The 57,671-nt window shown below is 41.1% G+C and carries 52 protein-coding genes, 1 tRNA gene and 1 pseudogene (2 of these 54 running past the window's edge); 36 read left to right on the top strand and 18 right to left on the bottom strand.

The window, feature by feature from the left end; translation table 11 throughout:
- Nucleotides 1–324 carry the end of an AGE family epimerase/isomerase gene (locus ACM0OR_RS01630; RefSeq protein ID WP_414574740.1) on the top strand. It extends 873 nt beyond the left edge of the window, so 324 of the gene's 1,197 nt are visible here — the last part of the coding sequence; the start codon falls outside the window, past its left edge; the stop codon is at nucleotides 322–324.
- 42 nt (nucleotides 325–366) lie between these two features.
- A pseudogene (locus ACM0OR_RS01625) lies at nucleotides 367–567 on the top strand (Uma2 family endonuclease); the annotation flags it as partial.
- A gap of 42 nt (nucleotides 568–609) precedes the next feature.
- On the opposite strand, the gene ACM0OR_RS01620 reads toward ACM0OR_RS01625, so the two are convergent.
- Nucleotides 610–975: a hypothetical protein gene (locus tag ACM0OR_RS01620; RefSeq protein ID WP_414574739.1), complete on the bottom strand. Its 366-nt coding sequence runs from the start codon at nucleotides 973–975 to the stop codon at nucleotides 610–612.
- Between the two features lie 146 nt (nucleotides 976–1,121).
- Between ACM0OR_RS01620 and dprA the strand changes: the two genes are divergently transcribed.
- Nucleotides 1,122–2,240, top strand: coding sequence for a DNA-processing protein DprA (gene dprA, locus ACM0OR_RS01615; RefSeq protein ID WP_414574738.1), 1,119 nt, complete (start codon nucleotides 1,122–1,124; stop codon nucleotides 2,238–2,240).
- Nucleotides 2,241–2,336: 96 nt separating this feature from the next.
- On the opposite strand, the gene psb28 is transcribed toward dprA, so the two are convergent.
- From psb28 to ACM0OR_RS01595, 4 genes are all read right to left on the bottom strand, one after another.
- A complete protein-coding gene (gene psb28, locus ACM0OR_RS01610) occupies nucleotides 2,337–2,708 on the bottom strand; it encodes a photosystem II reaction center protein Psb28 (protein ID WP_414574737.1) in 372 nt (123 codons plus the stop codon).
- Between the two features lie 134 nt (nucleotides 2,709–2,842).
- The gene (locus ACM0OR_RS01605) at nucleotides 2,843–4,333 is read right to left on the bottom strand and encodes a serine hydrolase (protein ID WP_414574736.1); all 1,491 of its coding nucleotides are present in this window, start codon (nucleotides 4,331–4,333) and stop codon (nucleotides 2,843–2,845) included.
- Nucleotides 4,334–4,649: 316 nt separating this feature from the next.
- The gene (locus ACM0OR_RS01600; protein WP_323268594.1) at nucleotides 4,650–5,387 is read right to left on the bottom strand and encodes an RNA methyltransferase; all 738 of its coding nucleotides are present in this window, start codon (nucleotides 5,385–5,387) and stop codon (nucleotides 4,650–4,652) included.
- Between the two features lie 25 nt (nucleotides 5,388–5,412).
- A tRNA-Thr gene (locus ACM0OR_RS01595) sits at nucleotides 5,413–5,484 on the bottom strand.
- Nucleotides 5,485–5,730: 246 nt separating this feature from the next.
- Between ACM0OR_RS01595 and argF the strand changes: the two genes are divergently transcribed.
- From argF to ACM0OR_RS01545, 10 genes are all read left to right on the top strand, one after another.
- A complete protein-coding gene (gene argF / locus ACM0OR_RS01590; RefSeq protein WP_414574735.1) occupies nucleotides 5,731–6,651 on the top strand; it encodes an ornithine carbamoyltransferase in 921 nt (306 codons plus the stop codon).
- A 338-nt stretch (nucleotides 6,652–6,989) separates the two neighbouring features.
- Nucleotides 6,990–7,595, top strand: coding sequence for a transcriptional repressor LexA (gene lexA / locus ACM0OR_RS01585; RefSeq protein WP_323268596.1), 606 nt, complete (start codon nucleotides 6,990–6,992; stop codon nucleotides 7,593–7,595).
- Between the two features lie 103 nt (nucleotides 7,596–7,698).
- A complete protein-coding gene (locus tag ACM0OR_RS01580; protein ID WP_414574734.1) occupies nucleotides 7,699–9,177 on the top strand; it encodes a DNA phosphorothioation system restriction enzyme in 1,479 nt (492 codons plus the stop codon).
- 269 nt (nucleotides 9,178–9,446) lie between these two features.
- Complete coding sequence (locus ACM0OR_RS01575) at nucleotides 9,447–12,092, top strand: CBS domain-containing protein (RefSeq protein WP_414574733.1); 2,646 nt, start codon at nucleotides 9,447–9,449, stop codon at nucleotides 12,090–12,092.
- 398 nt (nucleotides 12,093–12,490) lie between these two features.
- Nucleotides 12,491–12,664: a hypothetical protein gene (locus ACM0OR_RS01570; RefSeq protein WP_190702545.1), complete on the top strand. Its 174-nt coding sequence runs from the start codon at nucleotides 12,491–12,493 to the stop codon at nucleotides 12,662–12,664.
- Nucleotides 12,661–14,733 (top strand): AAA family ATPase, encoded by a 2,073-nt coding sequence (locus ACM0OR_RS01565; protein ID WP_414574732.1) that lies wholly within the window; start codon nucleotides 12,661–12,663, stop codon nucleotides 14,731–14,733. The genes ACM0OR_RS01570 and ACM0OR_RS01565 overlap by 4 nt, the downstream gene beginning before the upstream one ends.
- 47 nt (nucleotides 14,734–14,780) lie before the next feature.
- On the top strand, nucleotides 14,781–15,719 hold the full coding sequence (locus ACM0OR_RS01560) for a nucleotidyl transferase AbiEii/AbiGii toxin family protein (RefSeq protein WP_414574731.1): 939 nt from the start codon (nucleotides 14,781–14,783) through the stop codon (nucleotides 15,717–15,719).
- A gap of 103 nt (nucleotides 15,720–15,822) precedes the next feature.
- A complete protein-coding gene (locus tag ACM0OR_RS01555) occupies nucleotides 15,823–17,721 on the top strand; it encodes a DUF3370 family protein (RefSeq protein WP_414574730.1) in 1,899 nt (632 codons plus the stop codon).
- A gap of 83 nt (nucleotides 17,722–17,804) precedes the next feature.
- Nucleotides 17,805–18,356, top strand: coding sequence for a Uma2 family endonuclease (locus tag ACM0OR_RS01550; RefSeq protein WP_414574729.1), 552 nt, complete (start codon nucleotides 17,805–17,807; stop codon nucleotides 18,354–18,356).
- Between the two features lie 266 nt (nucleotides 18,357–18,622).
- Nucleotides 18,623–19,084: a DNA phosphorothioation-associated protein 4 gene (locus ACM0OR_RS01545; RefSeq protein WP_414574728.1), complete on the top strand. Its 462-nt coding sequence runs from the start codon at nucleotides 18,623–18,625 to the stop codon at nucleotides 19,082–19,084.
- A gap of 55 nt (nucleotides 19,085–19,139) precedes the next feature.
- Here the strand turns inward: ACM0OR_RS01545 and ACM0OR_RS01540 are convergent, their stop codons facing one another.
- On the bottom strand, nucleotides 19,140–19,367 hold the full coding sequence (locus ACM0OR_RS01540) for a hypothetical protein (protein WP_414574727.1): 228 nt from the start codon (nucleotides 19,365–19,367) through the stop codon (nucleotides 19,140–19,142).
- A gap of 605 nt (nucleotides 19,368–19,972) precedes the next feature.
- On the opposite strand from ACM0OR_RS01540, the gene ACM0OR_RS01535 reads away from it, so the two are divergent.
- Nucleotides 19,973–21,112, top strand: coding sequence for a glycosyltransferase family 4 protein (locus tag ACM0OR_RS01535; protein WP_414574777.1), 1,140 nt, complete (start codon nucleotides 19,973–19,975; stop codon nucleotides 21,110–21,112).
- Nucleotides 21,113–21,213: 101 nt separating this feature from the next.
- Complete coding sequence (locus ACM0OR_RS01530) at nucleotides 21,214–22,359, top strand: glycosyltransferase family 4 protein (RefSeq protein ID WP_323268585.1); 1,146 nt, start codon at nucleotides 21,214–21,216, stop codon at nucleotides 22,357–22,359.
- A gap of 127 nt (nucleotides 22,360–22,486) precedes the next feature.
- Here the strand turns inward: ACM0OR_RS01530 and ACM0OR_RS01525 are convergent, their stop codons facing one another.
- Nucleotides 22,487–24,358 carry an ABC transporter ATP-binding protein gene (locus tag ACM0OR_RS01525; protein ID WP_414574726.1) on the bottom strand — a complete coding sequence of 624 codons (1,872 nt, stop codon included), beginning with the start codon at nucleotides 24,356–24,358 and terminating at the stop codon, nucleotides 22,487–22,489.
- 1,183 nt (nucleotides 24,359–25,541) lie between these two features.
- On the opposite strand from ACM0OR_RS01525, the gene ACM0OR_RS01520 reads away from it, so the two are divergent.
- The 5 genes from ACM0OR_RS01520 to ACM0OR_RS01500 all read left to right on the top strand — a co-directional run bounded on the left by ACM0OR_RS01520 (nucleotide 25,542) and on the right by ACM0OR_RS01500 (nucleotide 30,110).
- The gene (locus tag ACM0OR_RS01520) at nucleotides 25,542–26,042 is read left to right on the top strand and encodes a DUF2231 domain-containing protein (protein ID WP_323268582.1); all 501 of its coding nucleotides are present in this window, start codon (nucleotides 25,542–25,544) and stop codon (nucleotides 26,040–26,042) included.
- Entirely contained in the window at nucleotides 26,039–26,644 is a 606-nt protein-coding gene (locus tag ACM0OR_RS01515) for a DUF2231 domain-containing protein (RefSeq protein ID WP_190702492.1), read from the top strand. The genes ACM0OR_RS01520 and ACM0OR_RS01515 overlap by 4 nt, the downstream gene beginning before the upstream one ends.
- A gap of 137 nt (nucleotides 26,645–26,781) precedes the next feature.
- Nucleotides 26,782–27,708 (top strand): cytochrome c oxidase subunit II, encoded by a 927-nt coding sequence (locus ACM0OR_RS01510; RefSeq protein ID WP_414574776.1) that lies wholly within the window; start codon nucleotides 26,782–26,784, stop codon nucleotides 27,706–27,708.
- Between the two features lie 14 nt (nucleotides 27,709–27,722).
- Entirely contained in the window at nucleotides 27,723–29,393 is a 1,671-nt protein-coding gene (gene ctaD / locus ACM0OR_RS01505; protein WP_414574725.1) for a cytochrome c oxidase subunit I, read from the top strand.
- Between the two features lie 102 nt (nucleotides 29,394–29,495).
- Nucleotides 29,496–30,110 carry a cytochrome c oxidase subunit 3 gene (locus ACM0OR_RS01500; protein ID WP_414574724.1) on the top strand — a complete coding sequence of 205 codons (615 nt, stop codon included), beginning with the start codon at nucleotides 29,496–29,498 and terminating at the stop codon, nucleotides 30,108–30,110.
- Nucleotides 30,111–30,307: 197 nt separating this feature from the next.
- Here the strand turns inward: ACM0OR_RS01500 and ACM0OR_RS01495 are convergent, their stop codons facing one another.
- Nucleotides 30,308–31,612: a Tudor-knot domain-containing protein gene (locus ACM0OR_RS01495; protein ID WP_414574723.1), complete on the bottom strand. Its 1,305-nt coding sequence runs from the start codon at nucleotides 31,610–31,612 to the stop codon at nucleotides 30,308–30,310.
- 451 nt (nucleotides 31,613–32,063) lie between these two features.
- Between ACM0OR_RS01495 and ACM0OR_RS01490 the strand changes: the two genes are divergently transcribed.
- On the top strand, nucleotides 32,064–32,702 hold the full coding sequence (locus ACM0OR_RS01490; protein WP_414574722.1) for a hypothetical protein: 639 nt from the start codon (nucleotides 32,064–32,066) through the stop codon (nucleotides 32,700–32,702).
- 89 nt (nucleotides 32,703–32,791) lie between these two features.
- Here ACM0OR_RS01490 and ACM0OR_RS01485 read toward each other — a convergent pair whose 3' ends face one another.
- Nucleotides 32,792–34,471, bottom strand: a complete 1,680-nt coding sequence (locus tag ACM0OR_RS01485; RefSeq protein ID WP_414574721.1) for a protein kinase domain-containing protein — start codon at nucleotides 34,469–34,471, stop codon at nucleotides 32,792–32,794.
- Between the two features lie 377 nt (nucleotides 34,472–34,848).
- On the opposite strand from ACM0OR_RS01485, the gene ACM0OR_RS01480 reads away from it, so the two are divergent.
- The 3 genes from ACM0OR_RS01480 (at nucleotide 34,849) to ACM0OR_RS01470 (ending at nucleotide 37,905) form a co-directional block, all read left to right on the top strand.
- Entirely contained in the window at nucleotides 34,849–35,004 is a 156-nt protein-coding gene (locus ACM0OR_RS01480) for a hypothetical protein (protein ID WP_190702475.1), read from the top strand.
- Nucleotides 35,005–35,165: 161 nt separating this feature from the next.
- A complete protein-coding gene (locus ACM0OR_RS01475; protein ID WP_414574720.1) occupies nucleotides 35,166–37,232 on the top strand; it encodes a thioredoxin domain-containing protein in 2,067 nt (688 codons plus the stop codon).
- Nucleotides 37,233–37,314: 82 nt separating this feature from the next.
- Nucleotides 37,315–37,905 carry a molybdenum cofactor guanylyltransferase gene (locus ACM0OR_RS01470; RefSeq protein WP_414574719.1) on the top strand — a complete coding sequence of 197 codons (591 nt, stop codon included), beginning with the start codon at nucleotides 37,315–37,317 and terminating at the stop codon, nucleotides 37,903–37,905.
- 15 nt (nucleotides 37,906–37,920) lie between these two features.
- Here ACM0OR_RS01470 and ACM0OR_RS01465 read toward each other — a convergent pair whose 3' ends face one another.
- Nucleotides 37,921–38,154: a hypothetical protein gene (locus tag ACM0OR_RS01465; RefSeq protein WP_414574718.1), complete on the bottom strand. Its 234-nt coding sequence runs from the start codon at nucleotides 38,152–38,154 to the stop codon at nucleotides 37,921–37,923.
- Nucleotides 38,155–38,422: 268 nt separating this feature from the next.
- Between ACM0OR_RS01465 and ACM0OR_RS01460 the strand changes: the two genes are divergently transcribed.
- Nucleotides 38,423–39,343, top strand: coding sequence for an ABC transporter substrate-binding protein (locus ACM0OR_RS01460; RefSeq protein ID WP_414574717.1), 921 nt, complete (start codon nucleotides 38,423–38,425; stop codon nucleotides 39,341–39,343).
- 273 nt (nucleotides 39,344–39,616) lie between these two features.
- On the opposite strand, the gene ACM0OR_RS01455 is transcribed toward ACM0OR_RS01460, so the two are convergent.
- From ACM0OR_RS01455 to ACM0OR_RS01440, 4 genes are all read right to left on the bottom strand, one after another.
- Nucleotides 39,617–40,579 (bottom strand): FTR1 family iron permease, encoded by a 963-nt coding sequence (locus ACM0OR_RS01455; protein WP_414574716.1) that lies wholly within the window; start codon nucleotides 40,577–40,579, stop codon nucleotides 39,617–39,619.
- A gap of 93 nt (nucleotides 40,580–40,672) precedes the next feature.
- Nucleotides 40,673–41,107 carry a ferritin-like domain-containing protein gene (locus ACM0OR_RS01450; protein WP_190702463.1) on the bottom strand — a complete coding sequence of 145 codons (435 nt, stop codon included), beginning with the start codon at nucleotides 41,105–41,107 and terminating at the stop codon, nucleotides 40,673–40,675.
- Between the two features lie 252 nt (nucleotides 41,108–41,359).
- On the bottom strand, nucleotides 41,360–42,388 hold the full coding sequence (locus ACM0OR_RS01445; protein WP_414574715.1) for a helix-hairpin-helix domain-containing protein: 1,029 nt from the start codon (nucleotides 42,386–42,388) through the stop codon (nucleotides 41,360–41,362).
- 9 nt (nucleotides 42,389–42,397) lie between these two features.
- Complete coding sequence (locus tag ACM0OR_RS01440; RefSeq protein WP_414574714.1) at nucleotides 42,398–43,414, bottom strand: multicopper oxidase domain-containing protein; 1,017 nt, start codon at nucleotides 43,412–43,414, stop codon at nucleotides 42,398–42,400.
- A gap of 445 nt (nucleotides 43,415–43,859) precedes the next feature.
- Between ACM0OR_RS01440 and ACM0OR_RS01435 the strand changes: the two genes are divergently transcribed.
- From ACM0OR_RS01435 to ACM0OR_RS01390, 10 genes are all read left to right on the top strand, one after another.
- Nucleotides 43,860–44,600 (top strand): energy-coupling factor ABC transporter permease, encoded by a 741-nt coding sequence (locus tag ACM0OR_RS01435; protein WP_414574775.1) that lies wholly within the window; start codon nucleotides 43,860–43,862, stop codon nucleotides 44,598–44,600.
- The gene (locus ACM0OR_RS01430; protein ID WP_414574713.1) at nucleotides 44,587–44,889 is read left to right on the top strand and encodes an energy-coupling factor ABC transporter substrate-binding protein; all 303 of its coding nucleotides are present in this window, start codon (nucleotides 44,587–44,589) and stop codon (nucleotides 44,887–44,889) included. The genes ACM0OR_RS01435 and ACM0OR_RS01430 overlap by 14 nt, the downstream gene beginning before the upstream one ends.
- Nucleotides 44,886–45,683: a cobalt ECF transporter T component CbiQ gene (cbiQ, locus tag ACM0OR_RS01425; protein ID WP_414574712.1), complete on the top strand. Its 798-nt coding sequence runs from the start codon at nucleotides 44,886–44,888 to the stop codon at nucleotides 45,681–45,683. The genes ACM0OR_RS01430 and cbiQ overlap by 4 nt, the downstream gene beginning before the upstream one ends.
- Before the next feature lie 45 nt (nucleotides 45,684–45,728).
- A complete protein-coding gene (locus tag ACM0OR_RS01420; RefSeq protein WP_414574711.1) occupies nucleotides 45,729–46,553 on the top strand; it encodes an energy-coupling factor ABC transporter ATP-binding protein in 825 nt (274 codons plus the stop codon).
- A 364-nt stretch (nucleotides 46,554–46,917) separates the two neighbouring features.
- Nucleotides 46,918–47,838, top strand: coding sequence for an energy-coupling factor ABC transporter permease (locus tag ACM0OR_RS01415; RefSeq protein WP_414574774.1), 921 nt, complete (start codon nucleotides 46,918–46,920; stop codon nucleotides 47,836–47,838).
- Between the two features lie 87 nt (nucleotides 47,839–47,925).
- Nucleotides 47,926–48,573 (top strand): energy-coupling factor transporter transmembrane component T family protein, encoded by a 648-nt coding sequence (locus tag ACM0OR_RS01410; RefSeq protein ID WP_414574710.1) that lies wholly within the window; start codon nucleotides 47,926–47,928, stop codon nucleotides 48,571–48,573.
- Between the two features lie 3 nt (nucleotides 48,574–48,576).
- Nucleotides 48,577–49,341, top strand: coding sequence for an energy-coupling factor ABC transporter ATP-binding protein (locus ACM0OR_RS01405; protein WP_414574709.1), 765 nt, complete (start codon nucleotides 48,577–48,579; stop codon nucleotides 49,339–49,341).
- Between the two features lie 9 nt (nucleotides 49,342–49,350).
- Complete coding sequence (locus ACM0OR_RS01400; protein ID WP_414574708.1) at nucleotides 49,351–49,914, top strand: Uma2 family endonuclease; 564 nt, start codon at nucleotides 49,351–49,353, stop codon at nucleotides 49,912–49,914.
- A 310-nt stretch (nucleotides 49,915–50,224) separates the two neighbouring features.
- Nucleotides 50,225–50,560 carry an STAS domain-containing protein gene (locus ACM0OR_RS01395; RefSeq protein ID WP_414574707.1) on the top strand — a complete coding sequence of 112 codons (336 nt, stop codon included), beginning with the start codon at nucleotides 50,225–50,227 and terminating at the stop codon, nucleotides 50,558–50,560.
- Nucleotides 50,561–50,696: 136 nt separating this feature from the next.
- Entirely contained in the window at nucleotides 50,697–51,533 is an 837-nt protein-coding gene (locus ACM0OR_RS01390; protein WP_414574706.1) for a Cof-type HAD-IIB family hydrolase, read from the top strand.
- Nucleotides 51,534–51,759: 226 nt separating this feature from the next.
- On the opposite strand, the gene ACM0OR_RS01385 is transcribed toward ACM0OR_RS01390, so the two are convergent.
- A complete protein-coding gene (locus ACM0OR_RS01385) occupies nucleotides 51,760–52,641 on the bottom strand; it encodes a DALR anticodon-binding domain-containing protein (RefSeq protein ID WP_414574705.1) in 882 nt (293 codons plus the stop codon).
- A 290-nt stretch (nucleotides 52,642–52,931) separates the two neighbouring features.
- Here ACM0OR_RS01385 and ACM0OR_RS01380 point away from each other — a divergent pair, with 290 nt between their 5' ends.
- Nucleotides 52,932–53,690, top strand: coding sequence for a Crp/Fnr family transcriptional regulator (locus tag ACM0OR_RS01380; protein WP_190405605.1), 759 nt, complete (start codon nucleotides 52,932–52,934; stop codon nucleotides 53,688–53,690).
- Nucleotides 53,691–54,042: 352 nt separating this feature from the next.
- Here ACM0OR_RS01380 and ACM0OR_RS01375 read toward each other — a convergent pair whose 3' ends face one another.
- The 3 genes from ACM0OR_RS01375 to ACM0OR_RS01365 form a co-directional block, all read right to left on the bottom strand.
- Entirely contained in the window at nucleotides 54,043–55,443 is a 1,401-nt protein-coding gene (locus ACM0OR_RS01375) for an ABC transporter substrate-binding protein (protein ID WP_414574704.1), read from the bottom strand.
- Between the two features lie 118 nt (nucleotides 55,444–55,561).
- The gene (locus ACM0OR_RS01370; RefSeq protein ID WP_414574703.1) at nucleotides 55,562–56,896 is read right to left on the bottom strand and encodes a protein kinase domain-containing protein; all 1,335 of its coding nucleotides are present in this window, start codon (nucleotides 56,894–56,896) and stop codon (nucleotides 55,562–55,564) included.
- A gap of 131 nt (nucleotides 56,897–57,027) precedes the next feature.
- On the bottom strand, nucleotides 57,028–57,671 hold the 3' portion of the coding sequence (locus ACM0OR_RS01365; protein WP_414574702.1) for a LysR family transcriptional regulator. 370 nt of this gene lie beyond the right edge of the window; the window shows 644 of its 1,014 coding nt (coding positions 371–1,014); its start codon lies off the right edge, out of view — the gene reads right to left on this strand; the stop codon is at nucleotides 57,028–57,030.

Raw genomic sequence — 57,671 nt, 5'->3', positions numbered from 1 at the left:
CCCCCGCAACAACTGGAATGGGATCAAAAACTTTGGTGGGTGCATTTAGAGTCTTTAGTGGCTTTAGCAATGGGTTATCGCCTGACAGGACGTGCAGAGTGTTGGGAATGGTATCAAAAAATGCACGATTATGCTTGGTCACACTTTGCGGATGCAGAATACGGTGAATGGTTTGGCTATCTGAATCGTCGTGGAGAAGTGCTACTCAATCTCAAAGGCGGTAAGTGGAAGGGATGTTTTCATGTTCCCCGTGCTATGTACCTATGCTGGCAACAGTTTGAGAAATTGCAATCAGCTACGCTGGCCGGATCGCCATCAGTTTAACTTTTGCTAGCGTACAAGTAAAACTGACTGGACTAATATCCTATGAATATTGTCACACCAAAACGATTCACCATTGAAGAACATCATCAATTGATTGAGTTGGGATTTTTAAAGGAGGGCGATCATATAGAATTAATCCGGGGAGAATTGATGCAAATGGTAGCTAAAGGAACACATCATACAGTCTGCGTTTCTATTCTGTGCCGCCAACTGGATAGAATTTTAGGTGATAGAATTGTTATCTACAAACTTATCTACAAATATTTACAGACCTATTTAATTTTCTTAGTTCATAGCAATCAGTAAACAAATAAATAGCAACCCCAGCAATAGTAACAAAGCCTGATGGCGTTTGATCCAGTTATTAATTGTGGTTGTCAAACTACTGGCATTACGCTGTTGTTCTAAAATGGATTGCCTTTCAGCAATATTTTGGTAAAGAGTACAGTCTTTAGCGTAGGGACGTTGGAGAAAATTGCAAGTATCATCAGCATGGTAGGTGCAACTATTGCACAGATATTCATTTTTATTAGCACGGTGTACAGTAATACCGGGATGCCCGTAGGCTTTGAGTGTTGTCCGACAATAGGGACAAGTTAAAGCCTGACTATCAATGAGTTGGTGACAGTGGGGACAAGATACAGTAGCCACAATTTAAGCTCAAATTACTAAACATTCTGATTTTAACTATTTTAAAAGTGCTGAGTGCTGTTAGCGGTAGCGCGGTGTTTAGCCATCTTGTCACCCGTTAAGCCAAATTTGGGAACAATTAACTCAGTGGGTGCGAGGAGATAAAAGTGTTAGAAGAACGCGCATATTGGCTAGCTTGGGCGCAAATTTCGGGGATTGGTCCAGTGTTGCTGCAACGATTACAGCAGCATTTTGGGACGTTAGCGACAGCATGGAACGCTACTAAAGCTCAATTGGGGGAAGTTGAGGGTTTTGGTTTACAAACATTAGCAAAAGTGGTAGAACAGCGATCGCGTCTCAATCCACAACAATTACTCATCCAGCACCAACAAGAAAATCCCCATTTCTGGACACCAGCCGATGCAGAGTATCCTCGGTTGCTACTAGAAACCCCTAGCCCACCACCAATTTTGTACTATCGGGGTGAGGTAGAATTATCTGAAAATTTCGGACAAAAACCCCTAGTGGGAATTGTGGGAACTAGACAACCATCAGATTATGGCATTCGTTGGACTCGCCAAATTAGTACAGCTTTGGCGAAAAATGGCTTTACAGTAGTGTCTGGGATGGCGGAGGGAATCGACACAGAAGGTCATAGTGCTGCAATGAAAGCTGGAGGACGCACCATCGCCGTTGTTGGGACTGGTGTAGATGTGATTTATCCTCACAAAAATCAGGACTTGTACAGACAGATTTTGGCGGCTGGATTAGTTGTCAGTGAATATCCAACCAAAACTCCACCTGATCGCACTCACTTTCCTCGTCGTAATAGAATTATTGCAGGTTTAAGTCGCGCCATTTTAGTCATAGAAGCACCGTTAAAATCTGGTGCTTTAATTACAGCCACCTACGCCAATGACTTTGGTAGGGATGTATATGCACTCCCCGGCAGAATAGATGATTACCCATCCCAAGGCTGTTTAAAATTAATCAGTCAAGGAGCATCTTTAATTCTCAAAGAATTAGATGAATTACTCAAAATGCTGGGAGCTATACCACAAATTGACACTGTTGACACATCGCCAGCACCAGAACAGTTAATTTTGCCCATTTTATTACCAGAACTGCAACAGGTGATGGATGCAATTGCAGTGGATACGATCCCCTTTGACTCACTAGTGCAGAAAACAGGTATGAATACCAGTTCAGTTTCTAGTGCTTTATTACAGTTAGAACTAATGGGTTTAGTTTCACAGTTACCAGGAATGCGGTATCAGAAAGCGTAGGAGGGGAGGTGACAGAGGACAAGAAAGCAGGGGAAGCAGGGGAAGCAGGGGGAGCAGGGGGAGCAGGGGGAGAAAAATACAATGCCTAATGCCCAATTACGATTTTTCCCCATATTCCATACCATTAGCATCAGCATAACGGTGCATAAAGCGCATGAATCGTTCCCAATGATCATCGCGCTCAATTTCAATTTTGCATTCTACCCCTCTTAGTTCGTCGCCTTCGTCACCCCCAAAAATGAATCGAGTCGAAGATGGGGTAAGACTAATTTCACCTTCTTCATCAGTTAAAAGTAAGGCATTTAATGATTGTTTTGTAAAACTGTTAAATCCTTCCAATGCTTGCAATTGCTCAAACGTCATCATAACGATGCGTTTACCAGTGCGGACTTCGCGCCGTAAACTGACGTTACTCAGTTCTTCATAAATACCTGCAAAAAACTGAATTGAGGGGGTTGTTGAGGACATAATTAATAATTCAAAATTCAAAATTCAAAACTGGGCATGGGATATGGGGCATTGTATTTTTCTCCCCCTGCTTCCCCTGCTTCCCCTGCTCCCCCTGCTTCCCCTGCTCCCCCTGCTTCCCCTGCTTTACTGACCTATCTAGGAGGGTAATATTGTTGTTGTGGATTCACTACAGGAGCTTGATAGCCACTAATGGGGGTGCTAGGTGCAGGTGCAGTGATGATGGGAGATTGATAGCTTGTTGGGGGTATGCTACTGGTGGTGTTGCTAGGTGTGGGAGGACTTTGGCTAAACTCTTGGTAAGCGGCGCGAGAAATTGAGCTAATGAGTTTTTCTGCACGGGGGTCGTTGTTGGGGCGTTGTACCATGACGGCAGCTATGTAACGCTTACCAGTAGGGGTATCAATGATACCAGCATCTGCTAATACAGTGCCAATATCGCCTGTTTTATGATATATGCGTGCGCCTTGATCTAAACCGGAAGGTAGGAGATGATTTCGTTCTGTGCGTCGCATTATATCAAGTATTTGATCACGCGATCGCATACTAACTAATTTGCCCTGACTTACCATAGACAGCAGATTCCCCAATTCTTTAGGGCTGGTGGTGTTTGTGCCTTGCAAATCTGGCAATGGGTTGCGAATGGCTGTGCTGGTGAGTCCCCAACTCTGAAAACGCTGATTAACTGCTTCTATCCCTCCTAATCGGGCAATCAGCATATTGGTGGCGGTGTTGTCGCTGATGGTGATCATTTTAGTTGCCACTTCTAAAGCCACATACTGCGTTCCGGCTGGTTTGTATTGTAGATTTCCCGAACCACCAACCATCATCTCCTTCTGCATGGTCAACATTTCATCGAGACGAATCTTACCAGCGTCTACATCCTGAAAAAAGGCAATTAAAACTGGGACTTTAATTGTGCTGGCCGCAGGTAAGCTGTTATCAGCATTAATATTTACATATCCTCCGGTATCTAAATCAACCAGGAACACCCCAGGGGTGAGATTGGCATTGGCTGCTACCAAATCTTGGACGGCATTTTTCAAAGTTGGGATTTCTTGGGAGAGGTACAAGCCAGCAGCTGAGTTAGTTGGGGCGGGTTTTGGTTGCACTTGTCCACTATTGTTAGATGTAGTTGAAGTTGTAGGAGTGGTGTGGTTTGCGGGATCTAAGACTGATAAGACAGTACCAACAATAGCACCAATGCCAACGCCGACAATTAATAACCGGATGGCGTACAAAATCGCTCTAGCCATTGGCTTTAACCGCGTTTTTTTTGATACTCGTCTACCCATTTTTGGTAACGGCTGTCTCTGAACTCGTACTGTTTTTACCTTCACATTCCTCGACGGCATTGGCATCTGCCTAGTTGCTGTAGGAATGGGTTTGACGACAGTCGGCATCATTAATCCTTGTTTGGACTTTCTCGTCCCAAGAGCAATGGGGGGAGGTAAAATATTGTTGTTATCCAAACGTGTGACGACCGCCGCACCTGTGGCTGCACGCTGCTGATTAGGAACTTTAACTTTTTTCGGTTCGCCTTTTGAAACTTTATGCGATCGCTGGCGACGGGTTACAGGTTGTCGCTGCGAAAAATTTCTTAGTTTGTCACCTGACTCTGACACTGCCACTCCTTGTAACTTACTCAATTTGTTGTTTAAGGCAGGAGGCAGGAGGCAGAAGGAAACTTTACTCGCCTCTAGTCCCTAGTCCCTATACCCTTTTCCATATATCCTGGTGTACCCAGTTTCATGACGGCTACTTAGTAGCATTTTTGTGTTTAGTTTATGTCATATTAAATAATTTGGGAAATAATTGCGTCAATCTTAAACTTTTGATAGAGGATTGGGAACTAATCAATTCAAAATTCAAAATTCAAAATTATTCGCGTTAGCGTCACGCAGTGAAGAACCTCTGAGGACTGGGGACTAATTCCCAAGTTCATGACGACTTATCTGTTTGGTTGTTAATTGCCCATTCTACCTGTCGCAGCAGGCCGCGCAACATTGCTACTTCGTTTGTTTGCAGATGAGCGCGATTATATAGTTGGCGGAATTTTTCCATGCGGCTGGTTGCTGTATGGGGATACAGGTAACCAATGCTGAGGAGTAACGATTCTAATTGCTGATAGTATGTCTCGACTAATTCTAATGGAGCTAGTTCCGTGACTGTGATGGTTGGCGTTTCGTTTAATTCTGCTTGTTGTGCCAGTTCGTAACAGCAGATACCCACCGCACTAGCTAAGTTCAAAGATGAATAATTGGGACTACTAGGAATGCGAACGAACCTGTGGGCATAATTTAATTCTTCATTGCTTAATCCCCTATCTTCCCTGCCAAAAATCAGGGCTGCGGGTTGGTGGGGTGGTTCTAATAACCAAGGTAGTGCCGTTCTAGGATTTTCTAAGGGGACTGAAAAATCGCGATCGCGTCCCGTGGTGGCGATCGCACTTACACATCCTTGCAAGGCTTCTGGTAGCGTGTCCACCACTACCGCCGACTCTAAAATATCTTTGGCATGAACAGCCATTCTCATCGCTTCTGTCGATAGGCGATCGCATTGGGGATTAACTAATACTAAATGCTCTAACCCGAAATTCTTCATCACACGGGCAATTGAGCCTACATTTAAAGGGCCGGCTGGTTCTACCAAAACAATTCGTATCCCAGCCAATCCCATTATTCACACTCCTAGCTTCTCTCAAAGCCAGCAGTCGGATTTGAACCGACGACCTTCCGATTACAAGTCGGATGCACTACCACTGTGCTATGCTGGCAGGTTTTTTGCTTACTCTCAAGCACTCACCGATTTTAAATTATATCACAACATAATTATTTGTCCAGTATTTAGTTGTGAGTAATGAGTGGAGAGTGGGGAGTGCTGAAATGATGAAATCATCAGCAAAGTTGATAAATTGATAAATGTAGCAAAAGCTTTCCCCCCCTTCTGCCTTCTGCCTTTCTTTTTGACATAGCAGGGGAAAGAAACAGAAGCATATAATTGTTCTTTACAGATCAAAAGCATGGCAGCATTGTTTGGACGAGATTTGTTAAGTCTGGCAGACTTGAATTCTACGGAACTTCAAGAACTGCTGCAATTGGCAACGCAGTTGAAATCACAACAGTTGCAGTTGCGATGTAACAAAGTTTTGGGGTTGTTGTTTTCTAAAGCCTCAACTCGCACACGAGTTAGTTTTACTGTGGCAATGTATCAATTGGGTGGACAAGTCATTGATCTAAATCCTAATGTCACCCAAGTTAGTCGGGGAGAACCCATACAAGATACGGCGCGAGTATTAGATCGATATCTGGATATTCTGGCAATTCGCACCTTTGAACAACAGGAGTTAGAAACTTTTGCTAACTATGCCAAGATTCCGGTAATTAATGCACTCACTGATTTAGAACATCCTTGCCAGATATTAGCTGATTTATTGACAGTACAAGAATGCTTTGGCACTCTTGCCGGGTTAACTTTAACCTATGTTGGTGATGGTAATAATGTTGCTAATTCTTTGATGCTAGGCTGTGCTTTAGCTGGGATGAATGTCAGAATTGCCACTCCTCAAGGCTATGAGCCAGATTCTACCATTGTGGAAAAAACACGCGCGATCGCTGCTAATAAAACAGAAGTTTTAATTACTAATGATCCACAGTTAGCAACTAAGGGGGCAGCCGTACTCTACACTGACGTTTGGGCAAGTATGGGGCAAGAAGCTCAAGCAGACGATCGCTTTCCGATTTTCCAACCTTATCAAATTTCTGAGCAGTTATTGAGCCTTGCAGAGCCAAATGCCATTGTTTTACATTGCTTACCTGCCCATCGCGGCGAAGAAATTACCGCAGAAGTGATTGAAGGTTCACAATCACGCGTTTGGGATCAGGCAGAAAATCGATTGCACGCACAAAAGGCTTTATTGGTAAGTCTCTTAGGTGCAGATTGAGAACAGTTATGAGTGCTGAGTTATGAGTGCTGTTAGCGGTAGCGCGGCGTTTAGCCGATGCTGAGGTAAGAGTCATTAGTCATTAGTTTTAACCTCTGTCACCTGTGTTTCTCCGAAGCAGTTTGAAAAGTCAAAAGGTAAAAGAACAGAAACTTCTTTCTTTTACCTTTGAATAACTAATCAGACAAAATTAATTACCTGCTTTACTGTCACCTGTCACCTATCACCTGTCCCTTATCTCTTTTCTCAACTACTTATTTTTATTTTTATCTTGTGATTAATGATTTTTTATAGTACTAATGTTCTAGGGACATTTATATTTACCTCCCTCATATTTTATGGAAAGGCTAACAGAAGCGCAACAAGAACTTTATGAATGGTTGGCAGAATATATCAGAACGCATCAGCATTCTCCTTCGATTCGCCAAATGATGCAAGCGATGAATTTAAAATCGCCCGCACCAATTCAAAGTCGTCTAGAACATTTACGCAATAAAGGATACATAGAATGGACTGAAGGGAAAGCGCGAACTATTAGAGTTTTACAATCTATCAAGCAAGGTGTGCCGGTTTTAGGCACAATTGCGGCTGGTGGTTTAATAGAACCTTTTACTGATGCTGTAGACCATATCGATTTTTCTAATTTTACCTTACCACCCCAAACCTATGCTTTACGGGTAGCTGGGGATAGCATGATTGAAGATTTAATTAGTGACGGTGATTTAGTCTTTCTGCGTCCAGTTCCCGAACCTGAACATTTAAAAAATGGCACAATTGTTGCAGCCAGAGTAGATGGCTACGGTACTACATTAAAACGTTTTTATCGAAATGGCGATCGCGTCACCCTCAAACCCGCCAACCCCAAATACAACCCCATTGAAGTCTCCGCTATGCAAGTACAGGTACAAGGTTCTCTCGTCGGCGTTTGGCGCGGTTACGTCTGAATAGAGAATAGGGACTGGGACAAGGAAGCATTTCTACCTTGTCTCTTTCCAATACTTCATCCCAAATCTGCAAGATTTCTTTAATTTTGAATTTTGAATTTTTATGTACCTGACGCTAAATCCAGTGCAGCAACTACCCTCTTTCCGCCTGAAATTACCCTTTGTTAAGGAAGGTGGGGGGAGTTACCAAACTCAACCATTACCAGGATGCCCTAAAATGCCGGCATCTCTGCAATTGCGCCAGTATCAGCAACAAGCTATTACTAACTGGTTTGTAAATAACGGCAGAGGTACGTTGAAAATGGCTACTGGTAGTGGTAAAACTATCACTGCACTGGCTGTAGCTTTTGAACTGTACAAACAAATTAACTTGCAAGTGTTATTGGTGGTGTGTCCCTACCGCCATCTTGTCACCCAATGGGCGAGAGAATGCGAAAAGTTTAATTTACAACCAATTTTAGCTTTTGAGAACGTCCGCAATTGGCAAAGTCAACTTTCTACCCAACTTTATAATCTGCGTTCTAGTTCTCAAAGTTTTGTCACAGTGATTACTACTAACTCGACATTAATTGGTGATGGTTTTCAATCGCAACTCAAGTATTTTCCGGTCAAAACTTTAATTATTGGTGATGAAGCCCATAATTTAGGCGCACCTAAATTAGAAGAAAGTTTACCCCGCAGTGTGGGTTTAAGACTAGCTTTATCTGCTACACCAGAAAGATATTTTGATGATAATGGTACGCAATCTTTATTTGATTATTTTGGCACAGTTTTACAGCCGGAGTTCACTTTGAGAGATGCAATTTCTCAAGGGGCTTTGGTTCATTACTTGTATTATCCCATACTTGTAGAATTAACTGAAGCTGAAAGTATTGCCTATTTAAAACTAACTAAAAAAATCGGTAGGTCTCTACTCTACCGTGATCGAGAAAATGGGCAATCATCTAATTTTGAGGATAACGAAGATTTAAAGCCATTATTAATGCAAAGAGCGAGATTAATTGGTGCAGCAGCCAATAAATTAAATGCCCTACGGGAATTAATGGCAACTCGTCGGGAAACTACCCATACACTTTTTTATTGTAGTGATGGTTCTCTAGAAACAGGGCAGCGTTCATCTTTACAACAACTCAAAGCTGTTGCTAAAATTTTAGGAGTAGAATTAGGTTATAAAGTCAGTACCTACACAGCCCGAACACCTTTAATAGAAAGAGAAATTTTACGAAATCAATTTGAAAATGGTGAATTACAAGGTTTAGTTGCAATTCGCTGTTTAGATGAAGGGGTGGATATTCCAGCTATTAAAACGGCGGTAATTTTGTCAAGTTCTGGCAATCCCCGCCAATTCATTCAGCGACGGGGAAGAGTGTTACGCCCCCACCCACATAAGGAGCGAGCTACTATATTTGATATGATTGTTTTGCCACCAGATTTAGATCGAGAAACCATAGAAGTAGAACGCAATCTATTAAGAAAAGAACTAAGACGCTTTGTGGAATTTGCCGACTTAGCTGATAATGCGGGTGAAGCTAGGATAAAACTACTTACTTTACAAAAACGATATGGCTTGTTAGATATTTGACAACCAATACAAATTATTCACGGTAGCGATCGCTAGGATATTATTGTAAATACTTATATCATTGATAAGAAAATTTGTATTATCAAGAGTACATTACAAAATGTATCTTTCAGAGCATAGTCAAAATAACATCACGATTTTCTTTGATAGAAACGCAAACTATAGCCTATGTGGTGAAATACTCTTATCTTCCAGCTTTTTTACTATTTAGACTTTTAACGATAACTCCTTTGTAAAATTAAGCCTCTTATTGAACAGGCGGTTGAAGAATGAATTCACCGTATGCTATTGATTTGCCAACTCTAGACTTAGTAATTCAATATTCGCCTTGGACTGTAACACCAGATACGCTGGTGATTGATGTAATTGGTTTAATGAATCGGGTAAGAGGTGATGATAGTAGTCTATTCAATGCCATATCGCCCCAGCACGACAGTTGTGCTTTGATCGTCGAGGGAACGAGATTAGTAGGAATATTCACGCTGCAAGATGTAGTATATTTGACGGCTTTAGGGAGGGATTTATCTGAGGTAAGAATCGCTGAGGTGATGACACAACCAGTTATTAGCCTCACACTTGCTGAGAGTGAAAATGCCCTGACGGCTTTATTATTCATGCGTCAGCACCAGATTCGTCACTTACCTGTAGTAGATACAAAGGGAGAATTAATCGGGCTGATTACTCAAGACAGGATTCGTCAGGTGGTTGAGCCAGCACACTTGTTGAAATTTCGCACTGTGGCGGAGGTGATGGTAACTACAGTAGTTCACGCGCCACCAACTGCATCGGTGTTGGAATTAGCCCAATTGATGAGGGATGGCTGCATCAGTTGTATAGTGATTGTGGCAGGAGAGCAGGAGAAAAAAAAGAGCAACTCTCTATTACCCGTGGGGATTATAACTGAGCGAGACATCGTAAATTTTCAGTTGCAAAGACTGGATATCGCCCAAACTCCGGCGGAAGCAGTCATGAGTCAGCCGATATGCAGCGTCAGTTCAACTGCGTCCTTGTGGACTGTCAAGCAGTTGATGCAGGAGCAAGGGGTGCGGCGAGTCATCGTAGTGGGGGAGCAAGGAGAACTCCAAGGGCTAGTAACACAAACTAATCTGCTACAAATCTTTGACCCCGCAGAAATCCTAGGAGTCATGCAAGCCTTACAAAAAACAGTAGAAGAGCAGACAGTGCAATTGAGGGAAGCCAACGAACAGTTACAGCAACAGGTAAGAGAACGCCAACAGGTAGAAGCATCACTCCAGCAAACCGAAGCAGAATTAGAATTGCGAGTAGCAGAACGGACTGCTGAACTGGTGCAGGTAAATACACGCTTACGAGGGGAAATAGCAGAGCGCAAAAAAGCTGAGGTAGCTTGTCAAGAAAGCGAGCAACGCTTGCAACTTGCTCTTTGGGCTGGCAATACTGGCATTTGGGACTGGAATCTCAAAACCAATCAGGTAATCTGGTCTGAGAATCTGTTCTCTTTATTTGGTGTAACTCCCGATACATTTGATGTTAGCTATGAAAATTTTTTAAATCTAATTGTTCATCCTGAAGACCGCGAACCACTGCATCAGTCAGTTTTGCGAGCGATTGACCAACAAGTACCCCATAATATCGAATTCCAGTTTCTTACTCCTGATGGTAAAGTTGGCTGGTCAGTATGCAAGGGGAAGGTGTTCTATGATGACACTGGTCAGCCATTTCGGTGGACGCTCGTACGCGATGAATTGGGGAAACCTCAATCCATCCTAGTAGTAAACACCGATATTACAGAGAAAAAACAACTAGAGCAACAATTTTACCGCGCTCAAAGGCTTGAGAGTGTAGGAACTCTCGCAAGTGGCATTGCTCACGACCTCAACAATGTTTTTGCTCCCATTATGATGATTGCTCAATTACTGCCTTCCAGATGCAAAAATGTTGATGCGCGGACTCAAGAACTATTCCAAACACTGGAAAATAGTTCTCAGCGTGGAGCTAACTTAGTCAAACAAATTCTCACCTTTGCTCGTGGAACAGAAGGGAAACCGATTCTATTACAACCTGGACATCTGCTTAAAGAACTAGTCAAAGTTATCAAACAGACATTCCCCAAATCTATAGAAATTCAGACTCATATCCCCACCAACACACTGTGGATGGTTAAAGCCGATCCTACCCAACTGGAGCAGGTGTTTATGAATCTGGCAGTCAACGCCCGTGATGCTATGCCCAATGGTGGGATCTTGACCATCTCTGCGGAAAATCGCTTCCTTGATCAAACCTATACCCGGATGAACCTTGATGCTCATCCGGGAGACTACATTGTTGTTACAGTCTCTGATACAGGAACAGGCATTCCTCCAGAGTTATTGGAACATATTTTTGAGCCATTTTTTACAACTAAAGAACTTGGGACAGGTACAGGACTAGGACTAGCAACAGTTTTAGGTATTGTCAAAAACCACGCTGGTTTTGTGGAGGTATCGAGTCAAGTAGACAAAGGTACGCAATTTCAGGTCTACTTGCCAATAGGAGAAGGAACATTGGCCGAGTCGAGAATAGAAGGAGAACTGCCTAGAGGTAACGGTGAGTTAATTTTGGTCGTAGACGATGAATTAGTAATTCAAGAAACAACCAAGGAAACCTTAGAAAATTATAACTACAAAACCCTTGTAGCTAACGATGGTATTGAGGCGATCGCACTTTATGCACAATACCAGCAAGAAATCAGCGCAGTCTTACTAGATATGCTCATGCCCAACATGGACGGATTAACCACTATCCGCACCCTGAAAACCCTAGACCCCGAAGTTAAAATTATTGCCACCAGTGGTTTACCCGCCAACTGCCAAAAAGCTCTTTTCGTAGGTGCGACAGCCTTCTTATCCAAACCCTACACAGCAAGAGATTTATTGACTACTTTCTCTCATAAGTAAGTAGTTAATAAATCTCTCTTCTCTCTGCGCCTTCCCTGCGGGACGCTCCGCGAATGCGCGAGTAAATCACCCCCCATTCAGCAACGCCAACATATCTGTAAACTTTTTCTAAAAGTTGTAGTCAATTGTACGTTATGTGAGAAGATAAATAAATGATATTAATATAATGGAATGCTAGCAAAATTTTTAAAATCACAAAATTCCCATTATAAGAAATTTTAGTATAATTCAAATATATCAGCGATCGCAACAAAAATAAAGACCATTTCGTCAAAAAATTTTAAAATTTAACAGCGATAATTTGCCGAATTAAAAAATAGCCATAATAGTGGCTTTACGGATGTAAAAACAGCAATTGCGGCAGTTAAAATAGAGAAACCCGATCTGCAAAAAATAAGATGTCGCCAGAGCAAAATATAGATGATGTGCAAGAGCCAATTATGAATGCTCCGCCAGAGGTGCGACAAATTATAGAACGAGTATGGCATTTAGAAAAAAATAGACTAGATAAGAAAAGTAATAGCCCCATCAATGATGATATTTTAGATATTGTGAAGGGAGCAGTGCAATGAAGCTCACTTCCATTAAATTGTGTAACTTCCGCTCCTTTTATGGCAAAACCCCAGAGATGATAATTTCTGGGGGAGATGTTCTCAACACCACAATTATTCATGGCAATAACGGCTCAGGTAAAACCAGTTTACTAAATGCCTTTACGTGGGTATTATATGAAAGGTTTAGTGCTGCCTTTGCCTCCACAGAACAATTAGTCAATAAAAGAGCGATCGCCCAAGCACAACCAGGACAAGCTGTAGAATGTTGGGTAGAAATTAACTGGGAACACGAAGGTAAACGCTATAACGTCAAACGCCAATGTCGCGGTTATAAAAATAAAACTGACTTTGCAGTAGGTAAAACCGAATTACTCATGCAAGTAGCTGGAGATGATGGTAGATGGTATTTTCCACTCCAGCAACCAGAAGAAATCATCGGGCAGATTTTACCCGTCAGTTTACACCAATACTTCTTCTTTGACGGCGAACGCATCGAAGAAATAGTACGTTCTGATAAGAAATCAGAAATTGCGGAAGCTACAAAAATTTTCTTAGGTGTAGAAGTCATTAACCGTTCCATCAAACATCTTGGAGAAGCCAAAAAAAGTTTAGAGAATGAACTAAAAGCCATTGGTGACTCAGAAATCAAACAGCTTTTAAGAGAACAAGCCAAACTCGAACAAGAAATTGAGCAAATCAACACCCGCCAAGCAGAAATCAAGCAAGAATTAGAATATCAACAAACCTTTAAAAAAGAAACAGGTAATCGCCTGCAAGAACTCAGCGCAGCCAAAGAATTGCAAGAGAGACGACAAGAATTAGAAAATCAAAAGAAATTAAATCAAGATAATTGGCGACAAACTAAAGAAGCCCTAAAAAAAATTATTTCCTCACGGGGTTATACTGTCTTACTATCAGACACAACAGCCCAATTTCGCGCCATTCTCCATGACCTAAAGCAGAGAGGTGAGTTAACCTCTGGAATTTCGCGGGAATTTGTTACAGAATTACTCAACTCCCAACGCTGTATTTGTGGTGCAGAATTACATCCAGATAATCATGCCCATGCTAATGTAAGTATGTGGTTAGATAAAGCAGGTTCTTCATCAGTAGAAGAAACCGCAATTCGCATGAGCGCACAAGTAGACGAAATTGACAAACAAGCCTCAGCTTTTTGGGAAGAAGTAGACAGAGAACAAACCAGAATCAATCAATTACGTCAAAATATTTCCCAAATTGAAAGCGAATTAGATAACATTCAAGAACGTTTGAGAAAAGACCCCAACGAAGAAATCAGCAACTTGCAAAAACGCATTGATGAAATTGAAAGTAAAATTGATGAATATAACCGAGAACAAGGTGCAAATCAACAAAAAATTACTCAGCTAAAAACAGAAATCGATGCTTTAATTAAACAAATTGCCAAACAAAAGCTGAACGAAGATAAACAATTATTAGCACAAAAACGCATCAACGCTACTCAAGATGCCATTGAACGCCTAACCGAAGTCAGAAACCGCCAAGAAAAGCAATTTCGCTTACAATTAGAAAAAAGATTACAAGAAATATTTACTACTATTTCTTTCACCCCTTACGTTCCCACAATTAGCGATAAATATGAATTAACTTTAATAGAGAATACCTCTGGTATAGAAGCAGCCGTAGCCGCTTCCACAGGGGAAAATCAAATTCTCAGTTTATCATTTATCGCCAGTATTATTGATAAAGTCAGAGAATGGAGTGCCAAGCGTAAAATTCTCACCATACCAGATAGTAGCACCTTCCCAATCGTCATGGATTCACCCTTTGGTAGCCTAGACGAAACCTATCGCCGCCGCATTGCTCAAACATTACCAAAATTAGCAAACCAGTTAATTGTCTTAGTCACAAAAACTCAATGGCGAGGTGAAGTAGAAGCCGAAATGTCAGACAGAATTGGTAGAGAATACGTCCTGACTTATTATTCCTCTAAACCAGACTGTGAACAAGACTATATCGAAATAGCCGGAGAAAGATATCCTTTAGTAAAGCAAAGTCCCAATGAGTTTGAATATACCGAAGTAATTGAAGTAGAAAGAGATTGGTAATCTGATAATTTCTAAGTTTTTATTCAGGAATTTAGTTCTTTTGACCTATGTTCATTAAACCTGAAATTCAAATACCAAAACAATTACCATTTTTAGAAAAGTTATGTTGGCAAAGAGAAGATATAGAAAATCTTACTCTTTTAGAAATGCTGAGAATATATGAGCGAGGATGGCATTATCGAGGAGTTTTAGGTGATTTGAGCCAAACAGAAACTTTATTTGTGCAACAATTAGCTCAATATTATAAATCCTGGTTAGGAGTGCAAATGTTTGAGAGGGAATTGCATCAAATAATTTTAAATGTTCTTAATCAATTAAATGCTAATTTTTTACTAGAATCTGGAGCATACTTTGGCGGCGGAACTCTGGTGAGTTTAAAACATGGCGAATATAGATTAAGCAAAGATATAGATTTTCTCTGTTCTTCTGGTACTGGCTATCGATGGCTACGACAAAACATAGCCGAAAATCAATATAATGCCCTATTTAATACACAAAACAATCTCAAATTTCCCAGAGAACTCAAAGCTGACCAGTACGGGGTAAGATTTGCCATTATGGTTGATGAAACTCTGCTAAAATTTGAAATTATTAGGGAAGGACGTATCGAATTGGGAGAACCAGATTATCCCACTTGGTCGCCCGTACCATGCTTAAATGAAATTGATAGCTTTGCTGAAAAACTTTTAGCCAACTCCGACAGATGGAACGATTCTTCAGTAGATTCGAGAGATTTAATCGATTTGGCTATCCAAAGGCTCAAGTCTCCAATTCCGATAGAAGCTATTAAGAAAGCAGAGACAGCCTATCCCGTAATTGAACCTTTAAAAAAAGCGATATCTTCTTTTCAAAATAACCCTGCTTATCGAGACAAATGTTTTACTGCTTTGCGAATCATCAACCCCAGTAAAGTTATTGATGGGATTGATTTAATGGCGGCGGATTTATCATTAGAAAAGACAGTTAGAACACTCAGCGAAAGTTAATTACTGCAACCCCAAAATACAAAGATATATTTTTTTGTAACGAACTACAGATAAACTCAGAAGAATAAAGATAATTTATCGGTGTTTATATGTACTGATAAAAATGAAATTCAGAAATATTTCTCTAGCAATTGGCTTAATTCTCAGCTTATCAAACTCCCCCGTTCTAGCCTTCCCTGATACCCAAAAAGATTGGGCAAAAAATTGCATCCAACAACTAGGAGAACGCAAACTAATCACCGGCTATCCTGATGGCAGTTTTCGCCCCAACGCTACAGTAACACGGGCAGAAGCAGCCGTACTAATGCTCAATGCCTTCCCTAATGCACCCATCAAGCGCAGTGCTATTACATTTAAAGATGTACCCGTTAATTATTGGGCAGGTAAAGCCATTATCACAGCTTACCAAAAAGGATTTTTTTCTGGTTATCCCAACGAAATATTTCAACCTAACCAACCAATTCCTAGGGCGCAAATTATCGGTGTTATGGCTGGGGCGAAAAATTATAACTCCCTAGCTAACCCAGCGCAGACATTACAAAGATATTTTGATGATGCTGCACAAATTCCTAACTATGCCCAAAATGCGATCGCATCTGCGACAATTAACAGTATTGTGGTTAACTACCCTAATGTCAAACAGCTAAAACCTCTCCAAAGCACCACCAGAGGCGAGGTTGCGGCTTTGATGTGTCGGGCGTTGAATATCTACACAGTTCCCCCGCAATATATCGCAGGTGTCACCGTCCAACCCCAAGAAGTGCGTTCCTTACCGGGAAAACTAGATACAATTCCCACCTTTAACAGCAACAGTCCTGAACTAGTGACAACTGAAGGAATTTTACTTTCCACCTTCCCCCCAGAAGGTAAACAGGTACAGGATGCACATTTAAATTATGCTTTTCAAGGCAGATTTGATATCTTCACCCATCATATCGCCCGCGCAGAGACAGCAAATCAAAATCGCACCGTTTACCAAGGGATAATCGTACATAATCCCGGTAATGAACCTGTCACATTGCAAGTATTACAAGCCGCCAGCTACTTAACCAGAGAAGCACCGTTTATCAACTTACCTGATATAGCGGATAATGCCCAAAGTACAGTCTATTCCGGCCCTGGTAGTCGGACAATGACCGATGTTCTACAAGGTAAAAGACAAGCTATTTTTCCGGAACAAATAGTTATAGCACCGGGAAAAACTGAAATATTAACTAGTTTACCCATCCCTGTCCAAGCACCTGGTTCTAATGGTCGCACTGTGATGATGCGTTTGGTGAGTAGTGCGCCAGTGTATTTGGCTAATTTAGCCAAGAATAGTAATGTCTCTCCTAACTTAGCTGATTGGCAAACAATCCTCAATACAGGTAGTTTAGCAGGGAAGCGCGACCCCATACCTACACCCCTTGACCCTCCTAGAGAACCGACAGTATTTAGCCGTGTGGCTGGTGTCTCTGAGGGAACAAGATGGCTATCTGTAATTACAGACAAACCGAATATATCTGGGTTGACAATACCCCAACCAGGAAAAGCATTCTCTTACCCCTTGGGGACGGTGCATTTAATTACCCTCAGTACAGGACAAATTCAAAGTGCGCCAATGTTGAAACGTTATCCTGATACAGCTTACTTTGCTCACAGTAACTATGGTGTAGAATACAATCTCAGTCTGCCTCTATTTAACTCCAGCAATCAAACTCGGACTGTAACTGTAGCAATTCAAACACCATTAAAAGATGAGGGTGGTACAGATAGACTGCTGTTTTTAAATCCGCAAGTAGAACAGGTATTTTTTCGGGGAACGGTGCGGGTAGGTTACACCGATGATAATGCTAGGGAACAGACGCGTTATCTGCATCTAGTACAGCGACGGGGACAACCAGGGGAAGCTTTGGTACGGTTGAAGATGGTAGCCGGGGAGAAGCGGCAAGTTCGGGTAGACTTTTTGTATCCTCCTGATTCTACTCCGCCGCAGGTTTTGACTGTGAGAACTGAGGGGTGATTTTACTCACGCAGAGGCGCAGAGACGCAGAGAGGAGGAGAGATTGTTAGATTTAAATTATCTCCAATTTGTATAGGTGGTTTATGAGTATTAAGACTGAGGCGACAATTGAAGATTTATACCGCTTGCCTGACAATTGTAAGGCGGAAATTGTGAATGGGAAATTGGTGCTGATGTCTCCAACTGGATTTTTACCAGGACGTGCTGGGGGTGAAATTTATGCTAGTCTGCGTGGATATGAACGCTTGACTAAAAGTGGCTATGCTTTGCCAGATAATGTGGGTTTTTTGGTGAATCTTCCTCACTGTCGTTCTTTGAGTCCTGATGCTGCGTTCTATACTGGTAAACCTACTGGTGGAAAGTTTCTCAATGGTGCGCCTGTGTTTGCGGCTGAGGTCAGAAGTGAAAATGATTATGGGGATAAGGCTGAGGAAGATATGGCAAATAAGCGGTGTGATTATTTTGCGGCTGGTACTTTGGTAGTCTGGGATGTGGATGTACTCAAAGAGGAAGTGATTAGGGTATACCATGCAAGCAATCCCGAACAACCGCAAGTTTATCGTCGTGGTGAGATGGCGGAAGCTGCACCCGCATTACCAGGATGGTCATTTCCGGTAGATGATTTGTTTTTTTAGGGTTAAGTAGGCGATCGCTCTCTTACTTAGTATAAAATATAAACAATGAGTAACCTGGAATATCTCTACACAGGCGATCGCTCTTTTTTGGTATAAAATGATAAGCTAATCAGCATTTAAGTTGCATAAAACCAGGGCTGAAGCCCTTACTACAAGCGAATCAGTCTGGAAAAATGAATGAAGATTAGCTTAAAGCTAGGCATAGTCCAAGCTAGGCATCACTTATACTTTTCGGTTAATATAGCTACAAAGCGATTATCAATATCATGGCTGCAAACAGAATTAGGGTTGCGAAAGATAAAGCTGAATTGGTGAAATCATTAGTTACATCAAAAGACACCACGGGGCCATTTCAAACTTATGTAGAAGTGATGGTTTTTGCCGCCGCTTTGGGTGCAAAGCATAAAAAAAAAGTCCCTTTAGAAGTAATTGCTAAAGATTTATCTCCATTACGACAGGAATATTTTAATAGTAGCTTTGCTATCTTGATTAATTTATTGTCTGTCACAGAAATAAAAGATATTCAAGTTCTCGATGATAATGACATAGCTGACGAGCAACGCATCCATATTTTTGAAGAGTATGCTAATGGTGGGCTAGAAATTATACAAAATGAACTTCGTGGGGCAGTAGACTATTCAGAACGACTGCTATTGGTTTTAAGTTCTGAAAGATTTAATAATGAGGGCGAAGGAGAGGAATTTAATCTTAGCAAATTCCTCACATAAATTAGCCTATATATATGCTTCAAAAAGCTAATTTTTAGTAGAAGTTATCTTCTTATTAAGAATATATCTCATCTTCTTTTTCAGATTCTTGATGAAGTGATGTTTGAGCATTTAATTCTGGTAATCCTAAAGCAAGTATGGCAGAAAAACGATCTCGAATCATATCTTCTTTTTGTTGACTGTTCATTTTTTCATGTTCTTTGCCATAAAAAGCAACAGTATCAAAACCTTTATATAGGACTCCTATATGATTTTTGAAAAAACTCCGCTTAAGTCTCCCCACATTTATCTACCAAAAAATCTCTATAAAAAATAATTTATATAAGTATAAAAATATTTCTTGCGTAAGTAAAATTACTTTGCAAAGCGATCTACACACGCGTATCACCCACTAGGAATGAAAGAAACACCTTTTCCCTCTTATCCTGTCCCCAATTCCCCCATCCCTTATACTTATCTGAACTGTATTGAGGAATAGCCGATTTGTTTGAATTTTTGCTACATGATTATTTTGTGCTGGTCATGAAATAAAAGTAAGCCAAATCAGGACTTGGGGTTGAATCGATTCAATATTACTAATATTTTATTGTTATTAAACATACATTAATTCACAAAAACATGAATAATTAATAATAATAACCCTGGTTTTTTGACGAAATTGGGGTTTTATATTGTTCTATATCTTTGCAAAAAACAAGTCTAATGAAATCTCTATCTAGCCAGAGGTAAAATTTACTGATCATCTTGGATAATAACAGAATATAAATACTAAACAGTATCAATTTACGGTTTTATATAAAAAATAGGCTGGGTATAAAAATCAACTGATCATGCAAATTTTAACTCTGGAGACTAGCTGTGAAAGATAAAAGAGAAAATGCTAATTCAATGTCTGCGTCTATTCTTACCATCGGTACAGGCTGGTTTCCTCAAACTCCTGGAGGATTAGAAAGATATGTTTATGACTTAATTCATACCTTAGTCAGTCATCAAGACCAAGTGGAATTATGTGGAGTTGGTTTACCAAAAATTGATCTAAATACATCAATCAAGCTGACTAACTTAGCATCACCAGAGAGTGCAATTTGGCAAAGGCTTTGGTCAATTCGGACTAATTTTGAGAAAACTAGGGTCAGTAAACCAGATGCAATTAATTTACATTTTGCTTTATATAGTTTTCCTATTTTAGACATTTTGCCGAAAGGAGTACCGATTACATTTAACTTTCATGGGCCTTGGGCATTTGAAAGTAAACAAGAAATAGGGAATAATCCATTGAGGATTTTTCTCAAGCGTCGGCTGATAGAACAAACTACTTATAATTACTGCGATCGCTTTGTGGTTTTAAGTAAAGCATTTGGTAATATTTTACACCAAAAATATCAAATACCCTGGAGCAAAATTCATGTTATCCCTGGTGGGGTGAATCTTCATCGCTTCCAGCCCAACTTATCACCCCAAGCAGCGCGTCAGCAACTAGGCTGGCCAGAACATCGTCCCATTTTATTTACATCCCGGCGTTTAGTACAACGCATGGGACTAGATAAGCTATTAGCAGCCATAGCCATAATTAAACCCAGAATACCTGATGTTTGGCTAGCGATCGCAGGTCGTGGTCATCTGCAAACTACCTTAGAACAACAAGCCAAAGAATTAGGTCTAGAAAATAACGTGAAATTCTTAGGTTTTCTACCTGATGAGCAATTACCTTTAGCTTATCAAGCTGCTAACTTAACTGTGATGCCTAGCCAATCTTTTGAAGGATTTGGATTAGCAATTATAGAATCTCTAGCTTGTGGTACTCCAGTTTTATGTACACCAATTGGGGGTATGCCAGAAATTTTACAACCATTCTCCCCGGAACTAATTACTAATTCTACCGAAACCTCAGCGATTGCAGAAAAATTAGCACAAATATTACTAGAAAAACTTCCTATCCCGTCACGAGAAGATTGCCGTGAATATACTATTAATAACTTTGATTGGCAAAAAATTGGTCAACGCGTGCGACAAGTAATTTTAGCCTAAATATCATTTTCTCTGTGCCTCTGTGGTTAAATAAATTATTTTTCACCACAGAGACACAGAGACACAGAGTTAAGACTCATGTTTATTAAACAATACATCATATGAAAATATTATTTTTAGACCAAAGCGGTAAACCAGGCGGTGCAGAACTGTGTTTAATTGATATTGCTAAACCTTACTGTGATCGCGCTTTGGTAGGTTTATTCGCTGATGGTGATTTTAGAACTTTATTAGAACAAAATCATATCCCGGTAGAAGTTTTGACAAATCAAGCGATCGCAGTTCGTAAAGAAAGCAATTTACTCCAAGCTTTCGCTAGTTTAGGGCAACTAGCACCGTTAATCGCTAAGGTAGTAGAAAAGGCTTATAAATATGATGTAATCTACGCCAATACTCAAAAAGCCTTGGTTGTAGGGGCGATCGCTAGCTTCGTAACTCGTCGTCCATTAGTGTATCATTTACACGATATTCTTTCTTTAGAACACTTTAGTAAAACTAACTTACGGGTTGCTATTACCTTAGCTAATCGTTTTGCATCTTTAGTTATAGCTAATTCCCAAGCTAGTCAAAAGGCTTTTGTGCAGGCGGGAGGAAAGCCAGAACTCACTACAATTGTCTATAACGGTTTCGACCCCAGAATTTATCAAACTTGTGATGAAGATATCCAAAAACTGCGGCAACAATTAGGGTTAGAAAATAAATTCGTTGTCGGACACTTCAGCAGACTTTCACCTTGGAAGGGTCAGCACATCCTGATTGAAGCTATAGCTAAATGTCCGCCTCAAGTAACAGCTATTTTAGTGGGTGATGCCTTATTTGGTGAGCAAGATTATGTTAAACAATTACACCAACAAATTGCCCAATTAGGACTAGAAAATCGTGTGAAATTTTTAGGATTTCGGGCAGATATTCCCCAATTAATGGCAGCGTGTGATTTAGTTACCCATACTTCCACTGCACCCGAACCCTTTGGGAGAGTGATTGTTGAGGCGATGCTGTGCGGAACACCTGTAATTGCAGCTAAAGCCGGGGGTGCAATGGAATTAGTAGAACATGGGGTGAATGGTTTTCTGGTGACACCAGGAGAACCCCAAGAACTAGCACAAGCCATTAATACTTGTGTGCAAGAGACAGAAATGACTGCAACCATTGCTAATCAGGCGAGGAATATTGCTAGTCAGCGTTTTGATGTGGCTAATGTGAATCAGCAAATAGCCAAGTGTCTGAAGGGGATAGGGGATAGGTGACAGGGGAAAAGAAAGCAGGGGGAGCAGGGGGAGCAGGGGAAGCAGGGGGAGAAAAATACAATGCCCACTCAGCACTCAGCACTCAGCACGGGCTAAACGCCCCGCTACCGCTAACAGCACTCCCCACTCACAATTTAGAGCGTATCCGTTCCGGGCTACCAGTAGGAATAGAAGCAATTAACTTTTGTGTGTATGCTTCCTTGGGTTCGCGGTAGATACTTTCGGCTGTACCTTGTTCGACAATTTCACCACGATTCATGACTAAAATGCGATCGCTCATAAATTTGACGACGCTTAAATCATGGGAAATGAAAATATAAGTTAGCTGAAACTCTTCTTGCAATTCTTTCAGTAGATTTAATACCTGCGCCTGTACCGATACATCCAACGCCGATACTGACTCATCACAGATAATAAATTTAGGATTTAATGCCAAAGAACGAGCAATACAAATCCTCTGGCGTTGACCACCAGAAAACTGATGTGGATAGCGGTTGATTGCATCTGCACTTAAACCAACTCTTTCTAAAAGTTCTGCTACCCTTTGTAGGCGTTGTTTTTTGGTTTTACCTACAGAGTGAATTAACAAAGGTTCTGCAATTGCTTCCCCAACTTTCATCCGGGGGTCGAGCGCGCTAAAGGGATTTTGAAAGACGATTTGCATTTCCCGCCGCAGTTTTTGCAATGCTTCGCCTTTGAGATTTGTAATATCTTGTCCCTCAAAGATAATCTGTCCACCCATCGGCTCAATTAGCCTTAACAGAGTTCTACCCAAGGTTGTCTTACCACAACCAGATTCTCCCACTAATCCCACCGTTTCCCCTGGTTTGACCTCAAAGGAAACGCCGTTAACCGCCATGTTGTAGCGTTTCTTAGTACCAAACACACCCCGCACAGGAAAACCAACTTGCAAATTCTGGATTTTTAACAGTGGTGGCTTTTCTTCTAACTTTGTCAATCTAGTATGGATTTCTTCCGAGGAAATTTCTGGTGGTGGTGAGGGTTGTTTCTCTTCAATAATTAACTGTCCGCTTTCTGTTTCCGCCACAGTCATATAATCAGAAACCGTCAGCAGTTTGTGGGGATGGTGGGTGAGTGTGGGACGACAAGCAACTAAACCCTTAGTATAGGGGTGTTGGGGATGCTTAAAAATTTGCTCCGATGCGCCGTATTCCACGACTTTACCTTTGTACATCACCGCGACTTTGTCAGCAATTTCGGAAATTAACCCCAAGTCATGGGTGATGAAAATCAAGGCCATGTCACGGACTTGCTGCAATTCTCTGAGGAGATCAATAATTGTGGCTTGGACTGTGACATCTAAAGCTGTGGTTGGTTCATCTGCAATTAGTAGCAAAGGGTTGCAAGAAATAGCCATTGCAATCATTACCCGTTGCAGTTGTCCCCCAGAAAGTTCATGAGGGTAGCGTTCCAGCATAGATTCTTTATGCTGCTTAACTAACTGCACCACCTTATATTCATCGAGGGGAGAGTCAGGATTTGTTTGCGGCCAGGTGTCGATGTATTGCTGTGTCAGTTGCTCATCACTAGGTAAAAGTTTAACCTCTTGCAGACCTGCGATCGCAATTTGTTTGGCTTCATCTTTAGTTACATCCTGGTGACGCTGAATCGCTTCCGTTAACTGAAACCCAACATTATAAACCGGGTTTAGGGAACTCATCGGTTCTTGAAAAATCATGGCGATGTCACCACCTCTATATAGCTGCATTTCCTTTGGCGATAACTCCACCAAATTTAGAGGATTAGCATTCTCTTGGTGACGAAACAAAATCTCTCCACCGCTCACCCTCCCAGGATGCTGCAACAAACCCATTACCGCTAAGGATGTGACTGATTTACCACTACCAGATTCTCCTACGATTCCTAGAGTTTCACCTCGCCTTAGCTCAAACGAAATACCATCCACGGCTTTGATAGTATCCCCATCACTGGAAAATTCTACTTGGAGATTGCGAACTTCTAGGACAGTTTCTCTCATAGGAGTACCGGTATGAATATTGAGTAAAAATTATTTGGATTTTAACAGTAGTTTTGCATTTAAGTAGAAGAGCGTAAATATTTGTCTTAAGAATCAGGAGGGAAGGAGTTAGCGGATTTGATGGTGTGGCTGTAGTTAGCACTATGTTAGCAATAGCGATCGCACTGGCGTTTCTCACACTTGTCGGCTTTTAGCTTGGGGTTGAGTGGCGATCGCCTCAGCAATCAGAGCAGCCTGGCTGCATCACCTCAACAAAAAGATTATATTCTCACTAAAAAATAAAGTGTCGCTGAGAGCTAAAGCCCTTCCAGTGGTTTACATCCCCGGTTTATTCGCGCAGCGTCTCCTCTTCTCCCTTTGGGAGAAGGGGAGACGCACTTTGGACGCAACTGCATTGCTGTTTCTCCGAGTTCTTCAAACTACTGCTTTATAAACATCCGGGTAATGGATAGCTTTTTAGGGGAGGGTTTGCGTTTAGCTTTAGCCCTAAAAAAAGGAATACAGTTCTGACTATTAACTTGATGAAAATAACTAGCACTGATACTTAATAAATATAAGATTCATATTTGATATTTGAAATTCTAGAATGGTGCATCATGCTATACGATACCTGTATTTTTTTATAAATCAAATCGGACTTCTATAGAAACTTACATTAGTATTTAAATTACTAATTAGTTGTTGCTGATCATATTTAATATTTACTGAATATCAATTGTAATTGTAAGTACAAATTAATAACCAATAAATGTTGTTATCGCACATTTAAATATTTTGTATATGCAATATACTAAATGGCAAGGAAAGATACATTATAAAGGACTTGTTTTTGCTAATCAAAGAAATTTAAAAAAACTTTGAATAACTTTTGACAAGTATTGAGAAAATCCTTAAGCTAATAAATAGGACTCACTAAATAAATAAACGACAGCAATTTTGTTAGGTAAAGTAGAAATCGCTGTAGTAGCTTATCAGTATGAACAAATGAATTAAACTCAATCCCTGACTATAAATAATAGCCTCACATAATTTGACAACAAACTGGCTAATCACGCTGTGACAAGATTTCGCTACGACTATCTCATCAAAAAATCTTAGTCATGGATGAATGCCTATCTTGATGTGAGTAAATGTCAATTATTGAGATTGAACTGAGGTGAGGCAATATGCTTAGGAGAGTAGAATGCTTGATTATCTTACATCTTTGAACGACCACAATTTACCCTACCCGGACACGCTCCATCCTATCGTTGTTCACTTTGTAATTGCGATGGTTTTGTTTGCTTTTGCCTGTGATGCCATTGGTTTTTTTACAGGTAAAACTCGCTTTTATGAAGTGGGTTGGTGGAATCTGTTTGTTGCTACCATTGCCATTTTTGTTGCCATTATTTTGGGTCAGTTTGAAGCTGGCTTGGCAAAACCCTATGAAGTGGTTAAGTCTGTACTGAACCTGCATACACTAATTGGTTGGTCACTGTCTGGTATTCTCGCCGCAATGACAGCTTGGCGTTATGTTCTACGGACGCGTGACCCCCAAAGAATCCCTGTTCACTACTTGGGAGCAGGGTTAATTTTAGTCTTAATTGTTGGTATGCAAGTCTATCTCGGAGATGAACTCGTTTGGGTCTATGGGCTGCACACAGTCCCAGTTGTTGAAGCTGTCAAGGATGGAATGCTGCCATGAACTCAGAACTAATTGACCAATTAAATATCCAATTAGGAGCTAACGGATTACCTTACACCATTCCGATTCATCCCAACCTAGTCCATTTGACTTTGGGCTTATTCATCATTGGCATTACCTTCGATATTGTTGGTGTTCTCTTCCCCTCCCAAAAATGGGTATTCAATTTTTTGGGGCTAACTGTAGAACGGGAAAGCCTCTTTGATGTTGGTTGGTACAACATGGTGGGTTCAACCGTCATCACCTTTTTCACAGTGGCCGCAGGCTTTTACGAAATGTTCCTAGCCACACCATCCAGTGATCTCAAAAGTACCTGGGGATTACAAGCAATGCAAACCATGCTTTGGCATGGGGTAGGTGGTGTATTTCTTCTAGGTTTGATTGCCGTCATGACCCTGTGGAGAGCGTGGCAGCGTTATGTCTGGTCTGTGGAATCAGAGCAACAAGTGCAGTGGAGCTATTTGGCCGCAGGCGTATTCATCATGTTTATCATGTATCTCCACGGGACTTTAGGAGCGCAATTAGCTGCTGAGTTTGGCGTACACAACACCGCCGATAACTTGCTGCGCTTAGGCGAAAATCTCAACACCGTACTTAAGTAATAGGTGATAGGGGACAGGGGACAGGTGACAGGGAAGAAGACAAGGGAGAATTTTTTACTAATTCCCAATTCCCAATTCCCAATTCCCAATTCCTAATGACTAATGACTACTGACTAATGACTAATGACTATTGGACTATGAAACTCAGCCAATTTCTCAATATTTTGATATTGGTAGTAGGAGCGATCGCAATTTCTACTATCAGTCTCTGGATAGGTAAACTAGCCTATTCCTGGTTGCCCCCCCAAGCGGCGGCTGAATCTCACTTAATTGATGATTTATTTAGCTTCTTGGTGACTCTGGGCGCGTTCATCTTCTTAGGAGTAACTGCTGTTCTCGTTTACTCTTTACTCTTCCATCGGGCAGCTAAAGACGACTTGAGTGATGGCCCTCACATTGAGGGTAATGTCACCCTAGAAGTAATTTGGACAGCTATTCCCATTTTCTTGGTGTTTTGGATTGCGGGCTATAGCTACCAAACTTATGAGCAAATGGGGATTCAAGGAGCTACAGCCTTGGTACACCTACACAACCCAATGGAAATGAAGTCGGCTTATGCTGCTACCAATGAAGAAGATAATGCAACTTTAGCCGAACCCAGTGAAAACATTGACGTTCTGGCGAAACAATGGGCATGGGTTTTCCACTATCCCGAAAAAGATGTTACCAGTACCGAGTTACATTTACCAAGCGATCGCCGTGTGCATTTGGCTCTACATTCCCAAGATGTACTCCACGGCTTCTACATCCCTGCATTCCGCCTCAAACAAGACATCGTTCCTAACCAGACCATCAACTTTGAATTTACCCCCATCCGCGAAGGTCAATATCGTCTGACCGATTCCCAATATAGCGGTACATACTTCGCCACGATGGAAGCGAACGTGGTTGTGGAATCTCCAGAAGATTATCAAAAATGGTTAACCAAAGCCGCCTCACACAAACCCATGCCAGCCTACAACCAAGCTGCTGCTGAATACGCTCAAACAGCTAGTCAGTCAGTCAAAACAGGTTGGGAAACCGTTGTACCAGCCCCCGCACCTTTGGTTAATTATCCAGGATAAAAGGAATTTCAGCGATGACAAATATCCCTATTAAAAGGCTTGATCTCCCTCTGGAGAAGCCGCACCACAGTTCTGGCGGCGGCTGGAAGGAATATTTCAGCTTTAGCACCGACCATAAAGTTATAGGTATTCAATACCTCGTTACTTCGTTTATTTTCTTTCTCGTTGGCGGTATTTTTGCCATGATTCTGCGGGGAGAACTAGTTACCCCCGAATCAGACTTGGTTGACCGCACCGTCTATAACGGGATGTTCACCATGCACGGCACTGTGATGCTGTTCTTGTGGACTTTCCCCTCCTTAGTTGGTTTAGCTAACTACTTAGTACCCCTCATGATTGGGGCGCGGGATATGGCTTTCCCCCGCCTCAACGCCGCCGCTTTTTGGATGGTCCCTGTCGTCGGGATTCTCTTAATGGCCAGCTTTTTTGTTCCCGGTGGCCCAGCCCAATCTGGTTGGTGGGCTTATCCCCCTGTGAGTATCCAAAATCCCACAGGTCGCTTATTTAATGGGCAAGTAATTTGGCTATTGGCAGTTGCTATCTCTGGTGTCTCCTCAATTATGGGGGCAGTCAATTTTGTTACTACCATCGTTAAGATGCGTGCGCCAGGGATGGGCTTCTTTCGGATGCCTCTGTTTGTTTGGGCAGTATTTAGCGCACAGATTATTCAATTGTTTGGCTTACCTGCCTTAACAGCCGGTGCAGTCATGCTGTTGCTTGACATCACCGTTGGGACTGGCTTTTTTAACCCCAGCAATGGCGGTAATCCGGTGATGTTCCAGCATTATTTCTGGTTCTACTCCCACCCTGCCGTTTATGTGATTATTCTGCCCATTTTCGGCGTATTCTCAGAAATTTTCCCTGTCTACGCCCGTAAGCCTCTATTTGGCTACAAAGTAGTGGCGATTTCTTCGATGCTGATTGCTGTAGTCAGTGCGATTGTTTGGGTACACCATATGTACGCCAGTAGTACACCCGCTTGGATGCGGATGGTGTTCATGATGACTACTATGTTGGTGTCTGTACCCACGGGGATTAAAGTATTTGCTTGGGTAGCAACTATCTGGGGTGGGAAAATCCGCCTGAGTACACCCATGTTATTTGCTTTGGGTGGTTTAATTATGTTCGTCTTCGCGGGTATCGTCGGGATTATGCTTTCCTCCGTACCCGTTGATATTCACGTTAACAACACCTACTTTATTGTTGGACACTTCCACTATGTCCTCTACGGGACAGTGACGATGGGGATGTATGCAGCCATCTATCACTGGTTTCCCAAAATGACCGGACGGATGTACAACGAAGGTTGGGGTAAAATCCATTTTTGGTTGGCATTTATCGGTACTAACCTCAACTTCTTCCCCATGCACCCCCTAGGATTGCAAGGGATGTTACGCCGAGTTGCTTCCTATGCACCAGAGTATCAAGGCTGGAATATTGTTGCTAGCTTAGGTGCATTCTTACTAGGTATGTCTACATTGCCCTTCATCTTCAATATGCTGGTTTCTTGGATGCAAGGTGAGAAAGCACCTGATAATCCTTGGCGCGCTATTGGTTTGGAGTGGTTGGTATCTTCACCCCCACCAGTAGAAAACTTTGAAGAGATTCCCGTAGTTATTTCTGAACCCTACGGATACGGTAAATCCGAGCCGTTAATTGCAGAAGCGCATAGCCATCAAGATTAGGGAGATGCAATTAAGGAAGAGTTTCCAGACGAGAAGAACGAGTTTCTTTTTGTCTGGTGTTTCCCTAAGAGAACTTACAGTACACAACTAATAATTGCACCAATGGATAGCTCTATTGTTTCAGATGAACTGCAACAACCGTTGCATCACGCAGGTGGCGAACACAGCCACGACGAAGAAGGCAATAAGATGTTTGGTTTTATTGTCTTCTTACTTTCTGAAAGTGTAATTTTCTTAAGCTTTTTCGCTGGTTATATTGTCTACAAACTTTCAACTCCTAACTGGCTACCACCTGGAATTTCTGGGTTAGAAGTTAAAGAACCAACAATTAATACTGTAGTATTGGTTGCTAGTAGTTTTGTGATTTATTTGGCAGAAGTCGCCCTCAAACGCCACGATTTACGGTTATTTCGTATCTTTTTGTCCACAACAATAGTTATGGGTGGCTACTTTTTGGTAGGACAGGCTATTGAATGGAGCAACCTAGAATTTGGTTTTACTTCTGGCACATTTGGCGGGATGTTTTACCTGTTAACAGGTTTCCACGGTTTGCACGTTTTTACTGGTATTTTATTACAGTTGATGGTTCTCGTGCGATCGTTTATTCCTGGCAATTACGATACAGGTCACTTCGGTGTAAATGCCACTTCTTTGTTCTGGCACTTTGTCGATATTATTTGGATTGTTTTGTTTCTCATGCTCTACGTCTGGCAGTAGAACTGATCAATCTTCCAGCAGAATATAAAATAACTGGCTAATAGCTGGGAATTTGGCTATTAGCCAGTTATTTTGAGATAACTTTGGAGGGATAGCGTACCTGCCCACCGTAGGTGAGCGCACTTTGGAAATGAAATATGCGTTACTCAAAAACCTTGTAGAGACGTAGCAATACTACGTCTTTTTCATCTTGGTAGTTAGCAAATTTCTTCTAGATCAACCCATTCATCATAGGATGAGTCATAATCAAGGTAATGTACGAAGTATTGCTGACCTTGGATTTTATCGATAGTTGCAGAATACCAATCCTCATTCTCCTCATCCCAAACTTTGACCTTGAGACCTACAGCATATCCATTATCATCGGATGAGGCTTTATCGCGGGTACGAATGTCATCTGAGCCAATCCACTCATCATGGGATGAACCGTAACCAGCGTAATGAATAAAGTATTCGTTCTCTTTGACTTTCTCAATAGTTCCAGAATACCAATCCTCTTCCTCTCCATCCCATACTTCTACTGTTTTGCCTAGTGCATACTGATCGTTATCAACCTTGACAGCAGATGAGATATCTTTGACTGATGATTGTTCTTCTTGTTGAATTTCCTGTTTAACTAAAATATGGGCTTGCTTAATCAAACTGCAAGCCACAGTTTGAATCCCTGTATGCTCATAGTAATTGGTACTTTGATCGAGAAATGCAGCTACAAAGTCTAGATTATCATCAGCAATCTGAATAAAATTACCCAAACTACTAAAAATTGATTGTGGAGTTACACCTGTCTTGGATACTAAGTTACCAATCCAGCCTTGCACAGAGTTGAAACCTTGAGTAAGAAAACCAAGTTTCTCAGTGGGATTATTGCCAGGTAGAGAGGTGTTGATGGCTGAAAAAACTGGGTTTTGAGCTATTTGACTAGCATCAGTGCCACTAATCAGTTCGTTGATTTTGTTGAGGAAGTCGGGGCCTAATGGCAGAATGCCGTCTAGGCAAACTAGAGCTACCATCCGCATGAGGGAGGCATCTTGATAGTTGTTGGTTAAAGACTTGGCAAACTCTTGGGGGTTCGGTTGAGGAATGCCATTGAGTTTGCAAAAAGCGATGATTTCAATAGCAATTTTCAACACCAAATCAATTGTCTGGGTAAGGTCTGCTTTGGGTGTAATATTGCTGAGAAAAGAAAGAAAAGCAATTTTTTCACCGACTTTGTTAGCTAAAGCCGCCGCCGCCATAGCTGTGTCTGCTTTATCAATTGTTTGATAAAGTTTGATTACACTCTGATAGCCCTGTTGAGGATCTTGATATAAAGCAACAGCACGCTCCCGAATTTTCTGGATTACCTTGGTATCAGTTTCTCCTGTAATGGCACGGATACTATTGTCAAAGCCCACCAAATTGTTCCATTGACTTGGAGCTATATAATCGACAGCCTTTAAAACTTTAACGGTAATGTTATCAGTTGATAACTCGTCAACCAACTGAATAATTGATTTATCCATAAGTAATCCTTAAAACCAGAAATGGGATGACAATACAGTTCAGACAAGTCCATAGACTAAAGTTGGTAGTTATGACAACACTTGTTAAACCAATACATTAACTGCATTGATTTCTCTGCACTGGTGGCAGCAACATACTACTAAGACTATTGGTAACTGAACCGTGTTAATAGAGTTCCCTAAACTAGTAAAAAAGTAACTCCGAACTACCTCTAGTCCATTGACAGCAAAGTTACTTTGAGATTTTTGAACCTTGCCCAACAAAGATAATTATGGCCGCTCTACTTTAGCAAGGGGTTTGTTGAGAGTAATGGTTTTTTCTGGAAATTTATAGTACAATTGTACCAAAGAGATTTTTATTCTTGGCGATGACATCTAGTTGGTGGAGAATCATATCTACCAATCCAAGTTGTATTGCCTATAGGAAAAACCCTACTGTGAGATCATGACTATGATGACATCAAGGCAAAGTGTAACTGCAACTCCAGTTAAGTCACACAAGTTTGAGCAATACACTCCAGAACAGCCTGATGCGACTGAAAATTTTTCTTTTCAAACTCTGACTGATGTCACAAAGACGATTTTGCATCATGCTTTTTGGTTGGCAGAGCAAAAACGTCATTTATCGCTAAGAGAGTATAGAAAGCTACTTTTAGATCAAGGTTGGCAAGGTGAAGAAAAGAAGTATTTGAAGATTGCCGCCGCTTTTGGGAAGTTTGAACCGCAAGATTTTGCTCAAGTTGAGCCAAGAACTATCTATCAACTAGCAGAAAGAAGTAAGCAGTATCAACCAGTGCTAGATAGACTGCTTGATATAAGTATAATTAACCAAGAAACTGTGCGATCGCTGATTAAAAAACAGCGTACACCAAAAGCTGAAAAAGCTGAAAAACTCAGTATTTGGCGGCGGTTAAAGAATGGTGGGAGGTATTGCCAAATTCCCCCAATTCACGAAGAATCAGAACAAACTGGTACTACCTTGCAAGCAATGATGGATGAAGAAGGATTAACTGCTCAACAAATAGTAGCAGAAGCGATCGCTCTCCGAAAAGCTTATAAACAAGGATTAATGATGAGTGCTGAGTGCTGAGTAATGAGTGCTGAGTAATGAGTAATGTTAGCGGTAGCGCGGCGTTTAGCCGGTGCTGAGTAAGGGTTAAGTTGTGTTCACTCACCATATTATTGATTGTTTTGAGTCGAAGAAAACACGCTGTAGGCTAAGTTTTGGCTTTGGTTTTGAGGACGTAGCTTTTGGCTGTACTCATTCAGCTTGACTTGAGCTTGAGCATATACAGGTGTATCTTTGGGAATTTTACGGAGAAAATTCACCGCATGATCAAAGTTACCAGCTAATGCTTGTTTACGAGCTTGATGTAAAAAGTAGGCGGCTCTAACTTGGCGTTTTTGATTGTATTCGACTAATTTTTTTTGTACCAAAGCCCCAGCTGTACTTTCCTGGGGAATTTGGCGCAGATATTCTAATGCTGTGGAAAAATCTCTGGCTTCGGCTTTGGCGTAGGCTTTAGCTAATAATTTTTGTGTTTGCGCTTCGATATTCCCCTTGGCTTGTTGTGTTAACTGATTAACTTTGACTTGCCAATATAAAATATCAGGGACTTCGTTAGCTACTTTGATCACATCCGACCATTTCCCATCAACCAAAGCCTGTTCAGCTACAGAATATTGTTGTGCTGCTACTCGCCATTGCTGTTGCCAGGTTTCGATAGTGGCTTGAGCGTCTGGATAAACATTACTATAAGATGGAATCGATTTAGCAAGTGCGATCGCCTCTTGTAAATCCCCAGCTTGATATTGTTTTGTGGCTTTATATAAAATATCTGTTTCGCTATGGGTCGGCGCACTATGTAATAAAGAATAAGTGCCAACTCCCATTAATAAGGAATTTACCGCCAATCCGACTTTAATTCCTGTTAATAGTGGCGATGATGCTGAAGTTGGTTCTGCTTGAGTCTCTTCACTCTCTGGTGTTGGAGGACAATGTGCAAGTGTATTTTCCCACACCATTTGTCTCAGCACACGCAACACGTCAGCCGCAGACTCGAAACGCTCTTGATGATTATAGCGGATCATCTGGCTCAGGATAGCCGCTAGATAATCACTAACTGGCGTATTAGGAGAACGCCAAATCATCTCATTAGTTTGAGCATCTACTTTTAATTGCAGTGGTTCTAAGCCAGTTAAAGCTTGAATTGCAATCATCCCCAAAGCATAAATATCACTATTGGGCTGAGTTTGACCGATAAATTGCTCAGGCGGGATGTAACCCAAGGAAGTAGTAGGAGCTTGATAAATCGATAAGTCGCCATCCATGCCAAAATTGATTGATTGGATAGAACCAAAGTCAATCAGGACTAACTTGCCGTTAATAGCACGCCTAATAATATTTTCTGGTTTAATATCGCAATGGATGACACCTTGAGAGTGAACAAATTCTAAAATTCCTAAAGCATCCTCTAAAAATGCCATGACTTCCTCCTCACTCCACAGACATCCCCACTGTTGACTAATGGGTAGTTCCGCCGTTAAGGAATGACCTGCAATATATTCTTGTACCAAATAAAAACGCTCATTTTCCTCAAAACAAGCGATAAATTCGGGAATTTGGGCGTTAGTTCCTAGGCGTTTGAGGGTTGAGGTTTCCGTCAGAAAACGTAATCTAATGGTGTCGAGGTAGCTAGGGTGCAAACTGTTAACCTTAAGTTGTTTAACTACACATTTAGGTGTGTGTGGGTAGTTGATATCTACAGCTAGGTATGTTTGTCCGAATACCCCTGCACCCAGGCTTTGGATAATTTGGTAGCGTGCTTGCAGTACTTTACCGATCATGTGGTGGCTCATGAGCTGGTTACTGAGTTAGTCATTATATTAAGTTTCTCTTACTTGCCTAGTGTTTCCGGAATGACTTCAATATAAATCAGTAGGGCATAGATTTTATCATCAGTAGTCCAATGCTTCTCCTAAATCCAAGACGAATTGATTTCTTCTGTGTTGAGACAGATGGCAAAAATCCCTACAGGCACTTTTTATAGTGGGAGTACGTCTAGAAAGATAACGCTGTTGGTATACCAAATTTCTAGACAGTCATTTGTTAATTTATTTAGCGTATCAGTAATGATACCGTTTATTTCTAGCCAGTCCGGTAAACCAAAAGTACAGGGTGTAGTTAGACTCGCAAATTTTACTAAATAAATGTTATCAACTGAAGGAGACCTGCCATGCCAAAAAGACTTGTGCAAGCCGCCATCATCACTTTCTTACTCCATGTGATTGCAGGACTTAGCCCCAATACTCGACTTCAATCAAGGACGATTTTACCTTCAACAGAAACACCTGTGCAAATGATTAGTATGTTACTGCGTTCTCGCCATTAACAATCTTTCACTAATCTAATTAGGGTCATTTACCGATTAGCTGTCTCTTGTCATCCATCACCTAATCCCCTATATTTCTTAAAAGATATATATTTAGGCATTGAGATCAAGACTAGTAGCAGATAGACTGGGCAAATAAGGCAACTATCTGCACCTAAACCATGACTAATCGCCTGGCCCAAGCCCAGAGTCTTTACCTCCGCAAACACGCCGAAAACCCTATTGATTGGTGGTCTTGGTGTGATGATGCTCTTGCAGCAGCTAGGGCAGAAGATAAACCAATTTTTCTGTCGATTGGTTACTCCAGTTGCCACTGGTGTACTGTCATGGAAGGTGAGGCTTTTTCTGACCAAGCTGTAGCTGAGTATATGAATGCTAATTTCTTGCCTATCAAAGTAGACCGGGAAGAAAGACCAGACATCGATAGCATTTATATGCAGACCTTGCAGATGATGAGCGGTCAAGGAGGTTGGCCTTTAAATGTATTTTTGTCACCAGAAGACTTAGTCCCGTTTTATGCTGGAACTTACTTTCCTTTAGAACCGCGCTATAACCGTCCTGGCTTTTTGCAAGTTCTGCAAGCACTTCGCCGCTACTATGATACAGAAAAAGAGGATTTGCGCCAACGTAAAGCTTTAATTGTAGAATCGCTTTTAACCTCTGCGGTTTTACAAGGGGAGGTTACACAGGAAGCTGAAGCACAGGAATTGCTGCGGCGAGGTTGGGAAACTAGCACAGGCATTATTACGCCAAATCAGCATGGTAACGGTAATAGTTTCCCGATGATTCCCTATGCAGAATTAGCATTGCAGGGAACTCGATTTAATTTTGAGTCTCGCTATGATGGTCAACAAGTTTGTCTTCAGCGAGGACTAGATTTAGCTTTGGGTGGGATTTATGACCATGTGGCTGGCGGCTTTCATCGCTACACTGTTGATCCCACGTGGACAGTACCCCACTTTGAAAAGATGCTCTATGACAATGGTCAAATTGTGGAGTATCTAGCTAATTTATGGAGTGCAGGTAGCCAAGAGCCAGCGTTTGCTAGGGCTGTATCTGGTACTATTGAATGGCTGCAAAGAGAAATGACTGCACCGACTGGTTATTTCTACGCGGCTCAAGATGCTGATAATTTTATCAATCCTGGAGAAAAAGAACCAGAGGAAGGGGCTTTTTACGTTTGGAGTGACGCTGAACTAGCACAATTGTTAACACCAACAGAACTAACAGAGTTACAACAACAGTTTACAGTCACCCCTAACGGCAACTTTGAAGGTAAAAATGTATTACAAAGGCGCAATGCAGGGCAGTTGAGTATAAGTTTAGAAGTGGCATTAGGTAAACTGTTTACGGCTCGTTATGGGACTCCGGCTGATGCACTCCAGACTTTTCTCCCAGCACGGGACAACCAGGAAGCCAAAACTGTAAATTGGCCAGGACGCATTCCTCCAGTCACAGATACAAAGATGATTGTGGGTTGGAATAGCCTGATGATTTCTGGTTTAGCCAGGGCTGCGGCTGCATTCCATGAACCGGAGTATTGGGAGATAGCAGCACAAGCAGCAAACTTCATTTTGGAGCATCAGTTTGTAGATGGGCGTTTTCACAGACTGAACTATGAAGGTGAAGCGACTGTAATGGCGCAGTCTGAAGATTATGCTTTGTTTATTAAAGCATTGCTGGACTTACACCAAACTCAGAACCCACAGCAATCTTTGTGGTTAGAAAAAGCGATCGCTCTCCAAAAAGAATTTAATGAGTTTCTCTGGAGTGTAGAATTAGGTGGCTACTTCAATACAGCCAGTGATGCTAGTCAAGATTTAATTGTGCGTGAACGCAGTTATGCTGATAATGCTACACCATCAGCTAACGGAATTGCGATCGCTAACTTAGTCCGTCTAACATTACTCACCGATGATCTCCATTATCTAGATTTAGCCGAGCAAGGTTTACAAGCTTTTAATAGTGTGATGCAGCAAGCACCCCAAGCTTGTCCCAGTTTATTTATCGCTTTCGATTGGTATCGTAACTGCACCTTGATTCGCAGCACTAGTGATAAAATTAACTTATTGCTGCCCAGATACTTACCCACTGCTGTCTTGACTGTCGTATCTAATTTACCCGCAGATAGTGTTGGTTTAGTTTGCCAAGGTTTAAAATGTCTCCCCTCAGCCGGGAATTTTGAACAGTTATTACAGCAAGTGCAGCAAAGTCAGATTAGGGCGTGAGGGGTGACAAAGTAGACAAACTAGAATTTTCTCAGCACTCAAAACTCACAACTCAAAACTCAGCACTCAGCACTCACTACTCATGACTCAGCACTCATCACTCATCACTACTATTGTCTTAGCTGGTGGTCAAAGTTCTCGGATGGGTGAGGACAAAGCTTTGATTCCCGTTCAAGGTGTGCCATTGTTGCAAAAAGTTTGTGGTATTGCTGCAAGTTGTGCTGATACTGTTTACGTGGTGACTCCTTGGCCGGAACGCTATCAACATTTAGATTTACCTCATTGCCAGTTTATTCGAGAATCACCCCATACCCAAGGGCCTTTAGTAGGTTTTGCGCAAGGTTTGACACAAGTACAAACCGAGTGGGTTTTGTTACTTGCTTGTGATTTACCAAAGTTGCAAATTGAGGTATTGCAAGATTGGATAGCAAGACTTGATAGTGTAGATGATGATGCGATCGCAGCTTTAGCTCATCACTCAAAAGGCTGGGAAGTGTTGTGTGGTTTTTACCGCCGTCGTTGTTTACCGCAACTATCAGAGTTTATCAATCAAGGCGGGCGATCGTTCCAAAAGTGGCTGCAACATTATCCCGTAGAAATTTTACCCTTACCAAATCCAGATATATTGTTTAACTGCAATACACCAGACGATTGGGCTTTGCTGAAAGATTGAGGCTCAAGGTCTTGATTAATTATTGAATATACTGCTATCTTGCACCATTTTCAATAATCGTTGGGCAATGCCTACAACGTAAAAATAAGAGTTTGAGCTAATTTTCAGCATTGCCAACCGTACTTGTATGGCAATAAAACGAATGGTGCAACCGCTAAGTATAATAAAGAGTGCTGAGTTGAAAGTGCTGTCAGAGGTAGCGCGGCGTTTAGCCGATGCTGAGTAAGAAAAAGAGGAATCAGCACTCAATAATAGGCACTGAGTGCGGTAAAAAAAATACTTCGATTCATTTCAAATAAATTATTATTTGTGATCTATACAACATTACTTTCTCAGTTTATTCCTGTATATTAAGTACAGCTTTTCTCAAAAACCTTGTATACCTCCAGGCGAGTAGCACAATCATCTGAACATTTTAGGGGATTTTAGCTGATGTGTATCTCGCCCTTTTTTTGCATTTAAGTTATTCTGAATAGTGAACCGTGGGATGATTTAGTTACTTCCTTCCCGTTTTTATATGCTTCGTCCTTGGATATCATCTGTTTTAGCAATTCTATTGAGCATCACTCTAAGTGCTTGTACCACTGCAACTAATCAACAACCACAAGCACAGGTCAAAAATAATACTGCAATATCTAATAATTCTCCACATTTAGCAACAGTCACAGCCAAAAGAGTTGTCACCCTTTCCTCTTTGACCACGGATATTATCTATCAACTCGATAAAACTAAACTTGTCGGTATTACTGGTAGCACTCTATTTAAAAATGACCCAAGCTTCCAAAATTTTCCTCGTGTGAGTGAGGGTCAAAGTCCGCCAAATTTAGAAAAAATTGTGGCTCTCAAGCCAGATTTAGTCATTGGTACAGCAGGCTTTTCTAACCAAGTAATTCAAAGACTTGAACAATTAGGAATTCGCACTTTGTTGACGCAAGTGAATAGTTGGGAATCTTTAGAAGAACTAACTAAAAAACTTGCCCAATTAATTGATGTCAATCCTCAGCCTTTGTTAGACCGTTATCAAGGTTTTCTACCAGATAAAGTTAATCAGAGTCCTACTACTTTATTGCTGGTAAGTATTCAACCAATTTTATCACCAAATAAAAACAGTTGGGCTGGTGATTTGCTAGAAAAATTCCAAGCTAAAAACTTGGCGACAACACTACAGGGAAAAAGCCCCATTGCTGGTTATGTAACACTCTCGGCTGAGAAAGTTATCGAAGCAAATCCCGAAGTAATTCTTGTAGTTAGTCCGCCGGGAAGTTCTCTAACATCTGTGTTAGATGCTTTTAAAAAAGAAGCTTTTTGGCAAAAATTACAGGCGACTAAAAATAATCGCGTCTATGTCTTTAATTATTACGGATTAGTCAATCCAGGTAGTATAGATGCTATTGAACAAGCTTGTGGTCAGCTTAAAAAAGACTTATTTAATAATTAGTAATTTGTACGTAATTACTTAAAGACTTAACATTATAATATTACTCAGTTTGTAGTGATGACTTTAGTCCTTATTATTAAATTAATTAGGATTAAGTAAGTCGGTGGGAATAAACCTAACTATGTTAAGTAATATAAAGTTATTGTGATCGAATTCGTAGTAAGGACTTTAGTCCTTACTACAAACCTTTCATTATTTACGCCGTTCTACTTACTTAATTTTATAGGTGTAGAAAATGGGTGTTTGAAGACACGATTAATCGTGTCTATACAGTTAATATTTAACTGATTTTGGCGCAACTGAAATATTCTGATTAGATTTTATATAACCGTCAGTTAAACTTCGGAGATACAGACCACCGACCGTCAGTAGAAACGTCATATATCCTACTGCTTGCACGAGATAGAGATGTTCTCTGTAGCCAAATAAAGATTTGAGAATTACACCAGGAAAGCGTTCATCAGGCAATATTTTACTAGTATCCCAAACCATTGGCCCCAAAATACAAGAAGGGTTGGGAGTAAAGTGTTGGTAATAAAAACACAAACTTTCTGAGGCACGACTTCTATGAGCAAGTTGAAGCACAGCAGTGTCAAAATTATGCAATGCAGAAACAACCAAACCAGCAACAATCAAGACTAACAAAACGCCCATTACTTGAAAAAACTGGCGAATGTTGATTTTGATACCTAATACAAATAAACCCACACCTATTGCTACTGCTGCTATAAGACCACTAATAGCACTAATAGTAGGTATTATGAGACCCTGTTGAAAATATTGTGAAATCAACAAAACCGTTTCAAATCCTTCACGGACTACGGCAACTAAAATTAAATTAAAAATGCCCCAACCCACATTGGCATTTTTTGTTAATGTATCTGTTACAGCACCTTCAACTTGTGCTTTCATGAATCTAGCTTGTTTGGTCATCCAGATGAGCATCCAGCTGAGCATGGCGATCGCTAATACACCAAACACACCTTCAAATGCTGGCTCAATTACTTCTATATATTGGGGATAAGCTTTACCTATTGCTTGAGTTACCCAAGTCAATAGCACACCTATCAAGGCGCTGAGGGCTATACCAATGCCAACACCGGCGTATACCCAACGATTGAGGTGGGGTTTTTTGGCTTTTTTTAACAAAGCTAGCACTATACCAATAACTAGAGCAGCTTCTACGCCTTCTCGGAGTGTAACAAAAAAATTCGGTAAAAAAACACTAAAGTTCATGGTGAGTTATTAGTACTCTGTTATTACATGGCAAGTAATCAGTAATTCAGTTGTCAGCCTATTTACTGATTACTGCTCTCTGACTATTTACTATTAACTGAAGTCGCGCAGCATTTTTTTCAGTTCAAGATTATGCATCTCTTCCTGCCCAATCATGTTACGGGCAAACTCTTCCAGATAAATACTAGCATTAGCAACAGTATCCAGCAGAGCTTTATACATTTCCAATGCTTTTCTTTCGTGGTTTAAGCTTTCTTCCAAGATATTCTTGACAGAATGCTTAAAAGATTCTTCCATTGGAGTGATTCTCAAGGTAGGATGTCCATCTAATCCTGTGAGAATTTCTCCTACTTGTTGAGCATGAAGTAAGGATTCGCTAGCTTGAGCTTTGAAGAAAGCCACAATAGGAATACGATTAGGGCCTGTCACCATCAGGGAATAGTGTGTGTAGCGCACTACTCCTGCGAGTTCAAATTCCATGATGGCGTTTAATAAGTCGATTGTCTTTTTTTGATCAAGCTCTTGCATTAGTCGTTAATTACAATTACGAAGGGAGAGTTATGAGTAAGGGGTTATACCAATTCAAAATTCAAAATTTTCGCGTAGCGTCCCGCAGGGAAGAAAGCCAGATTTTACCAGGGTTACTGAGGAAAGGATCTGTTGCTGAATTTTGGAGAATTGGTTTTACAGGTTTAAAAGTCTAGTTTTAACTTTTAAAAATCACCTTACTGCTCACTCATTTTAAACTCCTTAGTTTGTGGCTTATAGTACTTCACAATACTATCTTTGTGCTTTAGTGCTAGATTGATCAATAACTTTTTGCGAGTTGAGTTCAATCGTTCTCACCAGCTGAGTTACTTCATCTGGTGTTTTTACGGGTTGAGTTGGTGGAATAACGCTAGGCCAAACTGTCGTCAGTTCAGTAAAACTAGTTTCAATGGTTTTGTGTGCTTCGGGATTGCTTTGTGCTACTTGAGTAGCAATTCCTTTATATAGTTCTTGAGCGTAGATGACAAAGCCGCGAGAGTCTTGATATTCAATTGCTTCTGCGATTTTACCATTGGCGATCGCCGCCCCATATTCGGAGTTGGCTGCATCCAATAAGCTGTTAATCACTTGCAAGACAAAACCAGGTTTGGTACGTTGCGCTTCTGGTAAAGCTGCGATCGCTCCGTCTACTGCTTCCACGGAGGCGGTAAAATTAGTCTTGACTTTGGCATTCTTAGGGTTAGATTTCACTAATTCTTGTAAACCCACCAAAGTTGTCTTAAATTCTTTGACTTGGCGTTCATTGAGTTGCTCTTCAACATCAATGTAAATCTCTTCTACTGGGTGTCCAATATGCGGTTCAGCCTGTTTTGCTTGATTATTATCCAGCAGTTCTTGGGCTACTAAAAGATGACCTTTCATTAAACCCATTTTGGTCATGTAGTCAACATCTTTGGCTTCACCTGTTAACACGACTTCTTGAACAGTCACGATGTCTTTAATTTGGTCGAACTGTTCCTGAGTTATGACTTTTTTACTGACTAAATCTTCAGGACTTCCATAGGGACGGCTAGCTTGAATCTTGTTTGATAATGCTGGAACGCCCAACTTAGCTTCAAATTTATCTAACTCTGACAAGATAGCAGTATTGATATTAATTCTTGCTTTCCCACTATGGCTACTGTGGGTTATGGTCTCTGTTGCCTGGCTAGTAACAACTGGCTGGGTATTATCTGCTGTTTGTGTACCTCCAGTACAAGAACTCAGGGAAACGATTGCACAAGCAGCAACGGCTAAACAGATATAGCGGGGTTTGATCATGATATTGATTTAAGTAGAAAAACTTTGAGAATTGTTAGTGATAACTTTAAATTGACCCATGCAGCCATTTTCGGCGATCGCATCTTGATGGGGATGGAACATATACTTACCGGGATAGCGAAATGCAAACTCTAAAATATGCCTTTCTGCGACACCCATTGTGATCACATCGGTTTTTTCGCTGGGTGTCATTGTCATCCCAGAACGATACACATCAAAAAAGTTGGCGTGGAGGTGAAACGTTACCGCCGGATCAAATTCAATAATATTCAGGACATACAAGCGAATTAACTGATTTTGGTAAATCTGGATGGGATGGTGCATATAGTGATGCGGTAGCCCGTTGAAAGCGTAATATTCATTACGGTTATCATCATTTACGTCATACCCAGCCATCACTAACACTATTTCATCAGCCGGGGGACGAGGTGTAGGGGGATCGATAATAAACATTCCATACAACCCCTTAGCAATGTGGCGAGTCACTGGTTCAATGTGACAGTGGTATAGGTGAACGCCATAGGGTTCAGCATCAAATTCATAAATGGTTGCGTTACCATTAGTTACTGGACGTACACCGTCCATGTCTGCCGGATGAACGCCGTGAAAATGCAAAGAGTGGGAATGTCCCGCTTTATTCAGAAATAATATCCTGATGCGATCGCCTTGTTTAGCTCGCAGCGTTGGCCCTGGAATGCGATCGTTTAAATCCCAGATGTTGTAAGATACCGCACTATTGAGTTCAATAACAGAAGTACCCGCAGTTAATTGGAATTCTCGGATAGTACGCCCATTTTCTTGCTTGATAGTTCCATAATCAAACTCTCGGAGCATTTTCATGGGGTGCGCCACATTGTCAGAGTCATCCATTTCCATTGATGGTATTTTGACTATTGACTGACTTTTGCTATTAAGGGTATGCACTAGCGCAGTTGCACCTACTACGCCAGCACCACACAACCCCAGTTTTAAAAATTGGCGACGACTCCAAAGTTCTTTGTTACCCAGGGTGAAGTTATTGGGCATGAAATTCCAATACAATCAAGTTGCAAACTATTTTCAACTACAGTTGTGTATAGTATAGGACTTAAGATTTGTTGTCAATAATTCTCAAGAGATTGAGGGTGAAAATTTAAACGCGGAGAGTTTTTTATTAATTAAACTATTTAAGTAAATATATTTAATTGAAACTAAGTTTTTATACTTGTAAATTAGATCGTTGGATTTATTGATAAAAGCTGTAAACCCTTTCCCCCTGCACCCATGTGCTATTAATATGCAAATTAAATAACAGGTCATTTTAATTGCAATGCTGTTCATGGATGAGGCACTGTCTGGAATTTTTAATTTTTACTTGTGAATGGTTGGCTAGGGTATATGCTGGTTTAAACTGTTTTGTTAAACTAAAATTTTTGAGGTATAAAGTGTGCTGAGAATGCTTCTCACATCAAAACGCGCTTCGCTCATCTTGATGGGAGTTTTGAGTTTTTATCTAGTGGTAAGTGCATCTAGACCGGCTTATGGTATGCACATCATGGAAGGTTATTTACCAGCACAATGGGCAATTTTTTGGTGGTTGGTGGCTTTACCGTTTATGGTTTTAGGAGTGCGATCGCTAACTCGCATTACTCAAGCTAACCCAGAATTAAAATTACTCTTAGCTTTGGCAGGAGCTTTTACTTTTGTCTTATCAGCGTTAAAATTACCATCTGTGACTGGTAGTTGCTCTCACCCTACAGGTACAGGTTTGGGTGCTGTGTTATTTGGCCCTTTGGCTATGTCGGTGCTAGGAACGCTAGTTTTATTGTTTCAAGCATTGCTGTTGGCTCATGGTGGTTTAACAACACTGGGAGCAAATGCTTTTTCAATGGCGATCGCTGGTCCTTTTGTGGCTTACTGGATTTATCATTTGACACTCAGGTTAAGTGGTAAGCAAAAAATTTCCATCTTTTTAGCCACCGCTTTAGCAAATTTGCTCACTTACATTGTTACTTCTGTACAACTTGCGCTAGCGTTTCCTGCACCTGTGGGCGGATTTGTGGCTTCTTTCGCTAAATTTGCAGGAATTTTTGCGATTACTCAAGTCCCCTTGGCTATTAGTGAAGGATTGCTAACGGTATTGGTGTGGAACTGGTTACAATCCTACAGTCCTCAAGAATTAGAACTATTGAAATTAATTAAACGTGAGCCTCAACCCCATGAATCAATCTAAACAAGGAATCAGTAATTGGCTGTTATTGCTGGGAGTAATTATTTTATCAGTCACGCCTTTAATATTTTTACGTGGAGCAGAATTTACAGGTGCAGATGGACAAGCTGAAGAGATGATTGGGGAAATAAAACCTGAATATAAACCTTGGTTTAAGCCTTTATTTGAACCACCTAGCGGAGAAATAGAAAGTTTATTATTTAGCTCACAAGCTGCTTTGGGTGCAGGGATTATTGGTTATGCAGTTGGTTTATATAAGGGACGTTCCCAGCAGCAAAGGAATAAGGAATGAGCCTGCAAATAGATACACTGGCTTACACGAATAAGTTACGGCGATTAGCACCAAAGCAGAAGTTACTGTTTGCGATCGCCTTACTGATTATCTCCAATTTTGCTCATCCACCAGTGCAAATCCTAATTGCGGTTTGGATGAGCATCTGGACAATATTTTATGCAGGTATTCCCACAAAAATTTATCTTAAATTAGTCTATATACCGATTCTTTTTTGGCTAACAAGTTTACCCGCTTTAGTAATTAATGGTGTAGAGATTAACCAATTAAATTTAATTCAAAATGATGCTATTACTGGCTTTAATTTTGGTTCTTATTATTTGTATATTAGCAGTCACGGCGTTGAGCAAGGATTGAGAATTTTAACGCGAGCGATCGCTTCTATTTCTTGCTTGTATTTTGTGATGTTAACTATCCCCTTTACTGACTTATTACAAACTTTAAGACGGGTAGGTTTACCCGTACTCATCACGGACTTATTGTTACTAATGTATCGGTTTATTTTTGTCCTGTTAAATACAGCCTCAGAGTTATGGATAGCACAACAATCTCGTAGTGGCTACCGCACTTTTAGTCTGAGCATGAAGAGTTTATCTCTATTAATTGGACAATTATTTCAACGTACCCTAGAAAAATATCGCCAAGTTTCTCTAAGCCTTGAATCACGAGGGTTTAACGGAGAATTTCAAGTTTGGCATTCCTATCGCTATTATCTATCCAAGCGGTACGCAATGGAAGCAATTCTGGGATGTTTAATCTTATTAGAATTAGAATGGAAAATAGCTTTTTTATAAAAAATTGGCAAGCTGACAGCGAGCATTGATAAAAATCATTAGATTATGCAGCAATCATTACTGGAATTCCAGCAGGTATACTATAGTTATCCTGGTACACAACAATCAGCATTAAATGGCATCACGCTGCGGATACCTTCAGGAAAAAAATGTGCATTAATTGGTAAAAATGGTTGTGGTAAAACCACACTATTTTTATTGGCTAACGGTTTATATAAACCCCAAAAAGGTGTGATATCTTGGCAAGGTCAGCCTTTAGAATATGACCGTCGTTCGCTGATGAGCTTGCGTCAAAAAATTGGGCTAATATTTCAGAATCCAGAACAGCAACTAGTAGCCTCTACCGTTGAAGAAGATATCTCCTATGGTTTATGTAACTTAGGATTACCAACAGTTGAAATTCAACAAAGAGTAGAGCAAGCGTTGATTGAATTTGAACTAACTGAATTAGCCCAAAGACCAGTACATCATTTAAGTTTAGGGCAAAAAAAGCGTGTTTCTTTAGCTGATGTCATGGTGTTAAAGCCAGAATTGCTATTACTAGATGAACCAACTGCGTATCTAGATAGACCACAAACTCGCAATTTAATTGCTACCCTCAAAAAGATTCATACATCAGGTACAACTATACTCATGGCAACCCATGATTTAGACTTTGTTTATAGTTGGGCAGATTGGATTTTTGTCATGGATGAAGGCAAATTAGTTTTAGAAGGACAACCACAGGAGTTATTTGCCCAACGAGATATTCTCGAACAGCTACAGTTAGGTTTACCACTCATCTATGACATATTATTTTCTGAAGGAATCATTCCAGAGGAGTTAGTTGTAGAGCAGTTTCGCCAAAAAATCTTAAATATACTGCTTTAGTTATTATATTCATCCAGAGAGAAAAATTATTAATACATTTTTACTATACGTGTGTGTCTCTGTGGTAAAAAACGCTTAGTTAAGCATTTCTTGAATTTTATAATTTCTTAAATATCTGTATAAACCCAATATTTATCAACTAATTAACAATGATTGTGCCAGTAAAATCAATAAAAATTAATAACTTGCCAAACAAGTACATTATTTGACGTGTATTTTATTGCCCATCTTCCCTAGGTAACAGGATAAGATCCCCCAATAGGGCATTGAAAATAAGTGAAAAATATTGTTTTTTATTAATTTGATGTCTAAAGTTGCACAATTTAAATAAGTGCAAAATAATACTCTCAATACAGGGCATATTATGCACATACCAGATGGATTTGTTTCTGTACCAGTGGCAGGTGCTACTGGTTTAGCGAGTTTCGTAGCACTGTTTGTTGCCTGTGAGCGATCGCAGCAGGCATTTGGTATCCGTCGCGCCCCTATACTGGGCTTAACCACTGCCTTTATTTTTGCGGCTCAGATGATTAATTTCCCTGTTGCAGGGGGTACAAGTGGTCACTTATTGGGGGGAACTTTAGCGGCGATCATTTTGGGTAGTCCTTGGGCGGGAATGCTTTGCATCGCGACAGTCTTAATTATCCAAGCTGTGTTATTCGCCGATGGTGGGATCACAGCCTTGGGAGCTAATATCTTCAACATGGCAGTGATTGGGGTTTGGGTAGGCTGGATATTGACCCAAACTTTACAAAGGCTATTGGGAGGTTCTAAAGGGCGTTTACCCTTAGCGGCTGGGATTGCTGCTGGTGTCAGTGTCGTAGTAGCAGCTATAGCTTGTGCAATTGAATTACTGCTGTCTGGAACTGCATCCATAGCCGTTTTACCTGCGATGGCTGGTGTTCATATTTTGATTGGTGTTGGTGAAGGGTTAATTACAGGCGGTGTGTTGACTTACCTAGCCCAAGCCAGACCAGATTTACTACCAGGAGAACAGGAAGAGATTCGCGGATGGGTCGTTCCTGTCGTTAGCATTGTCTTAGTGGCTGGTGTACTATCACTGCTAGCCTCAGCCTGGCCTGATGGCTTAGAAAAAGTAGCCGAAGACTTGGGCTTTATTAACTTAGCTGAACAAGTACGGGTAGCTGTACCCACACCCTTAGCAGACTATGGAATTGAAGGTTTGGGTTTGATTGGAACAAGTATCGCTGGACTTGTGGGTGCGGCGGTTTGTTTTGCTGTGGCTTTTGGGATTGCTAAAGTAGTACGCCCGAAGAATGCTTAATTTAGGTGACAGGTGACAGGGGACAGGGGACAGGTGAAAGGGAAAGAGTTAATCTGATACGTCTTAATTGGGAATTTTGAATTGACTATGGCTTTGCCGTTACGGTTGCATCTATCTCTAGTGATTGTCGTTGGGACAGCTTTATTAAAGCATCATGCTTGGTATTGGCTGGCTGTATATGGTGCGATCGCTATTTTTTGGCTAGCATTTTTACGTCCACCAATTCGCCACATGGGAGGATTGCTTGGCACAGAGTTAATTTTCTTATCCCTAGTTGCATTACCCTTGGGTTGGGAACGAGCCAGTTTTCTCTTAGTTCGTTCTCTTGTCTGTCTCATCGTCATGAATAGTTTTTTATTAACACTACCTCCTCATAGTTTCGGTATTGCCCTCAAGAGTTTACCTGTACCAATGGCTATGAAAGAAAATTTACTCCTGGCTGGGCAATATCTAGAAATATTACTGGCGGAAGTCAAAAGGATGCAGCGTAGCGCACGACTACGAGGTCTGAATGGTACATCTGGCTGGCTGCGCTACGCCAGTGCAGCCATGATTGGAAGTTTGTATCTCCGCAGTTTGGATCGAGCCGAACGAGTCTATGGTGCGATGGTAATTCGCGGTTACAACGGACAATTACCCATAGATTTCACATTTAGAATTAAAGAGCGTTTTATTCTCCTGATGGCTTGGGCGATCGCTCTTTGTTTTACCCTCAGTTCCTATATTAAATTGTGAATCTTGAAATCTTTAACTTCTAACCCCCACACTTCCGCCCGTAATCCCCACACTGGCATAGTTGAGGTAAAAAACTTGGTGTATGCCTATCCGCACCAAGAACCAGTCTTACAAGATATTACTTTTACCTTGAACATTGGCGATCGCGTGGCGTTAATGGGTGCAACTGGTTCTGGTAAAAGTACCTTGCTAGAAAATCTTATTGGTTTGAAAGAGCCAAAATCTGGAAAAATCTTCATTAATGACATTCCCCTAGAACCAAAAACCTTACCCCAAGTCCGGCGATACATTGGTTTTGGCTTTCAAGATGCCAACGACCAATTATTTATGCCCACTATCTTAGAAGATATTACTTTTGGGCCACGCAACTACGGTGTACCAGCAGCCATAGCCAGCGATCGCGCCCGCCAATTATTAGCAGATTTTGGTCTAGCAGCCTACGCCAACCGTTCCGCCCACGAATTATCAGGGGGACAAAGACGATTAGCCGCCCTCGCCGCGATTTTGGCATTAGAACCAACAATTTTGATTTTAGATGAGCCAACCACTGGACTAGATCCCGCATGGCGACGACACTTGGCACAAGTATTATTAAATTTACCAGTGCAAGTCATATTAATTGCTTCCCATGAATTACATTGGTTAGGAAAAGTGACTGATAGAGCGTTGGTACTATCTGGTGGTCGCATCGCAATTGACAGTGAGATTCAACCACTTTTGCAAGACGGGGAAATCTTAGAACAGTTCGGTTTGCCAATAGATTGGTGATCTAAGGTCATGACAGTAACTACCTATAAATGGACAATTGAACGCTATCACCGAGCAATAGAAGCCGGGATTTTTGACGACCAACCTATAGAGTTATTACGCGGCGACCTCACACTAATGCCCCCAGAACGCGAACCTCACGCCTACTACAACACAGAAGCCGCCGATTATCTCCGCACGCTACTAGGTGAACGGGTAAAAATCCGCGATGCTAAACCCATCACCTTACCCAACGATTCCGAACCAGTCCCTGATATTGCCATTGTCAAACCTTTAGGCGAAGTCTACCTAGAACATCATCCCTACCCTGAAAACATATTTTGGGTGATGGAATTCTCTAAAGCCACTCTGAGCAAAGATTTAGGTGAGAAAAAAGCAATCTATGCAGAGGCTGGCATTATTGAATACTGGGTTGTCAATCTCAAGACTCCCCAGTTACAAGTATTCCGTGACCTCAAAAATCGACAATACACAACCGAACTTAAATTAACCACAAACACTATTTCACCCCTAGCCTTTCCTGATGTATCTATCAAAGTTCAACGTCTCATTGGTTTCCCAAAATACAACTGAATAGAAAAATCAAACATTTAGCTATTACGCAGCAATTCTCATTTTTAAATCTTGTTTACGCAGATAACTTCTGTCTAATTATGAATGGAATCAATCCCCTATTTACTTCAAAATGAGAATTGCTGTTTCATAAGCTTATTCTTTGCATTGTATATTGCGCGGTAATGCCTGCGATTGCAAGATGTCTATTATAAAATTTTTGTTAATTTCCTTAAGTGTCTTAACTGTCCTTGCTTTTTGCTGGACTAATTTTTAATAATTTTTTGTCGGACATTTGAAAAATATCTAAGTATCTTCGGAGGGCATACCTATGTCAGTTGAAAAAAGAATTGTGAATGACGTGACCATTTTGGATGTAAAAGGCAGATTGACCATTGGAGAAGGTGATATAGCCCTTCGCAATGCAGTTAGCAACGCCCTTGAAGATGGTGCTAAAAAGATTTTGCTCAATTTAAGGGAAGTTACTACAATAGACTCTACTGGGATCGGTGAATTAGTATCAAGTTATACTAGAGTAACTAACCGGAGTGGAAAGCTGAAATTAACAAATCTTACCGCCAAAGTTATTGATGTTTTGATGATAACCCAACTCATAACAGTTTTTGAGACTTATGACAGTGAGACAGAAGCGGTTGAATCCTTTTGATGAAAATTATATTCGCGGTTTATCTGATTAGGCGCAGATATAGCGAAGCTGTCACTAGGGGTGTGTGATGTGAAAGTTGTGTATTAGGCGCATCCGCCTGATACCCTCTAACTGAGAGTTGAAACCTGGGGAATTTATGCAAAACGCACCAGCCCAAGAGATTAAATTACTAGTTGTAGATATAGACGGCACAATTTCGGGAGAATCGAACACAGTTAGTCAAGCTGTCAAAGAAGCGATCGCCGCCGTCCAAGCCAAAGGGATTCCGGTAGCGATCGCCACTGGGAGAATGTATCGCTCGGCGTTACGCTTTCACCAAGACTTAAATTCTACTTTGCCACTCATGGCCTATCAAGGAGCGTGGATTCAAGATCCAGTCAGCCAAAAAATTCATCAACATTCACCAGTAGCTAGAGATATTGCCGAGCAACTACTAGACTATTTTGAACAGCCAGCATTGCGATCGCTCCTCTCTGTCCACTTCTACATCAATGATCAGCTTTATGTGCGGGAAGTAACCCCAGAAACTCAAACCTATGCTGCACGTTCTGGCATTACTCCTATAGCTGTAGGAGATTTACGCCAAACTCTCTCCAATGAACCCACAAAGATTTTAGCCTTGTGTGATGATACATCTGTCATCCAAGATTTATTAGGGAATTTACGCCGCCAATACACGCCGGCTGAACTATACATGACAACCTCTGTTGCTACCTTCTTTGAAGCAACTAACGCTGTTGTCAATAAGGGTAATGCTGTCCGTTACCTAGCAGAAGAAATATTAGGCTTACAAAGTCACAACGTGATGACTATTGGCGATAACTTCAATGATTTAGAAATGCTGGAATATGCTGGGATTGGTGTAGCTATGGGGAATGCCCCAGATGGTGTGCAGGCGATCGCTGATTGGGTTGCTCCTAGTGTCGAGGTTGATGGGGCTGCAACCGCGATTGAAAAATTTTTACTTGCTTGAGGATGGCCAGTAAAGTTTAGATTAATCTAAAAACCCCTAAAATCAGAAAGAACACCGACGACTGGCCGTGTTTCGTCTCGGTGTTCTTGCTGGTTCGCTCCTCACACACCTGTTACTATAACTGAGGTCGATGAATCCGTCAATACCTAGTTAGAAAAGTTTTGATCCCGGAAAATGTGAATTGGGCAATTCAATGCGTGGATTGGTTCAATCTAAAATCCACTAGTCACAGATCCACTGGTGCGACAATCCGTAATTTGACTATCAATAAAAACCTTAAAACAGATTGAGTAGCCATTATTAATCCCAATCTGGCTTGAGCGAGTTCTGGTGAGTTAGTTTTCACCTCACCCCAAATACGGCATTGACACCAAAAAGCCTCAAAAGCTTGACTCAAATCCCATCCTGTTTTTTCCCAGTTAATTGAGCCAGCATCCTCAGCACACTCTAATTCATCTACTGCTTTCACTAATTGCATAATTAAATGACTCTCGGCCAGGTGATGCAGGCGTAATTGGCGATCGCTATTGAGCCAAGGTAATGCTTCTGTTACTACTAAACTTCCTAGATGCCAGCTTTCGCTATTTGCTGATAGTGGTTCTTGCAATTTTATCAAGCCTTCACGATGAGCCAGTAATATTAACGAATAGCAACGTGCATGGGCATACTGAATGCTAAATAAGCGTGATGGATTGTGACTTTTTACTCTTTCACCTTTGTCTGGAAGTGGTGACTTGATACCGATGAAATTTAAACTACTCTTTGATTCCCCAACGGCGACACTTTGTAACCAAGCTGCTAACAAATCATGTGTTAATTCTATGTGAATCAAACCAGGGGCAACTGTTTGTACTAGCAATGCTTCACCACAGTTATCTGCTATGTGGGAAGCGATCGCATTGGCTATCTCCCAAGGTACTGAATTATGAGATTTTGCTAGCCGCAACGCCACACCAGAAATATACAAAACTCGATTAATATCTCTACCCTGATATAGAGGTATTCTTCCAGATATTATGTGATTTTCATTCCCTTGAGTAAGATAAAAATTTATCCCAGACAGCAAGTAGCTGTATATTAAATTCTTAATAGCCGTATTTTTACTCACTAGTAGAATCTATAACACTGTTATTTTCCTCAAAGACTTTGTGGCGAAAAACACTGGAGTAGGCGTCATCAGTCTTTAGATATAAAATTTTTCTAAACAAAGAAAAATGAGATTAGCATAAAATTTCATAAATATTAGATGAATAATATGTAAACTTTACTACCATCATTGTACAGTAGGAAGTATAACAAAATAGTAGGGCGCAAATTGCTCTCTACTTTTTTGATGGCTGACGCTGTTAGGCGTTAGGCCTACTTCAAATACACAAAGACACTCCTTGCACCTTTTTTATGTCGTCTTTGTCTTCAGCCGAACGCTCTTTGTTACCTATGCAATCTCCATCTTCTTTTTCTGAGGCATCACGCCCTTTTCTGACTTGGCAACGTATTCTTGACTGGGCTCAAGAACACTATCGCTGCCGCACCTTTAGCAAAGATGAGCGAATTCCAGCCCGTCCTGGATTGCTGTATTTGGTTCAAAGGGGTGCAATCCGCATGGTAGGAACTGCCCAAGTGAGTGCTACCGCGAGTCAGTTAACTTCTCGACGCATCAACAGAACTCCAGAAGAAGCTTTCTTAGGTTTTGTTGGCGCAGGACAGCCATTTGAAATTGTGGCTCAGTCACCATTCACCCTGCAATCTTATGCTCACGTCGATCAAACAGCAGTGTTGTGGATGTACTGGCACGATCTAGACAATTGGCCTCACTTCCGTCGTGAAGTCATGGATGCTTTCAGATACCAGCACCAGCGTAAACTTCTATGGCTGAGTGCTTTGGGACAACGCCGTACAATTGACAGACTCCTCGGATTCCTCACTTTGTTGATTGAGGAATATGGAGAGCCTGCCATGAGCGATACCGATCCCGATGTAATTCGTGGCTATTGCCTACCTTTCCCCCTTACTCATGCCCAAATCGGTAGCGCAATTGGTTCAACCCGCGTAACTGTTACCCGCTTGATGGGCAAACTGCGTCAACGTGGCTTAATTCTTACCCAAGGGGATAATCTGATTTGCCTGCCAGCAGAGTCGATTAATAGAGCCAGCTAAGAAAGCCTGATTCATCGTCGTTAGGGCATCTACGGTTAGGAACTGCCGCTCTGTTTAGCAGATGTCGGTTAATTGTAACGGTCAACTCTAGTGAGATAGTTCCTACCCCCGATCAGTCAGCAGTAAGTCGCCGCCAGCAACATTCACTTACTGCTCAGTCAAACCAATCTGTTTGACCACCACAAACAGATTGTGTCATCGGGCAATCTTGGTACATGAGCCTCAAAATTGAGATATCTAATGAGTGGGGAGTAATTTAGACTGCTAAATTCACCCCATAGACCAAGGTGATTGTAAATTGAATAACCTCTCCTTGGTTAAGAAGCAATTAAGGTCAACAACTATCAGCTAATTATCGCACTGGTTCAAAATCAAACCCAGTACCAGAACGAGAAGGAGAAGCGGGAACTATTTTTACCAGTTGAACTGAGGTATTGCGATCGCCGGAACGCAAAAACCGCACCACACCAGAAGCACCATTAGCAGCAAAATCACGGGCTGACAGAGCTTCCTGGACACCAACACGTGTGGGACTGCGCTTGAGTGCCGCGCTCAAAGCTACGGTAGCATCATAAGACATTGCCGTTCGCCAGCTGACATCCCCCTTCCATAAATTCCGGGATTGGGAAGGGAAAATAGCTTGGGGATTACCAGCAATATGCCAGGGAGCAGCCACTACCATCCCTACGGTTTGAGCCTGACCCTCTGCTAAAATCTTGTTAGAGTAAAGGCTATCTCCCCCTAAGAGACTCAGCCTACCTTGGTTAATTTCAATTACTTTCAATGCTGGATCTAGAGTTGCGGTGTTAGCTGCTAACATGACAACTTCTGCACCTTGTTGATTAGCCTGTTGTAAGGTTTGAGCCGCATTAAAATTTACATCGGATAAATCAAATTCATCAGATACCTCTCCACCCTGTAAGCCAACAGAAGTAACAAACTCAGACTTTAAAGACTGGCTATAATTACTTTTGGAATTAAAAAAAACCACTGCTTTTCTTTTTTGCAATGTGTTTATCATGTAATTAGCTAAAGCTCTGGCCGCGATAAAATCACTGGGGACTGTGCGAAAAATGTAGGGGCTAGAGTTAGAAATTTGCACAGAAGTGCTAGTGGGAGAAATAGCGACAAGTTGTCCAGAATTATAGACCGTACCTGCGGCTATGGAAGTGTCACTACCAAAATGTCCGACGACACCTAACACTTGGGGATTGTTGACTAAACTAGTAGCAACTTCTTTGGCTACTTCTGGTTTGTCGTCATCACTGGCTATCCCCACTTTCAGAAAAACGCCTTGAATTTTGTCACCAGCATTAATTTCATTTTGAGCTTGAGCGACACCTCGTAAAAGTTCTAAAGCAGGATCTTTGTTAGTATGTAGCGGTGCAGAAACAACAATGGTGTAGCTTTTGGCAGAACCAATACGAGCATTATTTAGATATATCAATGCTTCTGGGTCATTTGGTGTACGTCTTAGAGATGATTCCAAATTAACGATCGCTTGATTATAGTTTCGATTAGCGATCGCTGCTATCCCTGCTTGCTTTTCAGGAGTAATGTCACCGGTAATTAAAGTTTTTTCGCCAAAACTAATCCGTTCTGGGAGTGTTAGATTTCTTTTCTCTGGAGGATTTGGATTGACAGAATTATCTGTTACTAGATGCTTACTAAACCACCAACCACCTCCACCCATGATCGCAAGTGTGGTTAGCAGAGATACCGCTAAAACCGTAGTTTCATTCTTCTGTGACATGAACGAGTTTTAATTGGTTACATTATTTTTATAATTTCACTTAGTTTACCGCACTCAGTGGTGAGTGCTGAGTGCTGAGTAATATTCTTCTTACTACTTACTAACCACAGCAACTTTGTTAAAGGAACTGAGACAATAATTTATAAAATTTATAAATTAGTCGAAATAAGGATGTAGTCGCGATCGCGAATAAACCCCCTGCAACTGATATCACTACAAGTTCTAGTGGGCTAATTCCTGGAATAAACAGTACGATTACAAAACTAATTACAGTAATAATTAATAAATATAATTTTTTAATCCACCGCTTAGTTTGAGCAAATATGAGTAACCCCAAAATTACACTTGCCAGACTCAAAGTAATTATGGGTGATTGAGTGAGAGTAAAAAGAGCGATCGCCATTAATGCGCCTTCAAAGCCACTAAATGCTGCGCCTGTCAATAATTCCCAGGTAGAGAAAGCAGTATTTGCTTTTCGCTGTGGTGGGGATGTTGCATATGTCAAATACTGATCAATCGCTGCGAGTACCTGATCAGCTGATTGGAAGCGTTCTTCAGCAGCAGGCAAGAGCATTTTGTTTAAAATATAAACAAAGTGACTATTAATACTAACTTCCTTTTGCCATATCCACCTATTGCTATGAGGATCAATGAGTTGCGTGGGTTCTTTTTCTGTTAACAAGTTAATAACAGTTGCAGCTAAAGCATAGAGGTCTGTAGATTTGAATACCTGATTCCCAGTTATTTGCTCAGGTGCGGCAAACCCTGGGGTGTAAATACTTGTAGAAGAACCAGCACCAACACCTGAGACGGTTGTGACTTGTTTAACTGCGCCAAAATCTAAGACAAAAAGTTTACCATCCCGACGACGCATAATATTGGAAGGTTTAATGTCTCGGTGAATAATTTGTTTATCATGGATAAATTTGAGGATTTTGAGACTTTCTTGAAGTAATTCTAAAGCTTGCTGTTCAGAAAACTTACCATTTTGAACTAGTTCTTCCTCTAAATTTTGTCCATCAATATATTCTTGTACCAAGTAAAAAAACTGGTCTTGTTGTCCTGGTTGTAAACTGGGAACAAACATCGGAAAAAAGGCGAATAACTGGGGTATTTGATCGTGTTCTTCGCCTATGTAAGCCAGGACATTAGCTTCTCTTTCAAATAATTTTTCTGCTACTTCTAGTTGTTCTGATGTGAAATGACTCGGAGGTTGGAACAGTTTGACTACACACTGACGCATCCCTGGAAATCGACGATCAAGTGCGAGGAAGGCTGCACCAAACCCCCCTTTACCCAGTAATTTTACGGGTACGTATCGACCATCCAACATCAAAGGCATACCGCAGCTAGTACAGTATTTTTGCGGTGTAGTTTTGATTGTCGTATCGTCTAAATCGGGACAATGATTTTGTGGACGTTGACACGCTGGACGAGTGCAGTAGACTTCCATTGTATTTTTGTATTGACGTACTGCCCCACGGCTATAAAAACATTGCTAACGCTCGTTTTTATCAAAAGCTGGGGGATTCTTCCTGATTCCTCGTAGTCAATGCTGTGCATCCTCAAAGCAATAAGGAAGGATTAACCTTCATTATTGGAAGTTGGTAACACAGCTTCTAATGGAGTGACCATGTGTTTTTTTTGTGACAGGTTAAAAATATCCTGATGCCATTCAGGGGTAGCAAACTGGGGTAATATTTCTTGGCTGAAAGCTTCTGCCGCTTTGGATCTATAGCGATTAGGATTACATATCAGCCATAGTGTGCGTTTGACAACCACACCATCAATCGGGGTACGGTGAAGTACACCCATTTGTAATTCTTTAGCGATCGCACTAGTAGAGACAAAGGCAGCACCTAAACCAGACTGCACAGCATTTTTAATTGCTTCGATGGAATTGAGTTCCATTTCAATTTTAAAACGTCTGCTATCAAGTTCGCAGCGTACTAGTACCTGATCGATGACTTTGCGAATAGTTGATTGGGAGTCTAAAGTAATGAATTGCAGTTTATATAAGTCTTCTTTTTGAATGGATTCTTGTTTAGCAAAGGGATGAAATACAGGTAAAATCAGAGCCAATTCATCTTCGGCATAGGGAATAATTTCTAAAGAATCCGCTAGTTCTCCGGGGATTTCACCGCCAATAATTGCCAAATCTACCTGACCATTAGCTACACTCCAAGCAGTGCGACGAGTCGAGTGGACGTGTAATTGGACGGCGACAT

Source organism: Anabaena sp. CCY 9402-a, assembly GCF_963920945.1.
Taxonomy (GTDB): domain Bacteria; phylum Cyanobacteriota; class Cyanobacteriia; order Cyanobacteriales; family Nostocaceae; genus Trichormus; species Trichormus minutissimus.
Note: the sequence above shows the minus strand (reverse complement) of the source record. Positions and strands in the feature narration are given on the sequence as shown.

Excerpts from the sequence above, each read along its gene's own strand:
- psb28 (WP_414574737.1), bottom strand. The coding sequence starts at position 2,708 with ATGTCCTCAACAACCCCCTCAATTCAGTTTTTTGCAGGTATTTATGAA.
- ACM0OR_RS01600 (WP_323268594.1), bottom strand. The coding sequence starts at position 5,387 with ATGGGATTGGCTGGGATACGAATTGTTTTGGTAGAACCAGCCGGCCCT.
- argF (WP_414574735.1), top strand. The coding sequence starts at position 5,731 with ATGGCAGCATTGTTTGGACGAGATTTGTTAAGTCTGGCAGACTTGAAT.
- lexA (WP_323268596.1), top strand. The coding sequence starts at position 6,990 with ATGGAAAGGCTAACAGAAGCGCAACAAGAACTTTATGAATGGTTGGCA.
- ACM0OR_RS01580 (WP_414574734.1), top strand. The coding sequence starts at position 7,699 with ATGTACCTGACGCTAAATCCAGTGCAGCAACTACCCTCTTTCCGCCTG.
- ACM0OR_RS01575 (WP_414574733.1), top strand. The coding sequence starts at position 9,447 with ATGAATTCACCGTATGCTATTGATTTGCCAACTCTAGACTTAGTAATT.
- ACM0OR_RS01570 (WP_190702545.1), top strand. The coding sequence starts at position 12,491 with ATGTCGCCAGAGCAAAATATAGATGATGTGCAAGAGCCAATTATGAAT.
- ACM0OR_RS01565 (WP_414574732.1), top strand. The coding sequence starts at position 12,661 with ATGAAGCTCACTTCCATTAAATTGTGTAACTTCCGCTCCTTTTATGGC.
- ACM0OR_RS01560 (WP_414574731.1), top strand. The coding sequence starts at position 14,781 with ATGTTCATTAAACCTGAAATTCAAATACCAAAACAATTACCATTTTTA.
- ACM0OR_RS01555 (WP_414574730.1), top strand. The coding sequence starts at position 15,823 with ATGAAATTCAGAAATATTTCTCTAGCAATTGGCTTAATTCTCAGCTTA.
- ACM0OR_RS01550 (WP_414574729.1), top strand. The coding sequence starts at position 17,805 with ATGAGTATTAAGACTGAGGCGACAATTGAAGATTTATACCGCTTGCCT.
- ACM0OR_RS01545 (WP_414574728.1), top strand. The coding sequence starts at position 18,623 with ATGGCTGCAAACAGAATTAGGGTTGCGAAAGATAAAGCTGAATTGGTG.
- ACM0OR_RS01535 (WP_414574777.1), top strand. The coding sequence starts at position 19,973 with ATGTCTGCGTCTATTCTTACCATCGGTACAGGCTGGTTTCCTCAAACT.
- ACM0OR_RS01530 (WP_323268585.1), top strand. The coding sequence starts at position 21,214 with ATGAAAATATTATTTTTAGACCAAAGCGGTAAACCAGGCGGTGCAGAA.
- ACM0OR_RS01525 (WP_414574726.1), bottom strand. The coding sequence starts at position 24,358 with ATGAGAGAAACTGTCCTAGAAGTTCGCAATCTCCAAGTAGAATTTTCC.
- ACM0OR_RS01520 (WP_323268582.1), top strand. The coding sequence starts at position 25,542 with ATGCTTGATTATCTTACATCTTTGAACGACCACAATTTACCCTACCCG.
- ACM0OR_RS01515 (WP_190702492.1), top strand. The coding sequence starts at position 26,039 with ATGAACTCAGAACTAATTGACCAATTAAATATCCAATTAGGAGCTAAC.
- ACM0OR_RS01510 (WP_414574776.1), top strand. The coding sequence starts at position 26,782 with ATGAAACTCAGCCAATTTCTCAATATTTTGATATTGGTAGTAGGAGCG.
- ctaD (WP_414574725.1), top strand. The coding sequence starts at position 27,723 with ATGACAAATATCCCTATTAAAAGGCTTGATCTCCCTCTGGAGAAGCCG.
- ACM0OR_RS01500 (WP_414574724.1), top strand. The coding sequence starts at position 29,496 with ATGGATAGCTCTATTGTTTCAGATGAACTGCAACAACCGTTGCATCAC.
- ACM0OR_RS01495 (WP_414574723.1), bottom strand. The coding sequence starts at position 31,612 with ATGGATAAATCAATTATTCAGTTGGTTGACGAGTTATCAACTGATAAC.
- ACM0OR_RS01490 (WP_414574722.1), top strand. The coding sequence starts at position 32,064 with ATGATGACATCAAGGCAAAGTGTAACTGCAACTCCAGTTAAGTCACAC.
- ACM0OR_RS01485 (WP_414574721.1), bottom strand. The coding sequence starts at position 34,471 with ATGAGCCACCACATGATCGGTAAAGTACTGCAAGCACGCTACCAAATT.
- ACM0OR_RS01480 (WP_190702475.1), top strand. The coding sequence starts at position 34,849 with ATGCCAAAAAGACTTGTGCAAGCCGCCATCATCACTTTCTTACTCCAT.
- ACM0OR_RS01475 (WP_414574720.1), top strand. The coding sequence starts at position 35,166 with ATGACTAATCGCCTGGCCCAAGCCCAGAGTCTTTACCTCCGCAAACAC.
- ACM0OR_RS01470 (WP_414574719.1), top strand. The coding sequence starts at position 37,315 with ATGACTCAGCACTCATCACTCATCACTACTATTGTCTTAGCTGGTGGT.
- ACM0OR_RS01460 (WP_414574717.1), top strand. The coding sequence starts at position 38,423 with ATGCTTCGTCCTTGGATATCATCTGTTTTAGCAATTCTATTGAGCATC.
- ACM0OR_RS01455 (WP_414574716.1), bottom strand. The coding sequence starts at position 40,579 with ATGAACTTTAGTGTTTTTTTACCGAATTTTTTTGTTACACTCCGAGAA.
- ACM0OR_RS01450 (WP_190702463.1), bottom strand. The coding sequence starts at position 41,107 with ATGCAAGAGCTTGATCAAAAAAAGACAATCGACTTATTAAACGCCATC.
- ACM0OR_RS01445 (WP_414574715.1), bottom strand. The coding sequence starts at position 42,388 with ATGATCAAACCCCGCTATATCTGTTTAGCCGTTGCTGCTTGTGCAATC.
- ACM0OR_RS01440 (WP_414574714.1), bottom strand. The coding sequence starts at position 43,414 with ATGCCCAATAACTTCACCCTGGGTAACAAAGAACTTTGGAGTCGTCGC.
- ACM0OR_RS01435 (WP_414574775.1), top strand. The coding sequence starts at position 43,860 with ATGGGAGTTTTGAGTTTTTATCTAGTGGTAAGTGCATCTAGACCGGCT.
- ACM0OR_RS01430 (WP_414574713.1), top strand. The coding sequence starts at position 44,587 with ATGAATCAATCTAAACAAGGAATCAGTAATTGGCTGTTATTGCTGGGA.
- cbiQ (WP_414574712.1), top strand. The coding sequence starts at position 44,886 with ATGAGCCTGCAAATAGATACACTGGCTTACACGAATAAGTTACGGCGA.
- ACM0OR_RS01420 (WP_414574711.1), top strand. The coding sequence starts at position 45,729 with ATGCAGCAATCATTACTGGAATTCCAGCAGGTATACTATAGTTATCCT.
- ACM0OR_RS01415 (WP_414574774.1), top strand. The coding sequence starts at position 46,918 with ATGCACATACCAGATGGATTTGTTTCTGTACCAGTGGCAGGTGCTACT.
- ACM0OR_RS01410 (WP_414574710.1), top strand. The coding sequence starts at position 47,926 with ATGGCTTTGCCGTTACGGTTGCATCTATCTCTAGTGATTGTCGTTGGG.
- ACM0OR_RS01400 (WP_414574708.1), top strand. The coding sequence starts at position 49,351 with ATGACAGTAACTACCTATAAATGGACAATTGAACGCTATCACCGAGCA.
- ACM0OR_RS01395 (WP_414574707.1), top strand. The coding sequence starts at position 50,225 with ATGTCAGTTGAAAAAAGAATTGTGAATGACGTGACCATTTTGGATGTA.
- ACM0OR_RS01390 (WP_414574706.1), top strand. The coding sequence starts at position 50,697 with ATGCAAAACGCACCAGCCCAAGAGATTAAATTACTAGTTGTAGATATA.
- ACM0OR_RS01380 (WP_190405605.1), top strand. The coding sequence starts at position 52,932 with ATGTCGTCTTTGTCTTCAGCCGAACGCTCTTTGTTACCTATGCAATCT.
- ACM0OR_RS01375 (WP_414574704.1), bottom strand. The coding sequence starts at position 55,443 with ATGTCACAGAAGAATGAAACTACGGTTTTAGCGGTATCTCTGCTAACC.
- ACM0OR_RS01370 (WP_414574703.1), bottom strand. The coding sequence starts at position 56,896 with ATGGAAGTCTACTGCACTCGTCCAGCGTGTCAACGTCCACAAAATCAT.